Below are 45,787 nucleotides of genomic sequence, written 5' to 3'. Positions count from 1 at the left end.
GAGCGAAACGGGAAGAGCCTAAACCGGTTGCTTAGGCAACCGGGGTTGCGGGACTTTCATGAGAAGTATGGAAACCTAGCCGAAGAGGTCTGGAAAGGCCCATCACAGAGGGTAACAATCCTGTAGGCGAAAGGCGGAAATGCTCGAAAGTATCCCAAGTACCGCGGGACACGAGAAACCCCGTGGGAATCAGGGGGGACCACCCCCCAAGGCTAAATACTCCTTGGCGACCGATAGTGAACCAGTACCGTGAGGGAAAGGTGAAAAGAACCCCGGGAGGGGAGTGAAAAAGAACCTGAAACCGTATGCTTACAAACTGTCAGAGCACTTTAAATGTGTGATGGCGTACCTTTTGTAGAATGGACCGGCGAGTTGCCATAACGAGCGAGGTTAAGTTGAGAAGACGGAGCCGAAGCGAAAGCGAGTCTTAATAGGGCGGAAAGTTCGTTGTTGTAGACCCGAAACTTGGTGATCTACCCATGGTCAGGGTGAAGCTCAGGTAAGACTGAGTGGAGGCCCGAACCGACTTACGTTGAAAAGTGAGCGGATGAATTGTGGGTAGGGGTGAAATGCCAATCGAACCAAGAGATAGCTGGTTCTCCCCGAAATAGCTTTAGGGCTAGCCTCAAGAGATGATTTATGACGGTAGAGCACTGTTCGAGCTAGGGGCCTAACCAGGTTACCGAACTCTCACAAACTGCGAATGCCATAAATTTATCTTGGGAGTCAGACTGTGGGGGATAAGCTTCATAGTCGAAAGGGAAACAGCCCAGATCGACAGCTAAGGTCCCAAAGTGTGTGCTAAGTGGAAAAGGATGTATAGTTGCTAAAACAACCAGGATGTTGGCTTAGAAGCAGCCACCATTTAAAGAGTGCGTAATAGCTCACTGGTCGAGTGACCCTGCGCCGAAAATGTAACGGGGCTCAAGCACACCACCGAAGCTTCGGATTCAAGAAGCAAGATGCTAGAGGCAAGAAACAAGAGGTAAGACTAATAATCTTGCATCTTGCTTCTAGCTTCTTGCTTCTTGAGTGGTAGGGGAGCGTACTGAACACGACGAAGGTTTACCGAAAGGAGAGCTGGAGAGTTCAGTAGTGAGAATGCCGGTATGAGTAAGCGAAAAGGCAGGTGAGAATCCTGCCCGCCAAAAACCTAAGGGTTCCTGGGGAAGGCTCGTCCGCCCAGGGTAAGTCAGGACCTAAGTCGAGGCGAAAAGCGTAGATGATGGACAATCGGTAAAGATTCCGATACCACCTGGCTCCGTTTGAAGGAAGGGGTGACACAGGAGGGTAGGTCAAGCGCACCGTTGGTCGAGTGCGTCCAAGCCTGTAGGGAGAAAGATAGGAAAAACCGTCTTTCAAAGATCCTGAGAGGTGATGGGGAGCGAAAATAAGTAGCGAACTGACTGATCCCACACTGTCAAGAAAAGCCTCTAACGAGGAGCCAGGTGCCTGTACCGAAAACCGACACAGGTAGGTGGGGTGAGAATCCTAAGGCGCGCGAGAGAACCCTTGTTAAGGAACTCGGCAAAATGACCCCGTAACTTCGGGAGAAGGGGTGCCTTTGTAATGTGAAGTTTTTAACAGACTGAGCATGAAGAGGCCGCAGAGAAAAGGCCCAAGCGACTGTTTAGCAAAAACACAGGTGCCTGCAAAGTCGAAAGACGACGTATAGGTGCTGACGCCTGCCCGGTGCTGGAAGGTTAAGAGGAGAGGTCAGCGGAAACGTGAAGCTTTGAATTGAAGCCCCAGTAAACGGCGGCCGTAACTATAACGGTCCTAAGGTAGCGAAATTCCTTGTCGGGTAAGTTCCGACCCGCACGAAAGGCGTAACGATTTGGGCACTGTCTCAACAAGGGACTCGGCGAAATTGTAATACCGGTGAAGATACCGGTTACCTGCGACAGGACAGAAAGACCCCGTGGAGCTTTACTGCAGCCTGACATTGGATTTTGGTATATCACGTACAGGATAGGTGGGAGACTAAGAAGATGGGACGCCAGTCTCATTGGAGTCGCTGGTGGGATACCACTCTTGATGTGCTGAAATTCTAACTTCAAGCCGTAAGCCGGCTGAAGGACATTGTCAGGTGGGCAGTTTGACTGGGGCGGTCGCCTCCCAAAGAGTAACGGAGGCGCCCAAAGGTTCCCTCAGCGCGGATGGAAATCGCGCGAAGAGTGTAAAGGCAGAAGGGAGCTTGACTGCGAGAGAGACATTTCGAGCAGGGACGAAAGTCGGGCTTAGTGATCCGGCGGTACCGAGTGGAAGGGCCGTCGCTCAACGGATAAAAGCTACCCCGGGGATAACAGGCTTATCTCCCCCAAGAGTCCACATCGACGGGGAGGTTTGGCACCTCGATGTCGGCTCATCGCATCCTGGGGCTGTAGTAGGTCCCAAGGGTTGGGCTGTTCGCCCATTAAAGCGGTACGTGAGCTGGGTTCAGAACGTCGTGAGACAGTTCGGTCCCTATCCGTCGCAGGCGGAGGAAATTTGAGAGGCACTGTCCCTAGTACGAGAGGACCGGGATGGACAGACCACTGGTGTACCAGTTATCCTGCCAAGGGTACAGCTGGGTAGCTAAGTCTGGCAGGGATAAGCGCTGAAAGCATCTAAGCGCGAAGCCCCCCTTAAGATAAGATTTCCCACAGCGCAAGCTGATAAGACCCCAGAAAGACGAACTGGTAGATAGGCCGGGTGTGGAAGGGCAGTAATGTCCGGAGCTGACCGGTACTAATAGGTCGAGGACTTGACCTTAAAATGAAACCTAAGCATGAAAGACTTCACTGTGTAGTTTTGAGAGAACAGTTATAGATTGTTCCAACTTCATAAATTTTCCTGGTGATGATGGCGGAGAGGCCCCACCTGTATCCATTCCGAACACAGAAGTTAAGCTCTCCAGCGCCGATAGTACTTGGGACGCAGGTCCCTGGGAGGGTAGGTCGTTGCCAGGTTCTAATTTTAATTAAAAGCACACTATTTGGTGTGCTTTTTTGATATAATTTAATAGTAACCCTGCAGCCTAAAAGCATAGAAAAACCTAAAAAAAGACCGTTCCTTAAATATGGACGGTCTTTTTTTTTATACTTTCAGAAAGCAACTTTTAAAAGGTTGAAAGTATAAGTGCAACTAAGGCTTACGCTAACCTTCGGCTTGGCGTAAGCCAAGTTTTCTATATTTCCACTCTTATTTTTTAATCATAAAAGTCCAATTTTGCCCATGGTTATTGTCCCAATGATCAGCGCTATCCTTAAAGCAAAAGCTGAACAATCCATCCTCTCTCATGGAGACATCACATACTGATCCGGTAGCAGTATTAAACATAGGAATGTCTTCAGCATTACTCCAGCTGGCTCCATATCCGCAATGAAGAAAAACTTGGTCGGCACCAGACTTTTTTAATAATCCCTCATAACTGATGCGGCAACGTTCACCCAATTGATCAGGCATGGGATCCAGGCTAATTCCTTGATTGCTTAATTGATACATAGCTTATACCTCCTTTTATAATTGGACTTTAATCAACATATTATATATTTTGGCCTTATTATGTTTTACATGAACCGAGGATTTTATGAAACCTATTATTACCATACATAAATTTATTTAATCTCGGAATATTATAAACACGGTAAATTATATCCCGTTATGCTATTTCTGCTTCTTATAAATAACAAGTATTGCGCAAAATGCGCTTTTTTTACGTAATATTTACGTTTATCGATCATATAGAAGGAAAGGAAGATCGAATCTATGCGTACTTTAATGCTCTCATGGGAGTATCCGCCAAAAAACGTGGGTGGGCTGGCAAGACATGTTTATGACCTGACAAAGGAATTAGCTAGCCAGGGAGAAGAGATCTTCCTATTAACATGTGCTGCGGAAGGAGCACCGGCTGAGGAAAATATCAATCATATTCATATTTCACGCGTGGAAAGTCTCAATCTTCCCTCCCGAGATTTTACCAACTGGGTCTTACAACTAAATTTTGCTTTATTAGCAAAGGCGATTAAATTAGAGGAAGAATATGGACCATTTGATCTGATTCATGCCCATGATTGGTTGGTGGCTTTTGCCGCACGCACCATGAAACACGCAAAGAATATACCCTTATTAACTACAATTCATGCAACAGAACATGGACGAAACCAAGGAATTCACAGCGATCTCCAAAGATATATTAACGATGTGGAATGGTGGTTAACATATGAGTCCTGGCAGGTGATTGTGTGCAGTCAATTTATGAAAGGGGAATTGAAAAAAATATTTCAATTGCCGGATAACAAAATACAGGTGGTACCTAATGGTGTAGACATAGATGCTTTTAAAACCATTGCCACCGAATTTAATAGGGCTCAATATGCCTCAGAACAAGAAAAAATTGTTTTCTTTGTAGGACGTTTGGTACAAGAAAAGGGATTGCAGGTTCTATTGGATGCCGTTCCCAAGATATTACATTATTGCCCGGAGGCAAAATTTATCATAGCAGGTACGGGGCCTCATGAAGAATACCTGAAGAAAAAAGCTCATATGATTAATAAGAAGGATAAGATATTTTTCACCGGCTATATTGATGATGCTGTGAGAAATGCACTGTATAAAAATGCACATGTTGCTGTCTTTCCCAGCTTGTATGAACCATTTGGTATTGTGGCCCTGGAAGCAATGGCAGCAGGGATTCCTGTTGTAGTATCAGATGTTGGGGGCTTTAGTGAGGTTGTAACCCATGGAATTGACGGCTTAAAAGCATATTCTGGCAATCCAGAATCTTTGGCAGATAATATCATTTTAATGTTAAAAAACCAGAATGCTGTTCAAGTTATGAAAACTAATGCGCTTAATAAAGTTGAAACCTATTTTACCTGGCCTAAAATTGCCACGCAAACCAGAGCAATATATCAGATGATTCTGGAGGAAGCAAGACATAGTAAATCACTGGCAGCAGCGCAAAGTGAAAAAAGAGGTTGGGAAGTAGTAAAGTCACATTAATGGAGGAGATCATATGAAAGCCATTATTATGGCTGGTGGTGAGGGATCTCGTTTAAGGCCCCTCACCTGTGACAGACCCAAACCGATGGTTCCTGTCATGGATCGGCCGATAATGCAGCATATTGTTCAATTATTATGGGATCATAACTTTCGGGATATTGGTGCCACTCTGATGTATCTACCTGAGGATATTAAGGATTATTTTGGAGACGGTTCAGATTATGGAGTTAATATGCAGTATTTTATTGAGGAAACTCCTTTGGGAACCGCCGGAAGCGTAAAAAATGCTCAAGAGTTTTTGGATGAAACATTCTTAGTGATCAGCGGAGATGCCCTAACGGATTTTGATCTTAATTACATTATGTCCTTCCATCAAAAGAAAAAAGCAGCAGTTACCATTGCTCTAACACGAGTGCCCACGCCATTGGAATATGGTGTAATTATTACGGATGAAGCAGGATCTGTTCAGCAATTCCTGGAGAAACCCAGTTGGGGCGAAGTTTTTAGTGACACCGTTAATACCGGTATTTATGTGATAGAGCCAGAGGTCCTGAAGCTGGTTCCTAATAATACTGTTTTTGACTTTAGCAAGGATCTTTTTCCTCTCCTGTTAAGCAGGGGAATTCCCATCTACGGATGTGTGATGCCGGGCTATTGGTGTGATATCGGGAATTTAGCTCAATATCAGCAAGCCCATTACGATATTTTAGCCGGTGAAACCAATATTTCTTGCCCAGGATCGGAGATTGCAGAAGGAATCTGGGTGGGATCAGGAACGGAGATTCATCCCGAGGCTTATTTAGAGGGCCCGTCTTTTATCGGGCAGAATGTCAAGATTGGTAAAGGAGCTAAGGTAAGTGGATTCTCTGTGATTGGTTCAAACAGCATTTTAGAAGAAAATGCCTCTGTAAAAAAGGGTATTATCTGGAATAATGTCTATTTAGGAAAAAAGAGTTCACTCTGTGGTGGTGTAATTGCCAACCGTGTGAAGATCAAATCCCATACGTCAATTTATGAAGAAGGAGTAATCGGTGATGACACGATCCTAAACAGTTATGTCACCATCAAACCAGGGGTAAAAATATGGCCTCATAAAACTGTGGAGAAAGGTGCCGTGGTCCAGGAAAGTTTGATTTGGGCGGATCAGGCAAAGAAGCATCTTTTTGGCGCTAATGGTGTGACCGGTACGGTGAATGTGGAGTTAACCCCTGAAATGGCGGTGCGCTTAGGATCAGCATTTGGTTCTTGCAGTAAAAAAGAGGGACAGATTGTTCTGGGCGCAGATGGGTATCCCTGCTCCCAAATGATTAAAAATGCCTTGGCAATAGGATTAACGGCTACCGGATGTAATGTCCTTGATTTTAATAAAGTGGTAACCCCGATTAGCCGTTATGGCGTGCGCACACTGGGTATCAATGGCGGCATACAAGTTCATGCCTTGGAACAAGGGGAAAAAGTATGTATAACTTTTCTGAACCGGCAGGGCACCAATATTACCAAAAGTGAAGAAAGAAAAATTGAAAATGCTTTTTATCGGGAGGATTTTCGTCGGGTAGCCGGCAGTCAGGTTACTGATATTAAAAATTATCCGGATATTGTAAGCAGCTATTTTGAGGATTTAGAAAAATCCATCGATGGAGATATCATCAGGAATGCCCACTTAAAAATTTATCTCGATTATGACTTTATGAATTTTGATGAGAATCTGCCCGGGATGCTGGAAAACATCGGTTGTGAAGTGATATTTTCCGAGGGTGCCGATTTAGATCATAGATTTAATCAGGATTTGAGATGGTATCAGCAGCGAGTAGTCGATTTGCAGTGTGATTTAGGGGCAATTTTCCAATATGACGGCGAAAAGATGATACTCATAGATAATCTGGGCCATGTGATTCAGGATGATCTCTATATGGTTCTGGTCTCATTGCTTGTGATGAAAACACATCAAGATGCAACCATTGTAGTGCCGGTTACTGCTTCTCAGGTGATTGAAGATATGGCTAAAAAATATCAAGGAAAAGTGATCCGCACAAAAACAGCCAAACAATTTTATATGCAGCAAATGATTGAAGATAAAATTGTCAGCACCCAAAAAGGATATAAACAATATATTTTACAATTCGATGCTATCAATGCTTTGGTATATATCTTAGAATTTATGGCTAAGGAAAAAATCCCCTTGTCGGAAATTATGGCCTTATCTCCGGAGTTTTATCAGCATCAAAAGGCCATTGAATGTCCCTGGCATGCCAAGGGAACTGTGATGCGTAAGCTGATTGAGGAACAAAGCATGGAAGAGCAGGATGGAGGAGGAAAACAAGGGGAGCTTTTGGACGGGGTTAAAGTTTATCATGAAAATGGATGGGCTTTGGTGCTGCCGGATTCTGATGAACCGATCTGTCGTATCTTTAGTGAAGGTGTTAGTATGGAAACGGCCGAGGAACTAACTGCTATGTATGCAGATAAAATCAATAATTACAAAAAGGAATAAAGGAGGTCCATAGAATCCCCCTGTCAGAGGGGGATTCGTTATTCCTTAATTAAAAACTTAAACCTGCATCAATGAACTTGTGTCGTGGGATATAATGAATTTTGGCTATTGTATTCATTAATTCTTTGGTATTGATTGAGTGCTCCGTCTCCTTCCCCCGACATATCTACCAACTGATTGCGTACTACGGTGATATGCTTTTCTTCAGCTTTAGCCAGATCGGCAAAAAGTGCAGCCATATCCTGGTTTTCACTGTCCTGGGCTTCCCGCATATACCTTACATATTGAATTAATGCTTGTTCCTTTTGTTTTAGGATTTCTTCCAAATGGTTCAAAGTATGCATGTTATTCGTCTCCTTAAATTTATTTAAAGGTCTGATAATCAATCTCAGGGAAAATATGATTTTGATTTTCCAGCTGCTCAAGCTGCTTTAAATTAATGTTGTGATGGATCAATTGCTCATAGAGATGGTTGAAATGATGCAAATGATTTTTGGTTCGTTCTGTAGCGTATGAAACCATGGTTCCTGTTTTCATGATAAAAGCCCAATCACTGGACTGAGCAAGCAAGAGTTCTCGTGCCGCCTGTTTAAGTGTTCTGGTGATATTTTCATCCGCCGAAGGAAAACGTTGGACCAATTCACTCATCCGATACGCCGCCTGATGCAGATTAGGATAGATCCAGGCGTTGGACTCGTCCAGCCATACATCATGATATCCTTGATTGCCCCAGCTGGACATACAGGGCTGAGTAATCTGATTATGGGGAAAGCGGGATAAATAGTCCATGGGTGTAATAAGCTTAATATTTTGGGGATCAGCTGCAATGCTGCGAAAAAGGTTTTCTAAAAACTGAGGCCCTTCAAACCACCAATGACCAAATAGTTCGGCATCATAAGGAGCCACAATAATTGGTGGCCGGTCCATTTTTTTGCTTAAACGTGAGATTTGTTTCTGGCGATTTAATTTAAAGTTCAGGGCATGTTCCCTAGCTTTCCTGGCGGCTTGCTCCGGATGATAAACTTGTTTTTCCTGATTTTTTCCGGTAACACGGTAATATTTAAAGCCTGTATTTACCTGCACACCTTCCGGGTGGATATAAGGGTAAATATAATCATAATCCAAATCAAACCCAATATCTCGATAGTATTCCCGGTAATCAGGATCACCGGGATAACCCTCAGACATACTCCAAACCTGTTTAGAAGATTCCTGATCTCTGGAAAAAGCCGCTACCCCGGAAGGACAAAAGATCGGAGCATAACAGGCATATTTAGGTCTATGAGTTGCATAAAGTATGCCATGAGTGTCAAGGAAAAAATATTTTAAACCATATTCATTCAGGATCTTATCGTCACCGGGATAGTAACCGCATTCCGGGAGCCAAATACCTTCCGGAACAGATCCCAGGTATGATTGATGGGTCGCGATCCCAGTAGCGACTTGGGCACGCACCGTTTTGCGGGAAGGCTCAGCCAAAGGAAAATATGCATGGGTAGCTCCTGAAGTTATAATCTCCAGATGGCCGAGGGTCATATGTTTTTTAAAGCCGTCAATTAATTTTTTATGGTATCTGTTCAAAAAAATATTTCGAGCTTTTAATAACTTTTTTTGATAAAAAAATGCCAGGGCAAGAAACTCAGGCTGCTGTCTTAATCGAATAATTTCCTTATCTGCTAATTCCAGGAGTAGGTTCAGGTGTTTTTCATAACGATTTTGCATTAATGGATCTCCCAGCATTGTGAGCAGAGGAGACGTTAATGACATGGTAAAGCGAAAAGGGATCTTTTCTTCCTCTAAACGATCCATCATATCAATTAATGGGGTATAGCAATCACTGACCGCTTCGTAGAACCACCTTTCTTCTAAAAAATGTTCGTGCTCCACATGGCGCACGTAGGGAAGATGCGCGTGGAGCACAAGAGCCAGATATCCTTGGGGCATTAATGATCCGTCCTTTCTGATCCCTGGGTCATAGCAGAACTTAAGCCATAGGAGATATTTTCTAAGTCTTGGTAGATATCACAAGGGATCCAGGAAGCATCCAGAGCTGTAGATAAAGATGCACGGGGAGTTTCAACATCATTGGAGCGGAGCAGGGGATAAAAACTACCATCTTCTTTTAGTTCACCTAATACCACGTAATAACCGGAATTGTCATCTGGAACGTTGATAAACCATCTATTACTATCTGGGGAAATATTAAGCTCAAATAAAGATTTAGCACCATCTTCTGAATGGTCTGTTATCTGGTAAACTCTTAAAACCGGGGTTCCTGATCCCCATTTTAGTGAGGGTGGAGCATAGGCGTAGAGACAGGTAGGATTTTTGACAAGCAAAACCATATGTTCCTTTTGAGTTGAATCAGGATTTTTTTCCAGGGGAGTTTTTTGAATATGATTTCCCTGGGGCGAGAGTTCCTGGGAAAATTCATTTTGTCCGGAAGGAGACGGTTTGCGTTGTTCTTGTTGGGAGAAAAAAAGACGGGATTTAAACAGCAGCATAATAATAATGGAAATAACTAATACAGTGATGAGAAAATAAGATATAATTAACATGATTAGCCTCCTTATTACTTATTTCGTCATTATTATCCCCGAATTTAGTCTTCCTATTTGAAGATGTTTGAAACTATAGCGAGGTAATTACTGCCTGACGATGATTTAAGTTGAAACCAGGAAGCTTATGAGTCGATCATCCTGAAAAAAATAGCATGAAGAAAAATGATGAGGGAGGAAAATTTTTTGAATGAGCAAATTACTCAGCCGCGCTGGCAACCTTGGGAAGGCGTTTTAGGTATTATTGGCATCTTTCTCGCCATGACGGTTTTAGGTATTGTATTGGAAGCCTTTGTGGAGTTAGACGATATAAAGCCATTGTTGCTTGCCTTCACATCCAGCTTGGTCCAGACTTTATTCATGATCAGTTTACCTGCCTGTATTGCAGTACTTAAATATCGTCATTCTTTTCGGGACCTAGGGTTTGTTAAAGGTGGTTTTTGGCAGGCTGTACCTCAGGGTCTCAAGTGGGGCGGCGGTCTTTTTGTGACAGTGATGATTTTAGGAATCTTTAGCAGTATTTTTTTTCCAGGGGAGCCGGATCTGCAAGATTTTGCTAAAATTCTTTTAATGGTTGACTCCCAAGGCGAATTCATTTTAGCCTTCATCATGGGCGTAATTCTTGCTCCTATGGGAGAAGAGGTGTATTTTCGCGGCTTTCTTTATCCGGCCTTGCGTCAGCGCTTTGGAGTAAAAAAAGGAATCCTTTTTACAGCCTTGTTTTTTTCTTTTTTGCATTTCGATGTCTATCGTTTTATTCCTATTGCGGTGGGCGGGCTTGGTTTAACATATTTATATGAAAAGACAGGGAATCTTTGGACGAATATAATCGCCCATGGTGTTTGGAATGGGGTCATGATTTTATTGATTTTTCTCTATTAATCAATATAAGGCTTGCTTTCAATCACTTGTTCCTGCCCGCCTTGCTCCTGATACCTGCGCATACCATGGGCAGGTATTTTTTCCGGAAGAAATTTTGCAATATCATCCGTTGCTTCATTGGTAAGAATCTGGAGAGTATTTTCCCTACAGAAATGGTAAGTGATGAAATGGTTGGTGGAAACTTCCGGCGTTGTGGGTACAAAGTATACGGTATCGATTTTCTCCAATAAATAAGTAAATGTAATAGGATTTTTTTCACCTTTCGGGAAAACAAAGAAATAAGCCTGGGGTTGAATAAGCTGCAATTTTTTTTCTATTATGCCCAGAGGAATGTTTAAATTTCTTGCCGTGGGACGAGGCTTGCCGGTAATGGGATCCTGATCCAATTCAATGAGCACATGACCGTAGGCATCAAAGAGAATGCCAGACCGGTCCTTTAAAACAAAATAATAGTGGTAATCGTCAAGGGGCAGTTCTTCTTTTAAGAGTACCTCCCAGCTATCCGGTGATTTTTGCCGCAGCACAGGGGTGGGACGAGCTTGCTGCATAATGGTTTTGACGGCAACGTTGACGTAGCTGGATAAAAAGGCGATACTTCTCAGGTATCTGGGAGGAGGAATAAAAGAATTAAACAAACGGTTATCTACCGGGTTTAGAGTGCATTTGATCAACTTACGATAAAATAACATCACAAAAAGCATGGCAAATAAGGGCCATAAATAGATGAGACTGACCCAGTTAAAGGGACCGCGAAAGATTAAATAAAGCAGCCAGCTCCAAAAAAGCAATTGAAAGGCAATATTGATATTAATGTAATGGATCACTGTTTTGATCGGCTTGGCCGGAAAGATGTATTGCATTTGATATTTGTAAATCAGGTTTTGGATTTTTACCGTAGTATTGGCACTTTCTTCGTAAGATAAATCCAGAATTTCCTCAATAATATCCTGAAGTCGGCTTACCCGCCGCTGGATGATTAATGAAATAAATATTCCCACGGCGCCCAACAGGGATAATAAACCGGAAGTAATATTAAGCAGAATAAAAAAGTAGCTGTTTAATTCAAACATAATGACCCCTTTAGTTTTCCAAGTTTTGTCTTAAATTTTGTATCAAGGTGCATCCTTCTTGATTACCACTATTCCGGCAAGCCAATTCCGCAATGCGGAAAGCGTGCTGCAGCGTTCCGGTACTTAAATCTCTGCGGGAAGCTTGTTTGCCTAATAAGGCGGTGCATTCAAAAAAAGTGGGGATAGCCGTGGTAAATGATTCTTTGATGAGAAAAAGGCCCGTTGGCTTGATCATCGTGCTGATGACTTCCCACATTTTTTCCGTATAAGGAAAACAATCTTCCGTCAGAAAGATGAAGAACATTTTCAGAAATTCCAGAAAATGTTGAGTGACGCCATCTTGATTTTCAGAAGTTAAATTTTTTAAATAAGATTTAAAAACTTCATTAATGCCTAAAATAATATTTTCGATACGATAATTTTGACCTTCCTCGATGAGCAGATTAAAAGCTTCCATTAAAGGATTCTTTGCCGGAATACCGGAATCATCATTTAAAGCTTGCCTGGTGGCTTCACCCACTTGGTCAAGACGCAGATAATTTTGAAGACAGGTAAAATCCCATGGTGCGGTGAGTGTTTGCTGTATACGCAGGGTGAATTGCTGCAAACTGCTTTCGGTCAAGGATATCAACCTCCCAAAATCCTTTACATGATAGTTTGATACCCTGATCTTTTTCTATTCATCAGGCGCACCAAGGTCTCGCTTCCATTAAAAGTCATACTTCCATCAATTGACGACCTTCATTTTATTGGATAAAATTAATTGTTCTGATTATTTTTGACTATTTTATGTTTAGTTGCTACGATGATTCTAAGGTATATGCTATCTAAAGAAATTGAAGAAACCGTTTCTATAGAATCTTATGGAAGAAAGAGTTAGAAGTAAGAGTTATTTGAGGAGATATGATCATGAAGGAAAAACCGATCAGGGTTGGAGAAATTTTTGAAGCAGAAATTACAGGTATATCCCATCAAGGATGGGGTATTGGCCGTATTGAAGGATTTACTGTTTTTGTTCCGGGCAGCTTGGTGGGAGAAATTGTGCAGGCGGAGATTGATCAGATGAAAAAGAGTTTTGCCGTGGCAAAATTAATCCGTGTTATCCATGAATCGCCTTATCGCATGATCCCGCCTTGTCATGTTTATGATTCTTGCGGCGGATGCCAGCTCCAGCATGCCCGATACGAGCATCAATTGGAAATGAAGAAAAAAATTGTGGAGGATGCACTAAGGAAGATTGCTCAAATGCCTGAGGTGGAAGTGCGGCCGGTGCTGGGCATGTCCCATCCCTGGCAATACCGTAACCGGATTCAGCTTCACGTAAAAATTTACCATGATCAGGTCGAACTGGGATTCTTTAAACCCGGAAGCCATGAATTAATCTCTTTTAGGGAATGTCTTCTGGTCCCTGATGTTTTTAATCATATTCGCTCTTTTCTTCAGGAGGAACTAACTACATACAAGGACTCGGATAATCTTTCTTCATTAAGGCATATTGTATTGAAGATCAGTGCCTACACCAAAGAAATCGCCGTGATCTTTGTCACCTCGGAAAAGAAGTTTCCTCTTCTCCCCAAGCTGGCCCAGTCTTTATCCGGCAGGTTTCCTGAGGTGGTATCTGTGGTACAGAATATCCAGAAAAAAGAATCCGGTGTTTTATTCGGACCCAGGTGGCAGCACATTTTAGGGAAGGAAAAGCTGGAAGATAAAATCGGCAATGTGCTTTATTCAATTAGCCCCGGCTCCTTTATCCAAGTGAATCCGGAACAAACCCGGGTTTTATATGATCAGATTAGGGATTTTGCAGATTTAAAGGGTGGCGAAACAGTGCTGGATGTGTATTGCGGTATGGGGAGCATTTCTCTCCAAATGGCGGAAAAAGCGGGGCAGGTCATCGGTATTGAGGAGTTTCCCGAAGCGGTTAAGGATGCTGATTATAATGCTCGGTTAAACGGATTCAACAATGTACAATTTCTGGCTGGAAAGGCAGAGGACTTGTTGCCGGAATTGGCTGCAAATGGCATTAATCCCCAACTATTAATCGTGGATCCACCCCGCAAGGGCTGCGATCCGGCAGTGTTATCGGCCATTGCCAGGATGAATCCCTCAAAACTGATTTATGTTTCCTGTGAACCGTCAACTTTGGCAAGGGATCTTAAGACATTGGGGCAACATGGATATCAGGTGGTTACTGTGCAGCCGGTAGATATGTTTCCGCAGACGGGGCATGTAGAGACGTGCGTACTTTTGTCCCACAAGAAATCACAAGCATCTTCACCGTCTTTATAAACAGGGAAGTTGAACAAAATAGACTTTAGGGGCAGCTCAGCCTCACCACATGGAAAAATCTCTATTTCTTTGATTAACGAAGATATTAGGGATTTTTTCTCTTCATCGCTGATTTTGTCGTACACTTTGTCGAAGTTTGCTAACAGGGTATAGATGTTTTCTAAAGTGATTGCATCCTGCTCTACAGCTTTGCGGCGCAGCAGAACATCTTCAATTTTTTCTTCAAGCTCTACGATAATATCATATAGTCCATCAAGCCTGAGGGTCATATCATGGATTTTACGCTCTCTGAAACGAGTATCCTCAGGCAGGCTGTCGATTTCATTTTCAAGCCGGGTTTTATTCAATTCTGTCTCTTTTAGCTTGGATTCGTAATTTTTCAGCTCTCTGTTCAAGGTGGAAGTATCAATTTCTTTCCCAATCCTTGATTTAATTTCTCCTGCAAAATCCTGATTCTGAATCAGCTCTCGGATCGCTTCAATGACTAACGGCTCGATGTCGGTTTTCTTGAGCATGGTTGTATACTCACAGGTTTTTCCTCTGGCTGCACGAGCTTTGCTGCACACATAATAATACACTTCTTTATAGGTACCGTCTTTGTTTGTCCATGCGTGCTTGTTGGTATACATTGGGCCGCCGCATTTAGGACACTTTAAAATACCGCTTAACAAATGTGCTCTGTCACGACCTATTTTGGAAGGTGACTTAACGCCTGTCAGCTCTCTTTTTTCATGTGCAGCATTCCACAGCTCTTCACTTATAATTGCCTCATGTTGACCTTCGGCTATAATGTAATCTTCCTGCGGGACTTGCTTATATTCATTCTTACTTCCTTTTACTTTTTCACGTACACGTCTGCCATAAGAGATTTTACCGCAGTAAACAGGATTATCAATAATCATCCTGATAAAATGTGTGCCCCAGAGCGAAAGGGTGCCGTTATTTCGTTGTACTTTCTGAATACCTTGCAGGTTGAGGTAATTGGCGATTTTATGAAATCCCATATTTCCATTCAGATATTTATCAAAGATAATGCGTACAGCCTCAGCCTCATCCTCTTGAATAAAAAGCTGTTTGTCTTTGAGGAAGTAACCGTAAGGAGCAAAACCACCGTTCCAGCCGCCCTGACGAGCTTTTTCCTTTCGTCCGTTCATTGTCTGCTCGATAATGTTTTCACGCTCTATTTCAGCAACGGCAGATAGAACGGAAATCAAAAGCTTTCCGCTTGTTTGTGATGAATCAATGCCTTCCTCAATACAGATTAAATTCACGCCAAAAGCTTGAATATGCTCCAAGGAGTTCAGAATATCAGCTGCATTCCTGCCAAAGCGAGACAGCTTGTACACCAATACATAATCAATCTCTAAACCATTTTCAATATCAAGCAGCATTTGCTTAAAGGCAGGTCTGCCCTCGATGGATTTACCAGATTTACCGGCATCTTCGTAGATGTTTACGATCTCCATTTCTTCTCTATCAGCAAAACGCCTTAAGTTGCTTTTCTGCCCATCCAAGCTGAAACCATCTACTTGCATTTCAGTGCTAACACGGGGATAAAGCACACACTTTTTTCCACTCCTATTCATAGTCATACCTCCAATATAATATTGGAAAATATCTATATCTCAAATACAGCCATTTACTCAACACGGTTTATTTCATCCAGCACATCGGCACCATGCTTTTCTATAATCTGCGAAAGCACCTTAATGAAATCCTGAAATGATTTTGATGCCCTTGCCGCATACAATTCTTGAGGCAGGGTAGCTTCGACCGCGGTTTCTGGTAAGTTTTTGATATTTCCCATTTGCAATCACCTCCAAGTGAGGTGCTTATTTTGATTATAAGCACTTATTATCTTTTGAGAAGTTTGTCGTTGTATCAGTAGAAGCACACCACAAATTGCACTGTGCAGAAATGTGGTGTGCCTTATCTTTATGTTCATGTGCCTTATTTGCCACGCACCCAGGCAAGGGGGATATTTTGAGCTGTCATTGGCTTGACATCATAGCCCCGCAATACCGATCAGCCTTGTCCCTTCAAGAGGCAGCAAATATCGCAGGAACTCCCCCTCAAGTCTGTGGGAGGTCGTGAGAAAGTATCATTATTCCTGATGTGTGTCATCGCACCAACCGTGCCAATGGTTGGTCTAATGGCTGCATTTATCGCTTCGACTGTGCAATGCACTGTCATCATGGCGCTGCCCATTATGCCGCTTTGCTTTTCAGCCACATAGGATTCGTACTCAAAATACCGTATATTTAGTTGTCAAGGAACAAAATTGCATGACGCTAAACTCGTCTTACTAATCAGGACAAAAAACGGGTGAAAGTAAGGGGTGTTAAAGAAATTATTTTAAAAATATTTAAAATAATTTCTGTTCAGGGGATTGTGTAGCTGATGAATACATAGGCACAACAAAAAACACCCGCAACCCTTTTTTCAAATGAGTAGTAGGTGATTTGTTGTGGTAAAGGCTGGATATGTTCTTCTTGTTGTTTGAAACCAAATGATTTATAATGTTTGTATTAATATGTGGAGGGCGTACAATGAAAACTTCGGATATGATACGGCAGTTATGTGAACAAATGAATATCAGCGTTTCGGAGTTGGCAAGACGGTTAGGTCAGTCACCACAGAACTTTGGCAAAAAGCTGAAACGTGAGACGATTACATTGGAAGAGCTAAAGGCTATTGCAGAGGTTATGGATGTAAAATTTGAACAAGCATTCATTCTTCCTGATGGCAATGAAATAAAGGCTGGAAATGAGTAAGGGAGGTGGCTTACTATGATGATTAGCCCGGAGGTCTACTATGAAGAACAGCTGAAAGGAAATACTAAAGAGCAGATTATAAGTGCTATTCGTGGGCTTAAACAAGAAATAGGTCGCCTTAAAAACATAATGGAAAGCCCCGGCTATGGCCAAGAGCTGATTGTGCATCCGAGCGAGGATGTGCGCCTTCACTGGACTTGTGAATATTTAGAGAAAGCCAAACAAGCCTATGCTGAAGCTGGCGGAATCTATACCTTTTCAAAATCAGAAGAAAAGGCTGCGGACTTCACGCTAAACATGGATTCTATCTGTAAGATTACTTTCGGTATTGGTGGTTTCTTTGGCGGTTACCGTAGTTATACTGTAGAAATTTTAGATGGATTGAAAGCCTATACAAAATTATGGGAAGATGAAGAATCACTCATTCTATTTGACAATGAAAATGAGGAAACATTCACAAGGGATACCTTTTTAGCGGCATTGGCAGATCTTCATATTGGCGAATGGCGTAGAAGATATACGACCCGGCGATTTGGATATACGGTATGCGACGGCACGCAGTGGGAATTGGAATTTGAATATAATAATGGCCATAGGCCTGTAAGATTTGATGGCGATAACTCCTACCCGTATAACTTCGATAGGTTCAAGATGCTATTTGGCATTGACGACACTGAAGAGAACGAAGATGAGGATGATGGCGAGTTCAAACCTCTTTAAGAGTGGTTGTGTTTTAAATGGCTTGAAAGATTAAAATATATCGAATAATGGAGGAGTGAAATTGGATATAGACAAAATGAAAGCTTTATCATATGAAGAGCTGCGTGCTACTTATAAAGGTTTCCTACATAGCCAGAGTATTTCAAAATTAACAATCAATACTGCTTATACGGATACCTTCTACCTTTGGAGAAAAGGGAGCAAAGATTTGTTCTGGGATACAGTAACTGCAATGGATTTTGAGGATTCGGCAAAGAATGAGCTAATAAAAGCTCTTACTGAAAATTCGACTGGTAATGTCAAATCGCTTGTTAATAGCTATTTGTCTCATTTAAGAAAGTTCCGTTTATTTTTAGTTTCTGATGGAACTGCCCAGCCGTTTACACCAATGCAGGATAAGGTTGATAATCCTTCGAAACCTCGTAAAAAGAGACTGGACGTTGAAGTACCCGCCCCATCAATCGAGCAGGTCGATTTTTATCTTGAGAAGTGGGATGGTCTTGAGAACTACCACCTGCAAGAGGATGCGCTTCATAAACTGTTCTTTGAGCTATGTCCGAAGAATACCGACATTGTTGATATTCTCCTAAAGGCGTCAACGCTCAATGATTTTTATAGCACAAACATTTTCTCAATCTATCCGGTGGCTAAACATATCTATAATTTAGATATTGATGCGAGACTTAATGCCGGTGATGTTACCTTGGTGGGTGATGTCCAGTATGTAACCATCGGTGATACATTGAAGAACTTTTATTCCTTCGCCTCAAAATATTGCAGCCATCATAATCCGCTTGAATATCCGATTTATGATAGCTACGTTGATGAGGTGCTTCGCTATTTTAGAAATAACGATGAATTTTCAGATTTTCAGGATGGCGACTTGAAGGAATATGTTAAGTTCAAAAGCATTCTGAATGATTTCCGTACATTCTATGGCTTGGATCAATATAACCTGAAGCAAATTGATCAGTATGTATGGCAGCTCGGGAAGGATTACTTTCCGAAGAACTATGGGAAGAAAAGCTCTATTTTAAAAATCTCTAAAAGCTAATGAAACTGTAAAAAGGAGGAGATCATGATGTCTAAAATTTGCAATTCAAAAACAGTCAGCGTGATCTGGTCGTTGATATTGGGAAAGGTTTCATTTCTTATCAGCGGAGTAATTGCCTGCATTGTAATATTGCGTCTTGATAATTATATTTTAGGAACAATAATCGCTGGAGGCGTAGGGGGACTTTTATTTGGCCTTTTACATTGGAAGCACAAGATGATTGGCCGAATGACCATTGCGGGTCTTATCGCCGTCCCAATCGGTCTTTTGGGAAGTTTCGCTTTAGTCGAAGGTTTGGTAGGTGGTTTTGGCTTACTATTTCCTTCAGTTGCTGCTTACTTTGAAAATTCCAGCATTGCTGACATCATTGCTATCATTTTGATGGGAATAATATTTGGAGTGATATTTGGGGCAATAGCTTATGACCGTAAATCCATTCGGTTGTTTTCTGCTGCTTGTGGGGCTGTCTCAATTCCTATCGGATTATTAGTAGGATCTATGAATTCGGGGCATTGGATAAAAGTGTGGCTGGAGAATTTATTTCATATATTTGGGAAGATAGATTTGAATTTTTTAATGATTATCACAGGATTTGGCATTGGTGTAGGTCTTAGTATGGGATTATATAGTATGACAAAACAAAGAAGGTAAGGAGTGGTACTGCAACATGAGGATTGATGTGGCAGTGTAAAGATATTATTAGATCATATGATGGGAGGTATATTGGATTTTATGAATTTAACACAACAAACCAAGTCGCCTGACGATTTATCAGAGGCCTTGGCTGAATGTAAGGCTTTTGCGAAGCGTGGACATATACTCGCTAACGATGCAGTATCATTACTAAATCGTGTAGTCAATAATGTATCCGAAAAGTTACAGAGTGAAATTATTAACCTTCAAGTCAAAAACAATATACAGATGAATTTAAAAAAACAATAGTAGAACTTTATAATTCTGGAAAGAGCCTAGCAGAGTTGAATAGTGAATATGCCGTATCAAAATCAACAATAACTGGCTGGGTAAAGAAAAATAAACCTGTTTCTGTAGATAAAAATACAACTATAACAGCAGTGGAACATAAAAATTTATTAAAGAAAAATGCAAAACTTGAGGAAGAAATTGAAATATTAAAAAAGGCTATGGGCATATTCGCAAGGAAGTAACTACTATATTTGAATTCATCACTAACAACAAGAAATATCATGATATTAAGCTCATGTGTAAGGTTTTAAAGGTAGCTAGGAGCTCTTATTACAAGTATTTAAATAAAAAACCAAGTGATCGAGAATTAGAAAATAAAAATATAGAAAAAGAAATCATAAATATCCACAAAGAGAGCAAAAACCGTTATGGAGCACCCAAAATAAATGAATCACTAAAAGCATTGGGGATAATTATTAGTTTAAAAAGAACTCAACGTTTAATGAAGAAGTTGGGAATAAAATCTATAATAATAAAAAAATTTAGACCAGCATCATCTAAAAGGAAAATAGTAGAGAAAGAAAACCTTTTAAAAAGGGATTTTGAAACAGCTACTATTAATGAAAAGTGGGTAACTGATATTACTTACATCCACACAATTAAAGATGGTTGGTGTTACTTAGCTTCGGTTATGGATCTATATAGTAAGAAAATAATAGGACATGCTATGTCTAAAACTATTGATACCCCATTAGCGCTACGGGCTGTAAAGAATGCTGTACAGCTTCAAAAACCAAGCACTCCATTAATACTTCATAGTGATTTAGGATGTCAGTATACAAGCTCCGCTTTCAAGCAATACATAGATAGTACTAAACTTATTACCCATTCCTTTAGTGCAAAGGGATGTCCTTACGACAACGCTTGTATAGAGTCATTTCATGCTTCTTTGAAAAAAGAGGAAGTCCACCTTGTTAAATATTTTGATTTTGACACAGCAAGATTATCGATATTTGAATATATAGAAGCTTGGTACAATAGAAAAAGGATACATAGCAGCATTGGTTATATCTCACCACAAAACTGTGAAGATTTAGCTAGAAAAATTGCATGAAAAGTTCAGCTTTTTGTGTCTAAGATATTGACATAGATCCATTTTGAATATTCATTGATGAAGGTGCTTTAGTCGCAACTTCAACCAATTCAATAATATCTTTATCTGAGATCTCCGTATCTTTAAATCGACGGATACTCTGTCTCTTGCTGACAACTTCTTTTAGTTCCATGCTATTGCACTCCTTTACGCTCTTTATACATGGCTAACAGTTTGGTGATAGTATCTGCCGCACGATGACATTTTAAAATAGAATTTTCTTGCTGTTTAAATTTGGGTGGTAACATCTCTGTTGTAATTTTATCAACAAAACCGTTATCTTTCACAATATTTCCGTCAGCACAAGTCATACCATATTTACATGAGTAACATTGCGAAAAAGCACCCACTAAAAATTTTGAAATTACTTTCATTTTATTTTTATTCGCAAAATGTTCTACTATATTCAGTACTTGACTATTTTCTTCATCCTTAGAATAACCAGTCGATAGAATGACAATCGGTTTATCTTTTAAGGAGAAGGTGCCTTGGTGACGAAAGCAGAAACATCGTTCTAACATCGCATGTGTCAAAGCATTGGGTACATCATAATAATTAGGTACGCCTAGAACAATAGCGTCTGCTTGAGCCATAGCTTCTGCAATCTCTTGAAAATCATCTTCTACAACGCATTTATTGTCTTTCGTACAACCAAGGCAACTGATGCAACCTCCTATATGTTTCCCAAATAGGGAGATATACTGTGTGTCCTCCTTGCTCTGAGAAAGAATTTCTTTGATAGCGTGAGCGGTAATACCATTTTCCCTCGGACTACCTGATATACCTAAAATCATATTCATACACCTCCTATAATTGAATTACTTAATAAAACTTGATCCTTTTTGAATAACCATCTTTATTTTTGACATGACAAAGTCATAACTACCTTCAGCATGAGGTTTTGTACAGCCGGAACAATCTTTTACCCCATTGGTCACTTTGAAGTTACCGCCACATTCGTTACCTAACATATACAATGGACAATAACAGAAAAGGCAGTTAAACTTGTCTTCCTCTACTCCTTTGTGACAAGGAAAAAATTCACATTGTCTATGTTGATTAAACTTATAATTATCCGTTTTGTATGTTCTCATCATTTACTCCTTTAATTCATTTTTTTCTTTTTTCGCATGTATATAAAAAATTCCTAGGAATTTCTAGATTATTGTAAAAATGAATATGTGCATACCCACCAAGGAAATTTTTGTAGGTATAACCACATGACCATTTATTGATATTGCCATTACCTCTGTCTTTTTCAACACTATAAACTGTCTGGTCATCCAAGTGCTCCGTCAGTTTTGAGCGATGAAACTCATGAGCTTCAAAATTGGTCATATCTGATCCAATAATCGATTCCTTATTGATTCTGACATCTACATAACCAAATCGTTGTAACTTTTTTGTCATGACAGAGTCATTTTCCAAGATACCAACCATTTCATAAGCATTATCCTCAAGATCCACTATCCGGTTACACATATACATAAGTCCACCACATTCCGCATAAACTGGGCCACCTGCTTCAATAAACTCTTTAATAGATGTTCGCATTTGTTTATTAGCCGATAGCTCTTTAACAAATACTTCTGGAAAACCACCTCCAAAGTAAATACCATCTATGGATGCTGGAACTGCCTTATCTTCTAAAGGACTAAAATACACTAGTTTCGCTCCAAGTGCTTCTAGTAGTTCTAAGTTGTCTTGATAGTAGAAGTTAAAGGCCTTATCCAACGGCACACCAATTCTTACTTCATCAACAACTTTTTTTATGCCTAAATCTACTCTTTTTAATGGTGCCGCACTTTGCCCAAGTTCCAGTAAACCATCAAAATCAATAGAGTCTTCCATCAAATTACTAATCAAGTCGATTTTGTCTTGTAGCACTTCTACTTCATAAGAGGGTATTAAACCTAGATGACGACTATCCAAATTAATGTCAGGGTGTTTCTTTAAATAGCCAAAACACTTTACGCCCGTCATTTCTTCAATAGCTTCTTTTAATATGTCATAATGACGTTTACTGTTGACCTGATTAATAATCACACCTGCTACGTCCACATCATTATCAAAATGCTTAAAGCCGTGTACAATTGCTGCGGCACTTGTAGAAATACCACTACCATTAATGATGAGTACAACTGGTGCTTTTAATACTTTTGATAAATGAGCAGTACTGCCAACATTTTTATGAACAATATGCCCATCATAAAAACCCATTACGCCTTCGATAATAGAAAGATCTTTATTCACTCCAGTTTGTTGCATTAAATATTCTATAGGGTTTTCCTGTATAAGCCATGTATCTAAATTTCGCGATGGGTTTCCAGTAACAAATGTATGAAATGCAGGATCGATATAGTCTGGCCCACTTTTAAATGGCTGAACATTAATTCCTTTCCGTCGAAACCCATTTAAAAGACCTAGGGTGATTGTCGTTTTACCTACACCACTATTTGTACCTGCCAGGACAAATCTTGGACAATTCATTCTATCTAAGTTAGCCATTTGTAACTTCCTTCGCAAACGTCGCTACCGATTTCAAGTCATCTTTATCTGGTTTTCCACGATGCATTACTGTAAAGCTCCCTCTACAATGAAACTCTTTATCAGACATCGTGATACCTCTTTTCTTAACTAATTTTTTAACTTGATTGTATGTGGACTCGATAATCGCCGCAGAACTAAAATTAACTACTTTACCAACATTTTTGTCTAAAGTATTTATAAAGGTTTTAACTTCTCCGGACACGCCTGCTGCGTAAACAGAGCTTCCTAAAAATAAAATATCTGTATCTGGGTCTACAGGTTGTGAAAGTGGAAAAGCTTTAACACCTATAGCCCTTCCAATGGCTTCAGCTAACTTTTTTGTATTACCCGTTTTCGAATAATATCGCACCGCTATTTTCATCATTTCCTCCTCCTTTTTAATATGTGACTTGTTTTTTAAATTATTTTCAGTATAATTATTACATATATATCCGTTTTTAAAATATAATTATTTTTGATAGATACTATCATTAATGATACCGAGGTGATGAAATGTTTAAAAAATACTTAGATGAATGTGGCTCTTGCCAAATCAGTCCAGAAGTAAGAGAAGCACTCTGTCCATATTGTATGGCACAAAAAGTCATAAAAGGAAAATGGAAACTTCTAATTTTCTGGCATCTACAACAAGGTACCAAACGATTTAATGAACTAAGTAGACTTATTCCTGCAACTCAGGCAACACTTACGAGACAATTGAGAGAATTGGAACAAGATGAAGTCATTGTTCGGGAAGTATACAACGTCATACCTCCTAAAGTGGAATACAAATTGTCACCACTAGGAATCGAGTTTGGCAATGTCTTGTCTGCTATGAATATTTGGGGAGTCGAGTATCTCACACACATGGGCATGATCAATCAAGACAACTAATTAATCGCTTAAAATAAAAGGTTTAGCCTAGCGTGTACTATCAGAGGCTAAACCTTCTTTAAACATGGCTACCTGTACTGCACGATATTTAGAAGTTATATACTTCTGGTTCTTCTGTAAATGAACAAATACTTGCTGTTACATCTTTTAAATAGAACGGCGCCATAATATCCGCTGGGAACATGGTTGCGATTTTCTCGTCCATCCCTAGGAATGTGTTTACTGTTTCTTCTGAGTCTTCAAGTACTGCAGTGCCGTAAAGTCTTAAGAATTTCTCTCCGTCATAAGCAGAAATAGATACTTTATTATCTGCTTCTAATTGCTTAAATACATTCATTGGTTTAGCTGCTACAAAGTATAATTTGTCATTATATGGAATTGCAATTCCCATTGGTCTTACATCAGGTGCTCCTTCACTATTTGTAGCTAAATAAAACACCTTACTCTTGTTTAAAAATTCTACTATTGCTTTCATAAAAAAATCCTCCTTTTGTCTTATGCAACATATTTTATTTATTCTCAATATGATTATAGCATTCACAGCTTTTTTTGTTAATACATCTATTTTTAATAGGTACTATCATTTTTGATACTGACTTAATGAATTGAAAGCCTTTTGTTTTATCTGTTAAAAAAGAAATTTTTCTCTTTACTTCCGATAAAAAATCAAAAATTTGTTTCATTTATCGTTGTTGGCACATTATTTTTAACTGCTTCAATGACATTTACAAATGCTTCAACTGGTTGCGCACCATAAATAACTTCCTTTTCATCAAAGATGAAATACGGCACACCATTGATTCCTTTTGAATGAGCATTCTGTTCAGCTGTCCTTACTTCTTGACTATAAGCCGACGAAGTTAGAATGCCTTTTGCTTTCTCTCTATCTAACCCCACTTCAACCGCAAGGTCTAACAGTGTTTCTAGATTGGAGATATCTAAAGCTTCAATAAAATAGCTTCTCATGACAGCTTCAGTAAATGCACTTAATCTACCCTTTTCTTTTGCATAATAAGATAAACGGTGGGCATCAAATGTATTTGTCCGTTTTAAGTCATCAAAGTTAAACACCAACCCTACTTCTCTTGCACTTCTAACAATGTTGTTATTGGTTTCAATTGCACGTTCAATACTTATGCCGTATTTCTTTGCCATCAATTGATGAATGTCTCCCTCATATTGTTTTTGCGCATTAGGATCTAATTCGAAAGATTTAAATATAATCTCAACGTCATCTGTCATCTTTAATTGTTCAAGCGCTTGTCCAAGCTTTCTTTCACCAATATAACAAAATGGACATACATAATCTGACCAAATTTCTATTTTCAATGTTATCTCCCCTTTATGAACATTATTTTATCTATTATATTGCAATAAAGACATCAATCGCCTCTATAAAAACTGATAATCTATGAACCTTTAGTTTAGAAAGTAATTCATCTGAATGAATCATTCTTCCTACGCATTTTGTAACTCAAACGCTTGAATTTTATAACCTGTTTTTAAAGCATTCTTTGTAGTACCTCTCTTTGCCTGAATTTCAACATCTTTTACTAATACATCTGATAATTCCTTTGATACTTTCTTTAAATTTTCTTCCTTTAACTTTGCTAATTCACGATTTAAACTCATGGTATCTTCCTTGTTATTCACTATGTTTAATACATATCTTTCTTGCTTGTTATTTCATCTCTCAATAGAGTTATATCTCATTTAGTCTTTTAACCTTACAATTTTTTCAGCTAATTTAACCATATGGTCATCATCTATATCAGGGTCCGAATAAAACGGATTATAAATGACGTCTTTACGCTTGATATAAGCTGTTTTCAACCCAGCACTTTTAGCACCAAACAAATCCCAATCATGAGAAGCCACCATTACGACTTCAGAGACATCCAATAGTTCTTCATTTGCTACGAATTTATATATATCTTCAAAGGGTTTGTAGCGGGCTACTGCATCTACTGAATAATACCCATCAAAATATTTGATAATCCCTGCATTTGTCAGCTGTTCTTCCATCATCGTTAGTGATGAATTGGATACTGCAATAACTTTTAAATTATTATCTTTAAGCATCTTCAGCGCTTCAGGGACATCTTCAAAAGCTGGCATACTTCTAAAAGTATTCAATATACTTGCTTTTTCATCTTCTGATAAGGATTTTCCACCTTCATGGAACACACTTTCTAACACGACACCTGCTAGTTCTCCAAAATTCTTATACGCGTTCATGCTAGCCATTACCAGAGACGTCTGAAGCAACTTTGTAAACCAATACTTTAGGACATACTCATCTTTAAAATGCTTATCAAAATGCGTTTTAAGGGGTTCCAGATTAAGTAACGTTTCATTCATATCGAAAAAAACTGCTTTAATCATTTTTTACATCTCCCATCTAAATAATTTGATTATAAAGTTTCACTTGCATAGGACTTCTTTTTTTGTGCTTCAAATTGTGAAACAAATATTGCTGCTAGTATACCAACTATTAAAAATAAATATGATGCAATATTAAAGATAATCGTTGTGTTAATTGTTTCCATTACCCAACCATTGATTGACGTACCGACACCTGCTCCTAAAAACATGTTGAATGCTGCAAGAGCCATTGCTGTACCCTTCATATGAGGTAATTTCTCCTGTGCTGTGGCAATAATTGTCGACTGCATAAAGATAAAGGCTACACCAAACCCAAATAATCCCAATGACTTGATTACTACCTAAATTCCACGTTGTTTTACGAAAACCATTAAAAATCGATATTTTCGCTGAACCTACGAAGAATTCAAGTAGTTACTCCTACATTTTAACATTATTCACACCCCTTCCTCAACACATTTGAATAAGATATACCCATTATTCTCAATTAAGTTGCAAATATCACAATTCTAGGTTCAATTAATAAACCACTCGATTCATTCAAGCGATTCAAGCGCCAATTTATCAATCGTTACGACTCTAAGCAGATACATTTTTTATACACCTCTTGATAAGGATATTTGCTTGAGAGCTTCATAATCACAGACCTAGCTGTTTTGATAATTTTGGCCGCAAGAAAAACGTATTTCAAGCGAAATGTCTTTATCTGCTGCCTATATTCAGACACATCCAAGTAGTCAAATTTGAAGAGTAAAAACAGATTGTATGAAAGCATCATCATTTGGAATACTGCTTCATTTGCCCAGAATGATTTCAAAAGCAAGTGGCCTACTGACATGTCGTATTTTGCTTCTTTGATATAGTTTTCAGCATTGCCACGCTTTTCATAGGAGAGAACCACCGCTTCTGACTCTAGGTCTGTATTGGTGACAAAGAAAAAATAGTCGTACTCTGAACCTTCTAACAGGCTTAACTGAGCTCTTTCTTTTTCGGGTTTCAGAACGCGAGACACGACAAATCTTCTTTTTTTCTTCCACTTATCCAATTTTATAAGCAGCTCAGCGGTTTCTCTGCCGTCTATACCTTTAAGAAACACAGCAGAGGAAGCGGTCACTTGGGAGACAAGTGTTGCATAAGCTTTAGCTTTAATTAAGTATTTGCAACCAAGAGACTCGATTGTTTCAATGATTTCTTCATCGAAGTAGCCACTATCCATACGGAAAAAGATTTCCAAGTTTTGAGCTTTAAGAGTGGCAACAATCTCTTTAATCAGTTCAGCAGCACCATTTGCGGTGTATGCATTACCACTTCTAACAAAACCAGTGACATAGGCTTTGAGTTCATCACAAAAGGCAAACTGGACATTGTAGCATCGATTGCCCAGCTTTTTAGGATTGTAACCTTTAGTAGCGCCTTCTTGGTGGCCTTCTACATTAATGACACTGCTATCGATATCAATAGTGATGGATGTCAATCCACTTTTAGAAAGTAGCTTTTTAAACACTTTGAAGTTGATTTCTCTGAACATTTGCGTCGTTTTGAAGCTGAAGTTGCTTAAAAAACGCGACACGGTTTCAGGCTCTTTAACAGAAATATCGAATTCACGAACAAGGGGATCATTCTTTAAAAGTTTTAAACGTTCGAGCTTATCTATGCCTATAAAATGACCAGAGAGCATGGTTTTAACATGATTCATTTTAATCTTGTTTACAGAAGCGCTTTCAAAAGTGAGGTCATTTTCAATCATCTCAAAAATGCCGTTATTTTTAGTGTTCTCTAGCATCAGAAAAAGTCCTGCATTTGAGGTAAGATTTTTAGCCTTAAACTCGATTTTATTTATCATAAGCCATCTCCTTCACAACACCTCTATTTGTTACATTTTTACCCATCAAACAAGACAAAAAACATACAAATAGATGTTAATTTGCTGCAATTTTCTTTCACCCATTGGGTGAAAGAATGGTTTTGGCTTAACGATTATAAATACTTGCTTAAAGGGTTATATGAGTAGATTGCACGTAGAATCTAGGTTCAAGTAAGTAATTTTAATGACAATGCAACTACCAGCAGCTTGGCATCACAATTATCATTAATCCGTTCTAACTTTGAGATTCTTCCGCAGCAGCTTGTTGAAGATATAAACGCATTATCAAAAACATCTTTTTCAATAACGCTTTTTGGAAGAACAATGGCGGGCAAGTCCACTCTGATGGAAATTTTAATCCACGGAAATGGTGATTCCATAGGAAAAGGTGCCCAACGAACAACTCGTGATGTTAGAACTTACATATATAAAAATTTACAGATTACTGATGTCCCGGGGATAGCCGCATTTGAAGGCGAAGACGACGAGAACATTGCTTTTGATGCTGCAAAAAAAAGCGACCTTATATTGTTCTTAATAACTGACGACGCACCCCAAGCTTGTGAAGCGGAATGTCTGAACAGAATCCTTGAACTCGGCAAGCCTGTAATTTGCCTTATTAACATCAAGGCTGATATCAATGCAGCCAGCAGTTTAAAAATGTTCAAGCGTGATGTTCAGAAGAAATTTGATAATGAGCGCTTGGAGACAATTAAGAAGCAGTTCTTTGATTTTGGTAATCAATATGGACAGGATTGGCGTAATATTCGGTTTGCATATGTGCATTTGAAGTCCGCCTTTCTTTCACAGCAAAATGAGTTTAAAGAAAGCAGCTATGAACTCTACGACTTGTCTCGATTTAGTTATGTCGAGAATTTAATTATTAGCGAAGTGTGCAAAAACGGAAGCTTTTACAAGCTGAAGGCTTTCACAGATATTGTTGTTGTCCCAGTAGTAGATGCCTTGGAAACCCTGTTTAGTCAGAGTGCTAAAAACAGTGAGCAAGGGTCTGTCCTTGTTGGCAAGAAGCGAAAACTAAAAAAATGGACAGACGATTTTGAAACCGACAGCAAGAGCAGGATTGAGACATTGCTGACATCAATTTCTGGCGAGCTAAAACGTGAAATAGCTTCTTTCGCAGAGGATAACTATGACAACTCAAATGCCAGCGCCGAATGGAATAAGATTTTGAAAAGTCGTAAGATTGAAGAGCGGTCTTCTGATTTGTTAAAACAACTCGGCAAAGAGTGTGAAACAGAACTGCGAGAAATTAGCCGTGAAATTAATGCTGAGATAAATTTCTCTCACTCTGTGTTCTCTGACCGTTCAATCAATATGCATATGCTCGTAGATGGAAAACGCATATGGAACTGGACTACCACGTTACTTAGCGGCGGGCTTATGATAGCCAGCTTATTTAATGTTTGGAATCCTATAGGGTGGATTGGACTGGGAGTCGGTTTAGTGGGATGGATGGGTTCGTTCCTTTTTAATGACCGAGAAAAGAAAGTCCGTAACGCTCGTCAGAAATTAGAGAAGAAGCTCTCTGACCATATCGATAAGATGGTGGTTGGGCTACGGAAGAAGCTACTCGACGTTTTGTATGATGAATTGCTGAAAAAACAGTTGTACCCTATGAGTCGTAACATTGATGATGTTATTAACTCAGTATTCACATTGTCAAAAACGCAGCGTGAATTCGCCATAGCTCTTAATAATAAGTTGCAGGAGATAAACGCTGCCGTTATTAAAGAAGCATTGGCGTATTTGGGCTATGAGGGTTTGGAATGGCACATTTCAAGTATCGCAAGAATACCAGGATACGCAGTTATGTTGGTACTTGAGTATGGGAAAGTATTCCCAAATGACGCAGCCAAAGCCTTGTCTAACCTTCTAAAAGAAAAGGTATGGTACATCATAAAGAATAACAACATCAAATCAATGCTGTTGCAGGCAATATGGCGTAAAGCCGACAGGAATTCAGTTGATATCCAGAGCATCAATATCCAGTATATCGATGATGTACCGAGAATCGCACACATTCCTTTTCTTGATGCCATCGACGCCAATACGCAGAACCGTATTCGAATGGCACAGCAAATTACAGAACTTCTGATTATGAAATAAAGGAGACAATCAAAATGAGAGAACAAGACTCTGTATACATTGCCGTATGGACGGCTAAAAGCAAAAAGTTACTCGAAAGTATCCGAGATTTGCTTGGAAAAATTGGATTCGACGGGAGTGGTTTGCCTCAAGAAATATTTGAAGGCAATAAACCAGTAAGCCTTGTCTTTGCTGGACAATATAGTGCTGGCAAGTCAACCATTCTAAAAGCTTTAACAGGTATTTCAGACATAGCTATTGGCGCAGGGATTACAACCCAGGAAGCCCACACCTATGACTGGAATGGAATTGAAGTAATTGACACTCCGGGCATCCATACGACGCTCCGACCCGACCACGATGAAATCTCATATCAGGCAATCGCAGATGCCGATATGCTTGTTTATGTGGTCACTCAAGAGTTGTTCGATGATTTTATAGGTCAAAATTTCCGCAAGCTATTGCTTGAAAAAGATAAAGCTGGCGAGATGATTTTGATTGTAAACAAAATGGCGGGCATCGGTAATACGATTGAGAATCAAGAAATAAAGCTAAAAGATTTGGAGAAAGTAACAGCTCCGTATACCCCGGCACAACTGCGGACTGTTTTTGTAGATGCTGAGTCATATTTAGATAGCCTTTCAGAGCCAGACAGCGAAATTGCGGAAGAACTCATAGCGCGTAGCAATTATGATGCTCTTGTTTCAACGCTAAACGCCTTTGTCCGTGACAAAGGAATTCCCTCACAAATGACCACGGTTTTGTATAGGTTATTCGAGTTTCTGCAAAAAGCCTTGGAGGAATATCAACCTTCAACCGGAGACAGCGACATTGATGCTCTCGAAGAGCATTTACGTCAAGAACGCTATATCATTTCAACGACTCAATGGAGAATTGAGTCGTCGGTCAAATCCATCTTTGAAGAAGCGGCTTCTCAAATTCGTGAAAAAGGCCGTGAAATTGCTAATTCGGTTTATAACTACGACAATGAAGATGATGCTAACGATGCAATTACCGCTGCATATAACGAGGTTGATCGCATCACAGCCGATTGTGTTGATAGCATTACAAGAAGAATCACTGAGTTATCTGAAGACTGCCAAGCACAGTTGGATGAATTCTATAAATCGGATTTTTCGCAGACTCTCAAATTCCGATTGGAAAGCAAAAATGGGAAAGGCAATCCACTTATAGAGCGCATATTCAAATCTGATGTTCTGGCTCAGGGAAGCAGCAAGATTATTGCTAATACAGCCGGAACAAACGCCGCTGCAAATGGGCTTAAAGCGTTCACCGGCAGCAACGTCCACCAGATGGTCTTAGACATAGGCCACTTTTTCGGACACAGCTTTAAGCCGTGGGAAGCTGTCAAATGGGTAAAAGGAATCAATGTTGCGGGAAAAGTGCTTGGTGCCTTCGGCGTGGTACTGTCAATTGGAATGCAGGCTAAAGAGGATGTGGATGCCGACAAGCGTGAGCAAGAGATGAGGAAGAGCCGTGAAACCCTTCGTGCAGGTTTTAATAACGCAGCCAACGAAGTCATCAAGTATTTCAATAATGCTCTGGGCAATTTCCTATCAGAGAATTACCTTACACGTATCGCTGGAATCGACTCACAGATTTCTGAAATTAGAAATATGCGTTTAGGTAAATCAGAAACGTGCAAGCTGCTTGAAAGCGCACAGACGGATTGTAGATTGTTAATCTCGAATATCCACCAGAGCTATTCTGATTATGAAGAAATGAGCGAATAGCGCAAATAAAAAGCCCGTAACTAGCGGCGGAAATGCCGAAGTCACGGGCTTTTTTGAGCTTAATGACTACTACTCATAAGAGTAACACCTATAATTAGAGAAACTTCTTCAAAAACTTCTCAATCGAGCATAATCCTCTTTCAATAGATTCTGAAACCGATACCTTGCTGACACCTTCGGAGCGTGCGATGGCAGTTTTGCTCATGCCTAAGAAGAAGTGGGCATAGATCCGTTTTGCTTGCTTGTCGGGCAATGAGGCTATTGCTGCATGGAGCTGCTCTTGGGTAAGTTTGCGCTCGTAAAGCTCATGGGGAGAGAGGGAGACGAAGAGAATATCCCGTTCGATACCATCCCCACGGTCAAGGGAGTATGTAGCTTTATAACGGCGTTTTGTTCGTTCATAGGTTTCCTCTGCTTTGATATAATCTGCAAATATCTGTGCCAGCTCGTCCGGCACGTCAATCCATTTATCTTCTGTAAAGTAATAAGGGTAAATATCCTTTAGGTTTATGGTTTTCATATTTGACCATCCTTTCAATTTTTTAAAATCTGATTGAAAGGACAGACGGTGGAGAACGCCCGGATTTTAATCTAAAAAACCGATAAATCTTTAGAATAAAAAAACGCACCGAGCCAGAATGGTTCGATGCATTAAACACAACAAGAAAGCTTGTTTCGAGTTTAAGACGAAAAGACACCATAACCCTCCTATGAGTTACGGTGTCTTTATTTTTTAAAATATGACGTTTTCTATGGCAGGACGTAATTCGGCTATATATGTTACTTGAGTAAGCTCCGTTCAGAGCCCTTGGTATGAAGTTTACAAGTGAAATAGCTCATTGCTCTCAAACATACCATAAGTGACAGCTCCTTATATGATCAAACAGGCAGATTATCTTACATACTTTCTTTTACACCGAACTTTGTTTTAAAATCCTCATAGCTATTAACCCAATTGAATTTAACCAATTCAGATACAGCCTTGAAGTGTAATTCGCCGCAGCGTATTTTGTTTACTTCCACATCAGTTAAGTCTTTTTCAAGTTTTCCGGCTTTTGTTTCTACGATGAAGTAAATTCCTACAGCACCTGCTTCAAGTCCATCTTTTCTACATACAACCGCCCAGTCGGGGGAGTAGTTTCCGTAAGGGGTGTCTATTACGAAACCGCCTTTTTTAAGTTTGGTGAATAAGATAACATTGTCATTTGCTTCAAGTTTTTCTGCAAATTCCTTTTCGCCCTTGCTATCCATTTTGTAGTATTCATTTAAGGCGTTTTTTCTATGTGGGTTTGACTTGAAAATACGCCATTCATCGTTAAAATCTTCTTCGCTAATGGTGTCTGTAGCGAAAATCTGCCCTTCGTCCAGCTCATAGCCATCAATGACTTCGTAGGAAGTTATATTTGCTGCTTTGGCATCATTTAATCGCACCAAGATCTTTTGTGTCACTCTGTCGAGAATGTCTTGGAAGTTTAGTGCGTCCCTTTTTTCAATTCCAGCCAGCATGTTAAAAATGGCAAGGCGGGGCAGCATGGTGTGGTGCATGATATAGTTAACGACCTCAAAATCGCTTTTCGGAATAACCTTCATGCCCACATCAATATCAAAAGTCTTATCGCCTGATTTTACCATTTCAAACATTTGGGCATCGTTAAAGCCAGCCTTGCCGGTTGCGATATTGACCGCCTTATTGACCTTAAAGTATTGCAGGTAGGTGTTTATTTCCTCAATGCAGCCGGAAACAAACTTGTCCTTATCTACATTGCACTTATAAAGAGTGCGCTTTGTCAGATTTCTGCTAAGCCCAAAGTAGATTTGCTGAAACTCCTCTTGGGATACAAAAGCACGGATTGTATTCACATAGGGTTCGTTATCACCATTTTTAATTTCAATGCGCTGAGAGCCTTTCTGCACCATGTACTCTGCAAAATTCTCCTTAAGCAATAGAGCGTGCTCATTTAGTATCTCATTTTCAAAAACAAGGCCTTCAAGGAGCTTGGATGTTTGCTCCACGTTTTTGCCGAGAATATTATTGCTATCAAAGATGCCTTTACGCATTAGCTCCTGCTTAAAGGTGTCAACCAGTTCGGCAGTGATTTTTTCTTTCGGAACACCTGCTTTTTCAAGGGTAACAGTCAGGATATCGGCAGTTACTTCATTCTTGTTGAAATTCATGTTTTGATTGAAGTCCTCTTGCAGCACCCGTGAAAAATTCTCATAGCTGTCGTTTGCAATAACCGTCAGCTCATTGACTTCGGAATCCAAGCAGCGGTTGCCTGTAATATCAACAGGAAGTCTTAAACCACGCCCGATTTCCTGTTTCTTTGCGATATCGGAGCTTCCATTTTTCAGCGTGCAAAGGGTAAACACATTTGGATTATCCCAGCCTTCACGAAGTGCCGAATGGGAGAATATGAAGCTCAGTGGCTCTTCAAAGGAAATAAGCTCGTCTTTTCTTTCAAGAATCAAGCTGATACCACGATCAATATCCTCCTGGGATTTCGCCTTAACGTCTAACTCGCTTTTGCTGTCGTCCCAATCTTCAATTTCGACTTCATTGTTCTTTTTATCGATGGCAAAATAGCCTTCACGCACCTTTAAAATATCTTGATGCTCGGGGAAATACTCTTTATATTTTGCAAGCTGTTTTTCGTAGCCTTTTATTGCACTTTGATACTCTTCATCAAAAATACGCAGATATTCTCCACGTCCATCAGGTCGGGTATTATCTCGAACTTTGCTAACTGCATCCACAAAGAATAGGGTTGTATTTGTCAACTTAAAATTAGGCCATATAGTCATTTAATTTTCGGCCACTAAGAAAAAAAAATTTAGTCGTTTCATAAGCATATTTAGTTTTCAAAGAGCATTGTTTCACGATGAATGCTAACGCGCTATCGCTTGTTACATCCTGTATAAATGTTTATCAAAAACATGATAAACCTTTATACAGGGTTATTGTTTTTTTCTTCATGCCAGTTGCTGTTGTTGTAACCACTCCTTCGTTTCTTTCATGCGGTACGAGTTTCCATTCATGTTGACGATGTATGACTGATGCGTCAACCGGTCAATCATGGCCGCCGTCATCACGGGATCCTGAAAAATTTCACCCCATCGTTCGAAGGATAAGTTGGTTGTGATGATTGTCGATTTGCGACCAGCCCTCAGCGACAAATGGGTAAACAATAATTCAGATCCTTCCTTATCAAAAGATATATAACCCATTTCATCGGCAATAACCAAATCATATTTTTCAAAGCGGTTCTGGAAGGCTCGAAGAGTTTGCTCTGCTCGGCATTCTTTAATCCGGTTAATGAGGAGGGGAACAGTTGTAAACCATACTTTATATCCCTCCAGGCAGGCCTTTAAGCCTAGCCCAATACTCACATGCGTCTTGCCTGTTCCCGGGTTCCCCGCCAGAATAATGTTGCGCCCCTCCTGAATAAACTCTAATGTTTTCAGCTGCTTTAACTTCTTTTGGGCATCATCTGGCAAATCCGCGATGACCAAATCTTCAAGGTACTTTTTATGTGTAAATTCAGCCAGACGAATGCGATTATGCCGCGAGGCTTCCCGACGAGCATCACATTCCTTCTCCAGTAACTGCGCCAGAAATGCTTCATAACTGGCATCCTGCTGCGTTGACTCCCGAACTTGCTCATCCAAATGCTTACGAATCATAGGGAGTCTCAGTTCTTTGCTATATTCCAATATCGCTTCCTTAAACGCCTTGCGCGGCGCGTTACTCATGCAACGTCCTCCTTTGCTTTTGGTGTATGGGTATCAAACATGTCATCGTACATGCGAAGCTGCTGTGCTGACCGCTCTACAATCTCTTTTCCCGTTTTCGAGAGATTTGGTTGAACAACAGGCATCGCGTCACGATTCCTAGCACAAAGCACTTTAATTTTATCCGTAGTCACTTGAGCCGGATGAATTTTCTCCAGCTCCCGAATAGCTTGCTCGACTTCCGCAAATGGGACATCGTCTCGAATATATTGCAATAGCTGTATAAATTCCTTGTCTTGTTTGGTATAATATGTTTCGTATATTTCTTTTATCCTTTTAGGAGCCTGCTGCCATGCCGCACTACCGGCAAATGCACCAGGTTTTTTCCTTAGCGTATCCAAATAATGATTCAGATCAAGCCGCCACTCGTGGTTGCCGGTTAATCGCACATGCTCCGCTACCAAGGATTCCTGATGGAAGCATCGCACCCGGGTCGCATATGCTTTAATCATGATCGATTCACCTACCAAATGATCCGGTACTGAGTAACGATTCTGATCAACGATGATGGTGGAATATTTGTTCACCCGTCCATAAATCACGCGAGCTGCATCAAATGGTGGAAGGGTGGGCAGCAATGCGGGGCGCTCTTCTTCCAATCGTTCCTCCGCCGTCTGGCCGTTGTACTCATCATGGGACTTACGATTACGCTTAGTGCACACATCCTGCAAATATTGATTTGCCTCCTCCAGGGATTCAAATTCGTCCCGAAAAGCGAAGGCTTTTCGGCGAACGACCTCGACGCTTCGCTCCACATGACCTTTTTCGTTGCCCTTGCGAATATTGCAAAACCGATACTGAAAACCATAGTAGAGCGACAATTGAAGCAATCCTTGCGTCGGCTCCTTCTCCGTTCCAATAAACCTTTTCACCGCGACTTTCATGTTATCGTACACCATGGTACGATACACTTGGCCGATATGCTGGAAAAACAGGGCGTGTGCTTCCTGAAAACACTCTGTTGTTTGTTTGGTGAACAGATAAGCAAAGCGATAGTTCCCGTAAGCCGTTGTGAATACGGCCATCTGAAAAACTTGAAATTTTCCATTAATTTTTAGTTTAACCTCACCCCAATCAAATTCGCAAATGTCTCCAAGTTCATACAGAGCCTTAATAAACGCTTCCTTTGGTTTCCGTTCCAAGCTTCTAATGGTTCGAAGAACGGTACTGTAACTTAGTTGAGTACCCTCGGCTTCCAGTGCTTCAAAGATATCAATGGCTTTTTTTTGCTGCTTGTGCCGCCCCTGATTTCGCTTAGTTTCATTCTCGTCAAGATAGAACTGGATCCTGTTCACAACCTCGTCAGTCATTTTTCTTTTGGGTCGAATGCCCACAGTATACTTGGGGGCAGAAGTGAGGGTGTCGACTAGTGCCTGGATATCTGCCGACCCGCTCGACAATAATTGCTGTCTCCCTTCCTCATATTGTCCAATGTACTTTCCTACGGTGTCCCGATTGATCCCTGTTATTTTCGCAATTTCCCGGCGCGATTTCCCTTCATGAATATGCATCATTAAAATTTGTTGCTTGATGTTCATTGTGATCATCTCTCCCAGCCCCTACCTGTTGAATTTCCTCTCAAGTAGGTTAATCTATTGTGGCCGGTTTTTCAATGACTACGGTGGCCTACTATTAGATTACCATAGACATAGGGTCAAGGCTTTCATCTTTTTCCCACTCTTTAAAATTGCAAACTGCTTTTCAAAGTGATTTCTGATGGCAAGCCTAATCTGAATGCGGGTAGCCTCATTATCCTCAAGACCGTTGTTGCTTTCTCCCAGTTCAAGGGTTATCGAGCCATCAGTGGTGGCTATTTTTAAGGGCTTGAGCTTATGGGGTTCTTCTGCTACACGCATATTTCGATATTGCACCAGACCGCCGGATAAATCCTCCAGAGAAGCCCCTGCCGAAACTTCAAAGGTTTTAAAACGAATGGAATCACCTTGCTTCTGGGAGAACATCTCAATCCTTGCCTTTAAGTCCTTTGTGAAGGCAACATAGCGAATATAAGGGTAATCACGCTCTATAACGCCGTTTACCGTCTTGACTGTAATTTTCTTAACCAAATCATTCTTATAAGCGGCATAGGAGTCCAGCTTGTAAATCTGATTGTATAGCTGTTTATGGGTAGCCGAGTAGCGGAGCACAAACAAAGGCTCAATATCGTCAATGGCTTGCAATGACTTGGATTTTTTTCCTTTCTGTCCTTCAATTTTTTGTGGCTCGTCAATGATTACAATGGGTTTGATGTATTTAATATCCTCCCACAAAATCTGACCGTATTCATCTTCGCTGCGAATTTTATTGTTATCCTTGTTAAAGGCTTGAATGTTGAGGACGCAAATGCTCAAATCATTGGTTTCAACAAGGCTTGAGCTAACTTTTTTGGGGTTGTTGCTGTCATAAATAAAGCTGTGCTTGGACAAATCCACATCATAGAGCCTTTTGAAGTGGTCTCTTAACTGGTCGATGGACTTTTCCACACCTTTACGGATGGCGATGCTTGGCACAACAATCATAAACTTTTTAAAATCATATTCCTTGTAAAGCTCTAAAATGGTACGCAGGTACACATAGGTTTTACCTGTGCCGGTTTCCATCTCTACAGTAAAATTGTTGTTTTCAAGGACGTTATCTGCAAACAGCTTATTTTCAAGCTGCACCTGTCTCAAGTTTTGCAACAGCCTGCTGCCTGCCACAATACTCTGGTTTCTTACGGGGTCACCTTCGCCAACCTTCTTGGAGCGGTTTGGTCTGTATATTCCATCTGTTTGACGAGGAAGTCCCTTAAACAAGTCCACGGTGGAGTGGATTGCTTTTAGCTGATAGTCCAATTCATCGTCGAATTGAAACGCAATTCTTTTTGCCACGGCTGCTTCCTCCTTATATAAATTCTACGGTATAGCTTTTTTTCTCAAGCCCGGAATTTCTTTCAATGAGATTTTTCAGTCTCCTGAAGGTTTCGTCCTTCAGATTGATATCGTCTTTGAAAGCAGAATCTCTAAAGACAAATTTAATCGGCAGTGGATCAAGAGTAGCCAGTTTATCTATGAGTTCTTCAGTAATCTCAGTTTCAAGGCATACTAAATACGCACTGCCGTACAAATAGGTTCTGCTGCCGATGTCGGTCAGTGTCTCCAGAGTGGAAGAGAGCGGCACATCTTTTTGACGGAGCATGACTTCATACACAACATCAATGTCATTAAAGCCCATGGTGAAGTCCGCAAGGTCAGGGGTATGGGTCATTGCACTGGTATCAAGCTGCCCTAAAGAATTATACAAGTTCCACTTGATATTGGTATCGGCTGTGCGGAACACCTTAAAGCCAATATCAGGCACTTGAGTTGGCTCTTCCCCAATTTTCAGCATTGCGTTGGCGGCTTCGATTTCTTGTTTAATCTTTTCACCAGAGCGGCGTAGGCGTTCTTTACCGATTTCGGTAAGAATATGCGGTTTTTTTATTGAATCAAGAAAAGTAATTGACGCACTAATTGATGGTTTCGTGTTGTTATCAGCTAGGTCAAGGGATTTGTCAAGATTTTCTGGTATTTGTACACAGATAAATTTTCTTTTTCCACCATCTTGGTTAAATTTCATCATAGCTTCACCAAATGATGCTGAGCCAGAAAAGAAATCAAGACAAATACACTGTTTCTCATTCTCAATACCTGCTAATTTCATAAGATGCAATAAAAAGGAAATAGGTTTTTTGCCATTTCTAAAAACAACATCTCCCTCATACCCAACATTGTTGAACTCGTTCACCATATCTAGAAAATTAGGATATGGTAATTCTTTTGTATCGCTTCTATTAACTGGTACTCCTTGAAAGTAAGAACCATTCAAAAACTTTTCAGATGATGGTTTCACAAAATATCTATAATCAAAAATATCATCACCTATATCAGGAACTTTATATAAATAACCAAAATCATCGGTTATGCTATCCAAGTAATTCATGTAAAACCGACCGCTACTGTTTCCATCTTTTAATGTTCCACGGATGTTAACTTTTTTTAAAGATGTCTCCTTTGGATTTGTTTTATTTGCAAGGTATTGATTCGGATTAAACACAGCAACGTCTTTATTCCCTAATTTTATTATTTTTTCAGGTTCACTTATTTCAATTATTTCATAAATATAGTCTTCTATTGAGGTGTTATCAGCTACCCGTTTAATTTGGGTATAATCTGTTCCTTTCTTATAAATTAGGCAATATTCAACTACTTCATGAAAATCTTTATCACCCTTCAATATTCTATCTTCATGACGCAATTTTATATTTAATGTTGTTAAAAAATTTCCGGCCCCAAATATTTCATCTAATATGGTTTTCAGTGCATTAATTTCATTTTCATCAATACTAATAAATATGACTCCATCATCTTTTAACAAATCTTTTGCAATCTTCAATCGTGGATACATCATATTTAACCAATTTGCGTGATAGCGGTTAGAGGATTGCTGATTTCGTTGCAGCGGATTCCCTTCATCATCACGAGTACCTTCTGCAATATCGCTTTCTTTACTGCTCATGGCGAAATTATCGTTATACACAAAGTCGTTCCCTGTATTATAGGGTGGATCTATGTAAATCATTTTAATAGCCCCATAATAGTTTTGGCGCAGCAGCTTCAAAACTTCAAGGTTATCGCCCTCAATATAAAGATTTTCTGTAATTTCAGGGTTCTTGCTGTCTGATTCGATATAGTTCAGTGTTCTATTATAAACGTCCTCTTGAGCCTTTTTCTTTGCGTCTTGTTTGCCAGCCCAAGTAAGCTCGTATTTTTCTTTGTCTACTTCTTCAAATTGACCAAGCTCTTCTTTTAAGGCTTCAAGGTCAACTTGTCCGTCTTTTACTGCGGAAGGGAAAAGCTGTGCTAATAGCTTTACATTATCCCCGACAATGTTATTAATCTCCTGCGGTACTTTTGGGTAGTCCATTTGTTTTTCCTCCATGTTTATATTTTGTCTAATTCCGATATGGCTTGTCTTATTTCTTGATTCAGCTTCATTTTTTCACTGTTCGATACAGCCTTTTGCACCTTTTCCTTATTGCTTGCAAGGTTACAGAGCAAGGGGTAAACCTCTTTTAATTTATTCATGCTGTACCATATAGGCTTGGATAAAAAGGATTTTGCACCTGCATACACCTTGTCGTTTGTTAAAATATAGGCTCGCAGGAATATTTCAAAATAAAACGCTCCTTTGTTGTCATGATTTTTGATGTTGTCATAGGCAAGCTCTCTAAGCAAAGTGTTTTTGTCAGAGTTGGGAAGAGCGGTGGGGTAAAGTGCCGTAACAAATTTATCTGTAACTACAATCTGTGTGTTGTCATTTTGATTCAGCCTTTTTAGTGCGAAGGAGTATGCCTCGCTGCTGGCATTATGAAGTCTGAGTACACAGGCAGATTTGATAATCTCCTGATACAGGTTCGCAATGAAGACAGCTTTTTTGATATCAGTCAGCTCAAAGTCATAAAACTGAATCACTTGAAAATTGTATTCATCATTGACCAAAGAGGGAATGTCCTCCCCCATAATTTGATAGCTTAAGGTGACACCTTTTACACTCTCTTTGATTTTCTTTTTTATATCTGGCTTAAATTCCTTTGGGATCAAATCCTTCATGGGAACTTTTTTGCCGACTTTATATTTCTCAGGTAAGTTAAACATCATTCCACCACCTCGTTGTTAAATGGAAACTCTCACATAATCTATGAATCAAGAATATCAATATCTTTCAAGAATCTTGACGGAGTTTGCCATTTATTATCGCCCCAAGGCATTTTTTTGCTTCTAGGATAGGAAAGATAGCATAGACGTTTGGCTCTTGTCACGGCAACGTACATGTTGTTTTTTTCTTGTTCCATTTCTGAACCACCGGCGCTAACTGCACGATAGTCTGGAAATGTTCCTTCAGACATTCCGATAACAAAAACCACATCATATTGTAAACCCTTAGACATATGTGCGGTCAGCAAGGAAACTCCTTTGGAAGAAGAGGTATCCTGGGTTTTCCCAAGGGATATATAATTCCTAAAAGAGAGTAGTGTCCTATTTTCACGCTGTACTTGGCCAGAGTACTTTTTCCAATGCTTATCCCATTGCTCAATATCGTTAATAATTAAATACCTCTCTTCATCCGACATGCTTGCAGGAAGTTGTTCTTTAAGTTGCAGCAAAACCTTAGAGAAATTCATTTCCTCTTTATTTAACGATTGAAAACAAGGGAGCAAGTCAGTGAATATCGTATTTTCTATAGCTTGCGTTAGGATTGCTATTGAATTATCATCACAAACAATTTCATCAGATGGTTTTCGGTCAGTAATTTTGCACAATTCTCTTAAATGAACAATATCTTTCGGATTTAACAATATTCTGATTCCTAATTCAAATACTTTCATGTAGTCTGATTCGTTCTCAAGCCCATTAGAGCTTTTTTTATAAACAAATGGAATATTAAGTTCTGAAAAAATAGTTTCCAAAGGTGAGAGTACATATTTGTTTCGTGCAATAACTGAAAAAGAATCATAACTTAAACCATTTTCTATGTCGGGATGACCGCTGGCTAGTAATTTCTTAATTCTATCTAATACAAATTGAGCTTCATCTTTTTCATTCGAAAAAGAATATGCCTTTAATTCTCCTGAATAAACATAATTGGAGACGCTATCGTAATTTCCTAATTTATTCGCAAAATTTACAATCGTTTTTGCAGATCTATAGTTTTCATTCAACAAGTAAATAGTGGGCTTGAAGTCCTTAACAAACTTTTCAGACATTAAAGTGCTATCTGACCCATTGAACCCATAGATCGACTGATTTTCGTCTCCTACAAGCATTATATTTTTGCACTTATCTCCACAGAGTGCTTTGATAACTTGATATTGTGCAAAATTCAAATCCTGTGCTTCGTCTACACATACAAACTTATATAGCGAGGTATATAAGTTCACAACGGAAGGATTTTCTGTAAGAATTTTGTATGCAAAAAACAGTATGTCATCAAAATCTAAAGCATTTTGGCTCAATAAACGTTCATTATATTCACGATAGATTACTGGAAATGGTTCGTTCAATTCACACATTTCTGGCGAAATGAATTTCTTTTTTTGTTCAGAAATTAGAGACAAGCATTTTTGTAGAAAAGCGGTAGGCTTTTCTTTTGACTTTAATATTGTCATTAGTTGAGGATCGCTGGAGAAAACATCTCGCAATATTGAAAGCTGATCTGAATTGCTTTCAAAAATCATCAGTTCTTTTCCTAAGCCAATTAAGTTGCCTCTGCTTTGCACTAAATCTAAACAAAAAGAATGGATAGTGCCTACGGTAACATTTTCAGCTAAATCACTGATTAAAGTATCTTCCTTAAGTCTATTTTTCATTTCATCAGCAGCGAGGTTACTAAATGTCAGTGCTAAAATTTTACAACGTTTTTTGGTTAGAAGAAGATGTTTAATCCTTTCTATGAGGACTCTTGTTTTTCCGCTTCCTGGTCCTGCTTTGACTAGAATAGCCCCTTCCACATGTTTAACAATTTGTTCTTGCTTACTCGATAACTTCATGAGTTCTGTAATCCTCCTTTTCTGTTAAATTCAAAAGACGCCCAATTTCTTTTAAAAGAGTATTAATTTTCGATGGAATTCGTTTGGTAACGTCTTGCTGAGATACTATTTTTTCAGCCACATATGTAGCATATTTCGCTTTCGCTTTTTTTCCGGTACAACAATCATATAATGCACGTTCCAATCCACCTTCACCATCAAAATCCCTTAAAACGTCCTTATATATATGTTGCTGACAAGTACCACACATAGGATCATTAGTACGTTCTCTACCCATAGATGTATGATTTTTAGTGAGAATATAGTTAGCAAAATATTCTTCATCATTTTCACACTCATTTATTGCAGAAATAATAATGTCCCTATAACCGTCAGATATTAAATATTTTTCATAATCATTTTCGTTGTCTAAAATAATAATATTTGACATGCTGTTCAATTCTTCAATATTTTCAACGCCGACGGCTTTTTTAACAGTCTTTTTGGTTTCAGTTTCACCATCGCTGAAAATAAACCAAGGGATATCAAGGTCTTTAATTAAATTTAGAAATGTTTTGTAATTCTGACCGCCAATTCCGATTATATTTATACCGCTACAAATTGCTTCAAATCCGAAGTATTCTTTGAAGTATATTGGTAAGGCTTGTTCTTCGGTTATCCCTTCACATAGAACAATAGCATTAGAGAACAGCAATTCACCTCTTGTATTGATAACTTCTCGCTCTATTCGATTCAATTCTTCCGGAGTATATTGACCTACATTAAAACGCTTCACACTAGTTTTACCTTGCTGCTTATTAATATAAATAATATCCCTTAGGTCTGCTTGAGCAAGAACGCTAGGAGAGTGAGTGCTAATAATTTTCTGCCCATCAAATTCACTTATTTGAAAGTACAGTTGACGTTGAGCTTGAGGGTGTAAATGCGCCTCAGGTTCTTCCATTGTCAACATTGTATAATTTTCAGCATCTTCATCATCCTGCTTTAGTTTTTCGTTGTGCCAATCTACATAAGCACCTAGTGTTAAAAAAGATATCCAACTTCGTGTCCCCATTCCGTGTTGTGATATGGAAAACTGAGCAGCTACGCCGTCTTTATATACAATGTCCATTCCTTTGTGTAAATCAGAAATTTTTCTAGCGAGGGGTTCAATTTCCACAGTACCTGTTGATGAACCCATTGTTTTACCTATAGAAGACATTCTTCTATTTGTTTGTTGTAGCGCAGGTATATTTCGAACAATTTCTGAATTTATATGGTTTAGCTGTCCTTCTAATTCCGAAGTTAGCTGATCTGATAAATCACTTTGCGACGTAGCTTTACCAAAAAATGATTTTCTGTTTTTGATATCTTCAACAGCATCACGATGAGCATCCATATAAAAAGATGTCAATGAATCAACCATATCATTTCCAAAGCTTTTCTTTGCGCCAACAACTGATGTTTCAATAGAATCATTCCATTCCTGAATAGGCTTTTTGACAATAATATAGTCATCTTTTCTTATATCGTATTGAAGGACAGTTCTTATTCCGACGTAATCTCCATTGGTTTCGTCAGGTGTAATCCAAGAATCTGTAAACACACTTATCCAGAAATCAGAAAATGTTTTTTGAAAAGTACCTTCTAAGTCTACTGGCTTCAATAAAATATCTATTGTAGCTGTTTTAGTGCTTGAAATTCTTTCCTCTGATGAAATAAAAATATCAGATTCAGAAATATGTTACTGGCAAGTACTTTTGCATGTTTTTTGGCAAATAAAAATACAACTTTTTTATCCGCCCGTTTATTCTTTCCCTTCAGGTTTGCGTATACATTCACTTTTTATGGGCTCTGCCCATACCCGCCCTCGCCGGTAGGCAGTTGGTCATGCTTTGCAAGACCAACTAACAATAGGGTATTATACGGGGGCAGTAAAGGGTAAAGCTGCGCCTGGCTAACGCCAGCCCTTGACTGCCAGCATAGGCTCGAAGTACTAATCCAGGCTAGTTCTATAAC

At 39.6% G+C, this 45,787-nt stretch carries 41 protein-coding genes and 2 rRNA genes (1 of these 43 cut by a window edge); 15 read left to right on the top strand and 28 right to left on the bottom strand.

Annotated elements, in window-relative coordinates; translation table 11 throughout:
• Both CEQ75_RS17030 and rrf read left to right on the top strand, forming a co-directional pair.
• Positions 1-2,754, top strand: a 23S ribosomal RNA gene (locus tag CEQ75_RS17030); it begins 250 nt to the left of the window's first position.
• An 80-nt stretch (positions 2,755-2,834) separates the two neighbouring features.
• Positions 2,835-2,951 (top strand): 5S ribosomal RNA (rrf, locus tag CEQ75_RS17025).
• A gap of 232 nt (positions 2,952-3,183) precedes the next feature.
• Here the strand turns inward: rrf and CEQ75_RS17020 are convergent.
• The gene (locus tag CEQ75_RS17020) at positions 3,184-3,486 is read right to left on the bottom strand and encodes a carbohydrate-binding protein (protein ID WP_089612237.1); all 303 of its coding nucleotides are present in this window, start codon (positions 3,484-3,486) and stop codon (positions 3,184-3,186) included.
• A gap of 264 nt (positions 3,487-3,750) precedes the next feature.
• Here CEQ75_RS17020 and CEQ75_RS17015 point away from each other — a divergent pair, with 264 nt between their 5' ends.
• Together CEQ75_RS17015 and CEQ75_RS17010 are read left to right on the top strand one after the other, a co-directional pair.
• A complete protein-coding gene (locus CEQ75_RS17015; protein WP_089612236.1) occupies positions 3,751-4,986 on the top strand; it encodes a glycosyltransferase family 4 protein in 1,236 nt (411 codons plus the stop codon).
• Positions 4,987-4,999: 13 nt separating this feature from the next.
• Complete coding sequence (locus CEQ75_RS17010) at positions 5,000-7,477, top strand: sugar phosphate nucleotidyltransferase (protein ID WP_089612235.1); 2,478 nt, start codon at positions 5,000-5,002, stop codon at positions 7,475-7,477.
• Between the two features lie 68 nt (positions 7,478-7,545).
• Here CEQ75_RS17010 and CEQ75_RS17005 read toward each other — a convergent pair whose 3' ends face one another.
• Genes CEQ75_RS17005 through CEQ75_RS16995 form a run of 3 tightly spaced genes read right to left on the bottom strand, consistent with a single transcriptional unit; the run spans position 7,546 to position 10,035 of the window.
• A complete protein-coding gene (locus tag CEQ75_RS17005; RefSeq protein ID WP_089612234.1) occupies positions 7,546-7,821 on the bottom strand; it encodes a hypothetical protein in 276 nt (91 codons plus the stop codon).
• Between the two features lie 19 nt (positions 7,822-7,840).
• On the bottom strand, positions 7,841-9,421 hold the full coding sequence (locus tag CEQ75_RS17000) for a glycoside hydrolase family 57 protein (protein WP_089612233.1): 1,581 nt from the start codon (positions 9,419-9,421) through the stop codon (positions 7,841-7,843).
• On the bottom strand, positions 9,421-10,035 hold the full coding sequence (locus tag CEQ75_RS16995) for a DUF4912 domain-containing protein (protein WP_089612232.1): 615 nt from the start codon (positions 10,033-10,035) through the stop codon (positions 9,421-9,423). Before CEQ75_RS16995 ends, CEQ75_RS17000 begins: the two co-directional genes overlap by 1 nt.
• 186 nt (positions 10,036-10,221) lie before the next feature.
• Here CEQ75_RS16995 and CEQ75_RS16990 point away from each other — a divergent pair, with 186 nt between their 5' ends.
• The gene (locus tag CEQ75_RS16990) at positions 10,222-10,917 is read left to right on the top strand and encodes a CPBP family intramembrane glutamic endopeptidase (protein WP_157677519.1); all 696 of its coding nucleotides are present in this window, start codon (positions 10,222-10,224) and stop codon (positions 10,915-10,917) included.
• Here CEQ75_RS16990 and CEQ75_RS16985 read toward each other — a convergent pair.
• Both CEQ75_RS16985 and CEQ75_RS16980 read right to left on the bottom strand, forming a co-directional pair.
• Complete coding sequence (locus CEQ75_RS16985) at positions 10,914-11,987, bottom strand: hypothetical protein (protein WP_089612230.1); 1,074 nt, start codon at positions 11,985-11,987, stop codon at positions 10,914-10,916. The two genes, CEQ75_RS16990 and CEQ75_RS16985, sit on opposite strands and share 4 nt — an antisense overlap.
• Positions 11,988-11,997: 10 nt before the next feature.
• Positions 11,998-12,609, bottom strand: coding sequence for a hypothetical protein (locus tag CEQ75_RS16980; protein WP_089612229.1), 612 nt, complete (start codon positions 12,607-12,609; stop codon positions 11,998-12,000).
• Between the two features lie 287 nt (positions 12,610-12,896).
• Here CEQ75_RS16980 and rlmD point away from each other — a divergent pair, with 287 nt between their 5' ends.
• The gene (gene rlmD, locus CEQ75_RS16975; RefSeq protein ID WP_157677518.1) at positions 12,897-14,276 is read left to right on the top strand and encodes a 23S rRNA (uracil(1939)-C(5))-methyltransferase RlmD; all 1,380 of its coding nucleotides are present in this window, start codon (positions 12,897-12,899) and stop codon (positions 14,274-14,276) included.
• Here rlmD and CEQ75_RS16970 read toward each other — a convergent pair.
• Positions 14,168-15,862 carry a recombinase family protein gene (locus CEQ75_RS16970; RefSeq protein ID WP_089612227.1) on the bottom strand — a complete coding sequence of 565 codons (1,695 nt, stop codon included), beginning with the start codon at positions 15,860-15,862 and terminating at the stop codon, positions 14,168-14,170. The genes rlmD and CEQ75_RS16970 overlap by 109 nt on opposite strands.
• A gap of 53 nt (positions 15,863-15,915) precedes the next feature.
• A complete protein-coding gene (locus CEQ75_RS18770) occupies positions 15,916-16,083 on the bottom strand; it encodes a hypothetical protein (RefSeq protein WP_198306585.1) in 168 nt (55 codons plus the stop codon).
• Positions 16,084-16,825: 742 nt separating this feature from the next.
• Here CEQ75_RS18770 and CEQ75_RS16965 point away from each other — a divergent pair.
• The 6 genes from CEQ75_RS16965 to CEQ75_RS16940 all read left to right on the top strand — a co-directional run bounded on the left by CEQ75_RS16965 (position 16,826) and on the right by CEQ75_RS16940 (position 20,862).
• On the top strand, positions 16,826-17,050 hold the full coding sequence (locus CEQ75_RS16965; RefSeq protein WP_089612226.1) for a helix-turn-helix domain-containing protein: 225 nt from the start codon (positions 16,826-16,828) through the stop codon (positions 17,048-17,050).
• 15 nt (positions 17,051-17,065) lie between these two features.
• Positions 17,066-17,770: a hypothetical protein gene (locus tag CEQ75_RS16960; protein WP_089612225.1), complete on the top strand. Its 705-nt coding sequence runs from the start codon at positions 17,066-17,068 to the stop codon at positions 17,768-17,770.
• Between the two features lie 61 nt (positions 17,771-17,831).
• Positions 17,832-18,824, top strand: a complete 993-nt coding sequence (locus CEQ75_RS16955) for a PD-(D/E)XK nuclease family protein (protein WP_089612224.1) — start codon at positions 17,832-17,834, stop codon at positions 18,822-18,824.
• 24 nt (positions 18,825-18,848) lie between these two features.
• Positions 18,849-19,475, top strand: coding sequence for a hypothetical protein (locus CEQ75_RS16950; RefSeq protein ID WP_157677517.1), 627 nt, complete (start codon positions 18,849-18,851; stop codon positions 19,473-19,475).
• 72 nt (positions 19,476-19,547) lie between these two features.
• On the top strand, positions 19,548-19,766 hold the full coding sequence (locus CEQ75_RS16945) for a hypothetical protein (RefSeq protein ID WP_089612222.1): 219 nt from the start codon (positions 19,548-19,550) through the stop codon (positions 19,764-19,766).
• Positions 19,763-20,862, top strand: a protein-coding gene (locus tag CEQ75_RS16940; RefSeq protein WP_242965492.1) for an IS3 family transposase whose coding sequence is annotated in 2 segments (ribosomal slippage) — positions 19,763-19,955 and positions 19,955-20,862 — 1,101 coding nt in all. Because the reading frame shifts where the segments join, the coding sequence is not laid out codon by codon here. The genes CEQ75_RS16945 and CEQ75_RS16940 overlap by 4 nt, the downstream gene beginning before the upstream one ends.
• 19 nt (positions 20,863-20,881) lie before the next feature.
• On the opposite strand, the gene CEQ75_RS16935 is transcribed toward CEQ75_RS16940, so the two are convergent.
• The 5 genes from CEQ75_RS16935 to CEQ75_RS16915 are packed head-to-tail and all read right to left on the bottom strand — an operon-like array spanning position 20,882 to position 23,815.
• Positions 20,882-21,034, bottom strand: a complete 153-nt coding sequence (locus tag CEQ75_RS16935) for a nitroreductase family protein (RefSeq protein ID WP_015045067.1) — start codon at positions 21,032-21,034, stop codon at positions 20,882-20,884.
• Between the two features lies 1 nt (position 21,035).
• Positions 21,036-21,695 carry a flavodoxin family protein gene (locus CEQ75_RS16930; protein WP_015045066.1) on the bottom strand — a complete coding sequence of 220 codons (660 nt, stop codon included), beginning with the start codon at positions 21,693-21,695 and terminating at the stop codon, positions 21,036-21,038.
• A 24-nt stretch (positions 21,696-21,719) separates the two neighbouring features.
• A complete protein-coding gene (locus CEQ75_RS16925; protein ID WP_089612220.1) occupies positions 21,720-21,995 on the bottom strand; it encodes a cysteine-rich small domain-containing protein in 276 nt (91 codons plus the stop codon).
• 16 nt (positions 21,996-22,011) lie between these two features.
• The gene (locus CEQ75_RS16920; protein WP_015045064.1) at positions 22,012-23,409 is read right to left on the bottom strand and encodes a cobyrinic acid a,c-diamide synthase CobB; all 1,398 of its coding nucleotides are present in this window, start codon (positions 23,407-23,409) and stop codon (positions 22,012-22,014) included.
• On the bottom strand, positions 23,402-23,815 hold the full coding sequence (locus tag CEQ75_RS16915; protein WP_201736491.1) for a flavodoxin family protein: 414 nt from the start codon (positions 23,813-23,815) through the stop codon (positions 23,402-23,404). The genes CEQ75_RS16920 and CEQ75_RS16915 overlap by 8 nt, the downstream gene beginning before the upstream one ends.
• Positions 23,816-23,943: 128 nt before the next feature.
• Here CEQ75_RS16915 and CEQ75_RS16910 point away from each other — a divergent pair, with 128 nt between their 5' ends.
• The gene (locus CEQ75_RS16910; protein ID WP_081582761.1) at positions 23,944-24,324 is read left to right on the top strand and encodes a winged helix-turn-helix transcriptional regulator; all 381 of its coding nucleotides are present in this window, start codon (positions 23,944-23,946) and stop codon (positions 24,322-24,324) included.
• A gap of 88 nt (positions 24,325-24,412) precedes the next feature.
• Here the strand turns inward: CEQ75_RS16910 and CEQ75_RS16905 are convergent, their stop codons facing one another.
• From CEQ75_RS16905 to CEQ75_RS16885, 6 genes are all read right to left on the bottom strand, one after another.
• Positions 24,413-24,799 (bottom strand): pyridoxamine 5'-phosphate oxidase family protein, encoded by a 387-nt coding sequence (locus CEQ75_RS16905; protein WP_015045062.1) that lies wholly within the window; start codon positions 24,797-24,799, stop codon positions 24,413-24,415.
• 191 nt (positions 24,800-24,990) lie between these two features.
• A complete protein-coding gene (locus CEQ75_RS16900; RefSeq protein ID WP_015045061.1) occupies positions 24,991-25,653 on the bottom strand; it encodes a DsbA family oxidoreductase in 663 nt (220 codons plus the stop codon).
• Between the two features lie 129 nt (positions 25,654-25,782).
• Positions 25,783-25,956, bottom strand: coding sequence for a hypothetical protein (locus CEQ75_RS18505; protein WP_015045060.1), 174 nt, complete (start codon positions 25,954-25,956; stop codon positions 25,783-25,785).
• 81 nt (positions 25,957-26,037) lie between these two features.
• Positions 26,038-26,709, bottom strand: coding sequence for a haloacid dehalogenase type II (locus tag CEQ75_RS16895; RefSeq protein WP_015045059.1), 672 nt, complete (start codon positions 26,707-26,709; stop codon positions 26,038-26,040).
• A gap of 29 nt (positions 26,710-26,738) precedes the next feature.
• Complete coding sequence (locus tag CEQ75_RS16890) at positions 26,739-26,954, bottom strand: hypothetical protein (protein WP_021315111.1); 216 nt, start codon at positions 26,952-26,954, stop codon at positions 26,739-26,741.
• 326 nt (positions 26,955-27,280) lie between these two features.
• On the bottom strand, positions 27,281-28,552 hold the full coding sequence (locus CEQ75_RS16885; protein WP_015045058.1) for an IS1380 family transposase: 1,272 nt from the start codon (positions 28,550-28,552) through the stop codon (positions 27,281-27,283).
• A 228-nt stretch (positions 28,553-28,780) separates the two neighbouring features.
• On the opposite strand from CEQ75_RS16885, the gene CEQ75_RS16880 reads away from it, so the two are divergent.
• Both CEQ75_RS16880 and CEQ75_RS16875 read left to right on the top strand, forming a co-directional pair.
• Positions 28,781-30,700 (top strand): GTPase domain-containing protein, encoded by a 1,920-nt coding sequence (locus tag CEQ75_RS16880; RefSeq protein WP_242965306.1) that lies wholly within the window; start codon positions 28,781-28,783, stop codon positions 30,698-30,700.
• A 14-nt stretch (positions 30,701-30,714) separates the two neighbouring features.
• Positions 30,715-32,433 (top strand): GTPase, encoded by a 1,719-nt coding sequence (locus CEQ75_RS16875; protein WP_089612219.1) that lies wholly within the window; start codon positions 30,715-30,717, stop codon positions 32,431-32,433.
• Between the two features lie 94 nt (positions 32,434-32,527).
• Here the strand turns inward: CEQ75_RS16875 and CEQ75_RS16870 are convergent, their stop codons facing one another.
• From CEQ75_RS16870 to CEQ75_RS16830, 9 genes are all read right to left on the bottom strand, one after another.
• Positions 32,528-32,953 carry a sigma-70 family RNA polymerase sigma factor gene (locus tag CEQ75_RS16870; protein WP_041225851.1) on the bottom strand — a complete coding sequence of 142 codons (426 nt, stop codon included), beginning with the start codon at positions 32,951-32,953 and terminating at the stop codon, positions 32,528-32,530.
• Positions 32,954-33,330: 377 nt separating this feature from the next.
• Positions 33,331-35,211, bottom strand: coding sequence for a restriction endonuclease (locus tag CEQ75_RS16865; RefSeq protein WP_198306584.1), 1,881 nt, complete (start codon positions 35,209-35,211; stop codon positions 33,331-33,333).
• 192 nt (positions 35,212-35,403) lie between these two features.
• On the bottom strand, positions 35,404-36,183 hold the full coding sequence (gene istB / locus CEQ75_RS16860; RefSeq protein WP_089608935.1) for an IS21-like element helper ATPase IstB: 780 nt from the start codon (positions 36,181-36,183) through the stop codon (positions 35,404-35,406).
• Positions 36,180-37,769 carry an IS21 family transposase gene (istA, locus tag CEQ75_RS16855; protein ID WP_089608934.1) on the bottom strand — a complete coding sequence of 530 codons (1,590 nt, stop codon included), beginning with the start codon at positions 37,767-37,769 and terminating at the stop codon, positions 36,180-36,182. The genes istB and istA overlap by 4 nt, the downstream gene beginning before the upstream one ends.
• Positions 37,770-37,859: 90 nt before the next feature.
• A complete protein-coding gene (locus CEQ75_RS16850; protein ID WP_242965304.1) occupies positions 37,860-39,092 on the bottom strand; it encodes a DEAD/DEAH box helicase family protein in 1,233 nt (410 codons plus the stop codon).
• Between the two features lie 13 nt (positions 39,093-39,105).
• Positions 39,106-41,166, bottom strand: a complete 2,061-nt coding sequence (locus CEQ75_RS16845; RefSeq protein ID WP_089612218.1) for a site-specific DNA-methyltransferase — start codon at positions 41,164-41,166, stop codon at positions 39,106-39,108.
• A 17-nt stretch (positions 41,167-41,183) separates the two neighbouring features.
• On the bottom strand, positions 41,184-41,900 hold the full coding sequence (locus tag CEQ75_RS16840; protein WP_089612217.1) for a DUF4391 domain-containing protein: 717 nt from the start codon (positions 41,898-41,900) through the stop codon (positions 41,184-41,186).
• Positions 41,901-41,938: 38 nt separating this feature from the next.
• Positions 41,939-43,789, bottom strand: a complete 1,851-nt coding sequence (locus CEQ75_RS16835; RefSeq protein WP_089612216.1) for an ATP-dependent helicase — start codon at positions 43,787-43,789, stop codon at positions 41,939-41,941.
• Positions 43,773-45,434 (bottom strand): ATP-dependent nuclease, encoded by a 1,662-nt coding sequence (locus tag CEQ75_RS16830; RefSeq protein ID WP_157677516.1) that lies wholly within the window; start codon positions 45,432-45,434, stop codon positions 43,773-43,775. The genes CEQ75_RS16835 and CEQ75_RS16830 overlap by 17 nt, the downstream gene beginning before the upstream one ends.
• Positions 45,435-45,787: the final 353 nt, after the last annotated feature.

The sequence above is a fragment of the Dehalobacterium formicoaceticum genome, assembly GCF_002224645.1.
GTDB classification, from domain to species: domain Bacteria; phylum Bacillota; class Dehalobacteriia; order Dehalobacteriales; family Dehalobacteriaceae; genus Dehalobacterium; species Dehalobacterium formicoaceticum.
This window is presented reverse-complemented; position numbering and strand designations above follow the sequence as displayed.

Bases quoted from the DNA above. Each gene is read 5' to 3' on its own strand.
- CEQ75_RS17020 (WP_089612237.1), bottom strand. From the start codon at position 3,486: ATGTATCAATTAAGCAATCAAGGAATTAGCCTGGATCCCATGCCTGAT.
- CEQ75_RS17015 (WP_089612236.1), top strand. From the start codon at position 3,751: ATGCGTACTTTAATGCTCTCATGGGAGTATCCGCCAAAAAACGTGGGT.
- CEQ75_RS17010 (WP_089612235.1), top strand. From the start codon at position 5,000: ATGAAAGCCATTATTATGGCTGGTGGTGAGGGATCTCGTTTAAGGCCC.
- CEQ75_RS17005 (WP_089612234.1), bottom strand. From the start codon at position 7,821: ATGCATACTTTGAACCATTTGGAAGAAATCCTAAAACAAAAGGAACAA.
- CEQ75_RS17000 (WP_089612233.1), bottom strand. From the start codon at position 9,421: ATGCCCCAAGGATATCTGGCTCTTGTGCTCCACGCGCATCTTCCCTAC.
- CEQ75_RS16995 (WP_089612232.1), bottom strand. From the start codon at position 10,035: ATGTTAATTATATCTTATTTTCTCATCACTGTATTAGTTATTTCCATT.
- CEQ75_RS16985 (WP_089612230.1), bottom strand. From the start codon at position 11,987: ATGTTTGAATTAAACAGCTACTTTTTTATTCTGCTTAATATTACTTCC.
- rlmD (WP_157677518.1), top strand. From the start codon at position 12,897: ATGAAGGAAAAACCGATCAGGGTTGGAGAAATTTTTGAAGCAGAAATT.
- CEQ75_RS16970 (WP_089612227.1), bottom strand. From the start codon at position 15,862: ATGAATAGGAGTGGAAAAAAGTGTGTGCTTTATCCCCGTGTTAGCACT.
- CEQ75_RS18770 (WP_198306585.1), bottom strand. From the start codon at position 16,083: ATGGGAAATATCAAAAACTTACCAGAAACCGCGGTCGAAGCTACCCTG.
- CEQ75_RS16965 (WP_089612226.1), top strand. From the start codon at position 16,826: ATGAAAACTTCGGATATGATACGGCAGTTATGTGAACAAATGAATATC.
- CEQ75_RS16960 (WP_089612225.1), top strand. From the start codon at position 17,066: ATGATGATTAGCCCGGAGGTCTACTATGAAGAACAGCTGAAAGGAAAT.
- CEQ75_RS16950 (WP_157677517.1), top strand. From the start codon at position 18,849: ATGATGTCTAAAATTTGCAATTCAAAAACAGTCAGCGTGATCTGGTCG.
- CEQ75_RS16935 (WP_015045067.1), bottom strand. From the start codon at position 21,034: ATGGAACTAAAAGAAGTTGTCAGCAAGAGACAGAGTATCCGTCGATTT.
- CEQ75_RS16930 (WP_015045066.1), bottom strand. From the start codon at position 21,695: ATGATTTTAGGTATATCAGGTAGTCCGAGGGAAAATGGTATTACCGCT.
- CEQ75_RS16925 (WP_089612220.1), bottom strand. From the start codon at position 21,995: ATGAGAACATACAAAACGGATAATTATAAGTTTAATCAACATAGACAA.
- CEQ75_RS16920 (WP_015045064.1), bottom strand. From the start codon at position 23,409: ATGGCTAACTTAGATAGAATGAATTGTCCAAGATTTGTCCTGGCAGGT.
- CEQ75_RS16915 (WP_201736491.1), bottom strand. From the start codon at position 23,815: ATGATGAAAATAGCGGTGCGATATTATTCGAAAACGGGTAATACAAAA.
- CEQ75_RS16910 (WP_081582761.1), top strand. From the start codon at position 23,944: ATGTTTAAAAAATACTTAGATGAATGTGGCTCTTGCCAAATCAGTCCA.
- CEQ75_RS16905 (WP_015045062.1), bottom strand. From the start codon at position 24,799: ATGAAAGCAATAGTAGAATTTTTAAACAAGAGTAAGGTGTTTTATTTA.
- CEQ75_RS18505 (WP_015045060.1), bottom strand. From the start codon at position 25,956: ATGAGTTTAAATCGTGAATTAGCAAAGTTAAAGGAAGAAAATTTAAAG.
- CEQ75_RS16895 (WP_015045059.1), bottom strand. From the start codon at position 26,709: ATGATTAAAGCAGTTTTTTTCGATATGAATGAAACGTTACTTAATCTG.
- CEQ75_RS16890 (WP_021315111.1), bottom strand. From the start codon at position 26,954: ATGAAGGGTACAGCAATGGCTCTTGCAGCATTCAACATGTTTTTAGGA.
- CEQ75_RS16885 (WP_015045058.1), bottom strand. From the start codon at position 28,552: ATGATAAATAAAATCGAGTTTAAGGCTAAAAATCTTACCTCAAATGCA.
- CEQ75_RS16875 (WP_089612219.1), top strand. From the start codon at position 30,715: ATGAGAGAACAAGACTCTGTATACATTGCCGTATGGACGGCTAAAAGC.
- CEQ75_RS16870 (WP_041225851.1), bottom strand. From the start codon at position 32,953: ATGAAAACCATAAACCTAAAGGATATTTACCCTTATTACTTTACAGAA.
- istB (WP_089608935.1), bottom strand. From the start codon at position 36,183: ATGAGTAACGCGCCGCGCAAGGCGTTTAAGGAAGCGATATTGGAATAT.
- istA (WP_089608934.1), bottom strand. From the start codon at position 37,769: ATGATCACAATGAACATCAAGCAACAAATTTTAATGATGCATATTCAT.
- CEQ75_RS16845 (WP_089612218.1), bottom strand. From the start codon at position 41,166: ATGGACTACCCAAAAGTACCGCAGGAGATTAATAACATTGTCGGGGAT.
- CEQ75_RS16840 (WP_089612217.1), bottom strand. From the start codon at position 41,900: ATGATGTTTAACTTACCTGAGAAATATAAAGTCGGCAAAAAAGTTCCC.
- CEQ75_RS16835 (WP_089612216.1), bottom strand. From the start codon at position 43,789: ATGAAGTTATCGAGTAAGCAAGAACAAATTGTTAAACATGTGGAAGGG.